The 57,671-nt window shown below is 33.9% G+C and carries 53 protein-coding genes and 2 CRISPR repeat arrays (1 of these 55 running past the window's edge); of the genes, 15 read left to right on the top strand and 38 right to left on the bottom strand.

What is annotated here, in order from left to right:
- Positions 1 to 66, top strand: partial view of a DUF5667 domain-containing protein gene (locus ACFHWD_RS15160; RefSeq protein WP_229981813.1) — the 3' portion only. Its footprint begins 996 nt before the window's first position; the window shows 66 of its 1,062 coding nt (coding positions 997–1,062); its start codon lies off the left edge, out of view; the stop codon is at positions 64 to 66.
- Between the two features lie 48 nt (positions 67 to 114).
- Here the strand turns inward: ACFHWD_RS15160 and ACFHWD_RS15155 are convergent, their stop codons facing one another.
- From ACFHWD_RS15155 to ACFHWD_RS15140, 4 genes are all read right to left on the bottom strand, one after another.
- Positions 115 to 600, bottom strand: a complete 486-nt coding sequence (locus ACFHWD_RS15155; protein ID WP_378062635.1) for an NUDIX domain-containing protein — start codon at positions 598 to 600, stop codon at positions 115 to 117.
- Between the two features lie 200 nt (positions 601 to 800).
- Complete coding sequence (locus tag ACFHWD_RS15150; protein WP_378062633.1) at positions 801 to 1,316, bottom strand: ferritin family protein; 516 nt, start codon at positions 1,314 to 1,316, stop codon at positions 801 to 803.
- 111 nt (positions 1,317 to 1,427) lie between these two features.
- A complete protein-coding gene (locus ACFHWD_RS15145; protein WP_378062631.1) occupies positions 1,428 to 2,099 on the bottom strand; it encodes a VTT domain-containing protein in 672 nt (223 codons plus the stop codon).
- 127 nt (positions 2,100 to 2,226) lie between these two features.
- Positions 2,227 to 3,396 (bottom strand): glycosyltransferase, encoded by a 1,170-nt coding sequence (locus ACFHWD_RS15140; RefSeq protein WP_378062629.1) that lies wholly within the window; start codon positions 3,394 to 3,396, stop codon positions 2,227 to 2,229.
- A 185-nt stretch (positions 3,397 to 3,581) separates the two neighbouring features.
- Between ACFHWD_RS15140 and ACFHWD_RS15135 the strand changes: the two genes are divergently transcribed.
- Positions 3,582 to 4,979: an MFS transporter gene (locus ACFHWD_RS15135; RefSeq protein ID WP_150356665.1), complete on the top strand. Its 1,398-nt coding sequence runs from the start codon at positions 3,582 to 3,584 to the stop codon at positions 4,977 to 4,979.
- Between the two features lie 6 nt (positions 4,980 to 4,985).
- Here the strand turns inward: ACFHWD_RS15135 and ACFHWD_RS15130 are convergent, their stop codons facing one another.
- From ACFHWD_RS15130 to ACFHWD_RS15120, 3 genes are all read right to left on the bottom strand, one after another.
- Positions 4,986 to 7,193, bottom strand: coding sequence for a methyl-accepting chemotaxis protein (locus tag ACFHWD_RS15130; RefSeq protein WP_378062626.1), 2,208 nt, complete (start codon positions 7,191 to 7,193; stop codon positions 4,986 to 4,988).
- Positions 7,194 to 7,208: 15 nt separating this feature from the next.
- Entirely contained in the window at positions 7,209 to 8,978 is a 1,770-nt protein-coding gene (locus tag ACFHWD_RS15125; protein ID WP_229981815.1) for a GGDEF domain-containing protein, read from the bottom strand.
- A 225-nt stretch (positions 8,979 to 9,203) separates the two neighbouring features.
- On the bottom strand, positions 9,204 to 11,462 hold the full coding sequence (locus tag ACFHWD_RS15120) for a cell wall-binding repeat-containing protein (protein ID WP_378062624.1): 2,259 nt from the start codon (positions 11,460 to 11,462) through the stop codon (positions 9,204 to 9,206).
- 231 nt (positions 11,463 to 11,693) lie between these two features.
- Between ACFHWD_RS15120 and ACFHWD_RS15115 the strand changes: the two genes are divergently transcribed.
- Positions 11,694 to 12,851, top strand: coding sequence for a YibE/F family protein (locus tag ACFHWD_RS15115; RefSeq protein ID WP_150356663.1), 1,158 nt, complete (start codon positions 11,694 to 11,696; stop codon positions 12,849 to 12,851).
- Between the two features lie 123 nt (positions 12,852 to 12,974).
- Here ACFHWD_RS15115 and ACFHWD_RS15110 read toward each other — a convergent pair whose 3' ends face one another.
- The 3 genes from ACFHWD_RS15110 to ACFHWD_RS15100 all read right to left on the bottom strand — a co-directional run bounded on the left by ACFHWD_RS15110 (position 12,975) and on the right by ACFHWD_RS15100 (position 15,778).
- Positions 12,975 to 14,345 (bottom strand): ATP-binding protein, encoded by a 1,371-nt coding sequence (locus ACFHWD_RS15110; protein ID WP_378062621.1) that lies wholly within the window; start codon positions 14,343 to 14,345, stop codon positions 12,975 to 12,977.
- 3 nt (positions 14,346 to 14,348) lie between these two features.
- Positions 14,349 to 15,029 carry a response regulator transcription factor gene (locus tag ACFHWD_RS15105; protein ID WP_150356659.1) on the bottom strand — a complete coding sequence of 227 codons (681 nt, stop codon included), beginning with the start codon at positions 15,027 to 15,029 and terminating at the stop codon, positions 14,349 to 14,351.
- Between the two features lie 113 nt (positions 15,030 to 15,142).
- Positions 15,143 to 15,778 (bottom strand): TrkA C-terminal domain-containing protein, encoded by a 636-nt coding sequence (locus ACFHWD_RS15100; protein ID WP_150356658.1) that lies wholly within the window; start codon positions 15,776 to 15,778, stop codon positions 15,143 to 15,145.
- Between the two features lie 248 nt (positions 15,779 to 16,026).
- Here ACFHWD_RS15100 and ACFHWD_RS15095 point away from each other — a divergent pair, with 248 nt between their 5' ends.
- The 3 genes from ACFHWD_RS15095 to dapB all read left to right on the top strand — a co-directional run bounded on the left by ACFHWD_RS15095 (position 16,027) and on the right by dapB (position 19,752).
- A complete protein-coding gene (locus ACFHWD_RS15095; RefSeq protein ID WP_150356657.1) occupies positions 16,027 to 17,154 on the top strand; it encodes a betaine/proline/choline family ABC transporter ATP-binding protein in 1,128 nt (375 codons plus the stop codon).
- On the top strand, positions 17,154 to 18,716 hold the full coding sequence (locus tag ACFHWD_RS15090; protein WP_179977468.1) for a glycine betaine ABC transporter substrate-binding protein: 1,563 nt from the start codon (positions 17,154 to 17,156) through the stop codon (positions 18,714 to 18,716). The genes ACFHWD_RS15095 and ACFHWD_RS15090 overlap by 1 nt, the downstream gene beginning before the upstream one ends.
- A gap of 214 nt (positions 18,717 to 18,930) precedes the next feature.
- A complete protein-coding gene (gene dapB / locus ACFHWD_RS15085; RefSeq protein ID WP_229981818.1) occupies positions 18,931 to 19,752 on the top strand; it encodes a 4-hydroxy-tetrahydrodipicolinate reductase in 822 nt (273 codons plus the stop codon).
- A 78-nt stretch (positions 19,753 to 19,830) separates the two neighbouring features.
- Here dapB and ACFHWD_RS15080 read toward each other — a convergent pair whose 3' ends face one another.
- Positions 19,831 to 20,949 carry a class I SAM-dependent RNA methyltransferase gene (locus ACFHWD_RS15080; RefSeq protein ID WP_229981819.1) on the bottom strand — a complete coding sequence of 373 codons (1,119 nt, stop codon included), beginning with the start codon at positions 20,947 to 20,949 and terminating at the stop codon, positions 19,831 to 19,833.
- 158 nt (positions 20,950 to 21,107) lie between these two features.
- On the opposite strand from ACFHWD_RS15080, the gene ACFHWD_RS15075 reads away from it, so the two are divergent.
- On the top strand, positions 21,108 to 22,133 hold the full coding sequence (locus tag ACFHWD_RS15075) for an aldo/keto reductase (protein WP_179977470.1): 1,026 nt from the start codon (positions 21,108 to 21,110) through the stop codon (positions 22,131 to 22,133).
- Positions 22,134 to 22,371: 238 nt separating this feature from the next.
- A complete protein-coding gene (locus tag ACFHWD_RS15070; protein WP_150357881.1) occupies positions 22,372 to 23,076 on the top strand; it encodes a CAP domain-containing protein in 705 nt (234 codons plus the stop codon).
- Between the two features lie 116 nt (positions 23,077 to 23,192).
- On the opposite strand, the gene ACFHWD_RS15065 is transcribed toward ACFHWD_RS15070, so the two are convergent.
- Entirely contained in the window at positions 23,193 to 23,705 is a 513-nt protein-coding gene (locus ACFHWD_RS15065; RefSeq protein WP_179977472.1) for a DUF2284 domain-containing protein, read from the bottom strand.
- 162 nt (positions 23,706 to 23,867) lie between these two features.
- On the opposite strand from ACFHWD_RS15065, the gene ACFHWD_RS15060 reads away from it, so the two are divergent.
- Complete coding sequence (locus ACFHWD_RS15060; RefSeq protein ID WP_378062616.1) at positions 23,868 to 24,416, top strand: TIGR00730 family Rossman fold protein; 549 nt, start codon at positions 23,868 to 23,870, stop codon at positions 24,414 to 24,416.
- Positions 24,417 to 24,470: 54 nt separating this feature from the next.
- On the opposite strand, the gene ACFHWD_RS15055 is transcribed toward ACFHWD_RS15060, so the two are convergent.
- Both ACFHWD_RS15055 and ACFHWD_RS15050 read right to left on the bottom strand, forming a co-directional pair.
- Positions 24,471 to 25,526 (bottom strand): stage II sporulation protein P, encoded by a 1,056-nt coding sequence (locus ACFHWD_RS15055; RefSeq protein WP_378062614.1) that lies wholly within the window; start codon positions 25,524 to 25,526, stop codon positions 24,471 to 24,473.
- A gap of 73 nt (positions 25,527 to 25,599) precedes the next feature.
- A complete protein-coding gene (locus ACFHWD_RS15050; RefSeq protein WP_229981821.1) occupies positions 25,600 to 26,742 on the bottom strand; it encodes a YibE/F family protein in 1,143 nt (380 codons plus the stop codon).
- Between the two features lie 224 nt (positions 26,743 to 26,966).
- On the opposite strand from ACFHWD_RS15050, the gene ACFHWD_RS15045 reads away from it, so the two are divergent.
- The 4 genes from ACFHWD_RS15045 (at position 26,967) to ACFHWD_RS15030 (ending at position 30,862) form a co-directional block, all read left to right on the top strand.
- Positions 26,967 to 27,890: a metal ABC transporter substrate-binding protein gene (locus ACFHWD_RS15045; protein WP_378062612.1), complete on the top strand. Its 924-nt coding sequence runs from the start codon at positions 26,967 to 26,969 to the stop codon at positions 27,888 to 27,890.
- 75 nt (positions 27,891 to 27,965) lie between these two features.
- Positions 27,966 to 28,451 carry a dihydrofolate reductase gene (locus ACFHWD_RS15040; protein WP_378062610.1) on the top strand — a complete coding sequence of 162 codons (486 nt, stop codon included), beginning with the start codon at positions 27,966 to 27,968 and terminating at the stop codon, positions 28,449 to 28,451.
- A gap of 127 nt (positions 28,452 to 28,578) precedes the next feature.
- On the top strand, positions 28,579 to 29,640 hold the full coding sequence (locus ACFHWD_RS15035) for an FAD:protein FMN transferase (RefSeq protein ID WP_378062608.1): 1,062 nt from the start codon (positions 28,579 to 28,581) through the stop codon (positions 29,638 to 29,640).
- Position 29,641: 1 nt separating this feature from the next.
- Positions 29,642 to 30,862, top strand: a complete 1,221-nt coding sequence (locus tag ACFHWD_RS15030) for an FMN-binding protein (RefSeq protein ID WP_106009545.1) — start codon at positions 29,642 to 29,644, stop codon at positions 30,860 to 30,862.
- Between the two features lie 55 nt (positions 30,863 to 30,917).
- Here ACFHWD_RS15030 and ACFHWD_RS15025 read toward each other — a convergent pair whose 3' ends face one another.
- The 9 genes from ACFHWD_RS15025 to ACFHWD_RS14985 all read right to left on the bottom strand — a co-directional run bounded on the left by ACFHWD_RS15025 (position 30,918) and on the right by ACFHWD_RS14985 (position 40,516).
- Positions 30,918 to 31,826: a LysR family transcriptional regulator gene (locus ACFHWD_RS15025; RefSeq protein WP_378062605.1), complete on the bottom strand. Its 909-nt coding sequence runs from the start codon at positions 31,824 to 31,826 to the stop codon at positions 30,918 to 30,920.
- A gap of 115 nt (positions 31,827 to 31,941) precedes the next feature.
- Positions 31,942 to 32,250 carry a thioredoxin family protein gene (locus tag ACFHWD_RS15020; RefSeq protein WP_378062603.1) on the bottom strand — a complete coding sequence of 103 codons (309 nt, stop codon included), beginning with the start codon at positions 32,248 to 32,250 and terminating at the stop codon, positions 31,942 to 31,944.
- Entirely contained in the window at positions 32,231 to 33,058 is an 828-nt protein-coding gene (locus ACFHWD_RS15015) for an ABC transporter ATP-binding protein (protein ID WP_378062602.1), read from the bottom strand. Before ACFHWD_RS15015 ends, ACFHWD_RS15020 begins: the two co-directional genes overlap by 20 nt.
- 17 nt (positions 33,059 to 33,075) lie before the next feature.
- On the bottom strand, positions 33,076 to 34,131 hold the full coding sequence (locus ACFHWD_RS15010; protein WP_378062600.1) for a glycine betaine ABC transporter substrate-binding protein: 1,056 nt from the start codon (positions 34,129 to 34,131) through the stop codon (positions 33,076 to 33,078).
- Positions 34,131 to 34,943, bottom strand: coding sequence for an ABC transporter permease (locus ACFHWD_RS15005; RefSeq protein WP_179977479.1), 813 nt, complete (start codon positions 34,941 to 34,943; stop codon positions 34,131 to 34,133). The genes ACFHWD_RS15010 and ACFHWD_RS15005 overlap by 1 nt, the downstream gene beginning before the upstream one ends.
- Positions 34,918 to 35,283, bottom strand: coding sequence for a co-chaperone YbbN (locus ACFHWD_RS15000; protein ID WP_179977480.1), 366 nt, complete (start codon positions 35,281 to 35,283; stop codon positions 34,918 to 34,920). Before ACFHWD_RS15000 ends, ACFHWD_RS15005 begins: the two co-directional genes overlap by 26 nt.
- An 8-nt stretch (positions 35,284 to 35,291) precedes the next feature.
- On the bottom strand, positions 35,292 to 37,283 hold the full coding sequence (locus ACFHWD_RS14995; protein ID WP_378062597.1) for an alkaline phosphatase family protein: 1,992 nt from the start codon (positions 37,281 to 37,283) through the stop codon (positions 35,292 to 35,294).
- Between the two features lie 294 nt (positions 37,284 to 37,577).
- The gene (locus tag ACFHWD_RS14990; protein WP_378062595.1) at positions 37,578 to 39,245 is read right to left on the bottom strand and encodes an acyl-CoA dehydratase activase; all 1,668 of its coding nucleotides are present in this window, start codon (positions 39,243 to 39,245) and stop codon (positions 37,578 to 37,580) included.
- Positions 39,242 to 40,516 (bottom strand): 2-hydroxyacyl-CoA dehydratase subunit D, encoded by a 1,275-nt coding sequence (locus tag ACFHWD_RS14985; RefSeq protein WP_150357868.1) that lies wholly within the window; start codon positions 40,514 to 40,516, stop codon positions 39,242 to 39,244. The genes ACFHWD_RS14990 and ACFHWD_RS14985 overlap by 4 nt, the downstream gene beginning before the upstream one ends.
- 105 nt (positions 40,517 to 40,621) lie before the next feature.
- On the opposite strand from ACFHWD_RS14985, the gene ACFHWD_RS14980 reads away from it, so the two are divergent.
- Positions 40,622 to 42,334 carry an ABC-ATPase domain-containing protein gene (locus ACFHWD_RS14980; protein ID WP_229981833.1) on the top strand — a complete coding sequence of 571 codons (1,713 nt, stop codon included), beginning with the start codon at positions 40,622 to 40,624 and terminating at the stop codon, positions 42,332 to 42,334.
- A gap of 133 nt (positions 42,335 to 42,467) precedes the next feature.
- On the opposite strand, the gene ACFHWD_RS14975 is transcribed toward ACFHWD_RS14980, so the two are convergent.
- The 4 genes from ACFHWD_RS14975 to ACFHWD_RS14960 form a co-directional block, all read right to left on the bottom strand.
- Entirely contained in the window at positions 42,468 to 43,637 is a 1,170-nt protein-coding gene (locus tag ACFHWD_RS14975) for an ABC transporter permease (protein WP_150357866.1), read from the bottom strand.
- Entirely contained in the window at positions 43,630 to 44,361 is a 732-nt protein-coding gene (locus ACFHWD_RS14970; protein ID WP_179977484.1) for an ATP-binding cassette domain-containing protein, read from the bottom strand. The genes ACFHWD_RS14975 and ACFHWD_RS14970 overlap by 8 nt, the downstream gene beginning before the upstream one ends.
- Before the next feature lie 193 nt (positions 44,362 to 44,554).
- Positions 44,555 to 45,817 (bottom strand): methyl-accepting chemotaxis protein, encoded by a 1,263-nt coding sequence (locus tag ACFHWD_RS14965; RefSeq protein ID WP_229981834.1) that lies wholly within the window; start codon positions 45,815 to 45,817, stop codon positions 44,555 to 44,557.
- 1 nt (position 45,818) lies between these two features.
- Entirely contained in the window at positions 45,819 to 47,534 is a 1,716-nt protein-coding gene (locus ACFHWD_RS14960) for an EAL domain-containing protein (protein ID WP_229981835.1), read from the bottom strand.
- 313 nt (positions 47,535 to 47,847) lie between these two features.
- Between ACFHWD_RS14960 and ACFHWD_RS14955 the strand changes: the two genes are divergently transcribed.
- Positions 47,848 to 48,183 (top strand): helix-turn-helix domain-containing protein, encoded by a 336-nt coding sequence (locus tag ACFHWD_RS14955; protein WP_150358823.1) that lies wholly within the window; start codon positions 47,848 to 47,850, stop codon positions 48,181 to 48,183.
- Between the two features lie 67 nt (positions 48,184 to 48,250).
- On the opposite strand, the gene ACFHWD_RS14950 is transcribed toward ACFHWD_RS14955, so the two are convergent.
- The 11 genes from ACFHWD_RS14950 to ACFHWD_RS14900 all read right to left on the bottom strand — a co-directional run bounded on the left by ACFHWD_RS14950 (position 48,251) and on the right by ACFHWD_RS14900 (position 56,724).
- Positions 48,251 to 49,495, bottom strand: coding sequence for an MFS transporter (locus ACFHWD_RS14950; protein ID WP_150358824.1), 1,245 nt, complete (start codon positions 49,493 to 49,495; stop codon positions 48,251 to 48,253).
- A 21-nt stretch (positions 49,496 to 49,516) separates the two neighbouring features.
- Positions 49,517 to 49,768, bottom strand: coding sequence for a hypothetical protein (locus ACFHWD_RS14945; RefSeq protein WP_150358825.1), 252 nt, complete (start codon positions 49,766 to 49,768; stop codon positions 49,517 to 49,519).
- Positions 49,769 to 49,780: 12 nt separating this feature from the next.
- Positions 49,781 to 50,170: a hypothetical protein gene (locus ACFHWD_RS14940; protein WP_229981836.1), complete on the bottom strand. Its 390-nt coding sequence runs from the start codon at positions 50,168 to 50,170 to the stop codon at positions 49,781 to 49,783.
- Positions 50,171 to 50,197: 27 nt separating this feature from the next.
- On the bottom strand, positions 50,198 to 50,560 hold the full coding sequence (locus ACFHWD_RS14935) for a DUF2089 domain-containing protein (protein WP_229981837.1): 363 nt from the start codon (positions 50,558 to 50,560) through the stop codon (positions 50,198 to 50,200).
- Between the two features lie 220 nt (positions 50,561 to 50,780).
- Positions 50,781 to 51,086 (bottom strand): LiaI-LiaF-like domain-containing protein, encoded by a 306-nt coding sequence (locus ACFHWD_RS14930; RefSeq protein WP_150358595.1) that lies wholly within the window; start codon positions 51,084 to 51,086, stop codon positions 50,781 to 50,783.
- Positions 51,079 to 51,603, bottom strand: a complete 525-nt coding sequence (locus tag ACFHWD_RS14925) for an EscU/YscU/HrcU family type III secretion system export apparatus switch protein (RefSeq protein WP_150358594.1) — start codon at positions 51,601 to 51,603, stop codon at positions 51,079 to 51,081. The genes ACFHWD_RS14930 and ACFHWD_RS14925 overlap by 8 nt, the downstream gene beginning before the upstream one ends.
- Positions 51,584 to 52,042 (bottom strand): hypothetical protein, encoded by a 459-nt coding sequence (locus tag ACFHWD_RS14920; RefSeq protein ID WP_150358593.1) that lies wholly within the window; start codon positions 52,040 to 52,042, stop codon positions 51,584 to 51,586. Before ACFHWD_RS14920 ends, ACFHWD_RS14925 begins: the two co-directional genes overlap by 20 nt.
- Entirely contained in the window at positions 52,039 to 52,548 is a 510-nt protein-coding gene (locus ACFHWD_RS14915; RefSeq protein WP_378062588.1) for a sigma-70 family RNA polymerase sigma factor, read from the bottom strand. The genes ACFHWD_RS14920 and ACFHWD_RS14915 overlap by 4 nt, the downstream gene beginning before the upstream one ends.
- Before the next feature lie 340 nt (positions 52,549 to 52,888).
- A CRISPR array of direct repeats spans positions 52,889 to 54,164; the repeat unit is 30 nt; unit sequence GTTGAACCTTAACATGAGATGTATTTAAAT.
- 203 nt (positions 54,165 to 54,367) lie between these two features.
- Positions 54,368 to 55,909: an IS66 family transposase gene (locus ACFHWD_RS14910; protein WP_229980558.1), complete on the bottom strand. Its 1,542-nt coding sequence runs from the start codon at positions 55,907 to 55,909 to the stop codon at positions 54,368 to 54,370.
- Positions 55,910 to 55,997: 88 nt separating this feature from the next.
- On the bottom strand, positions 55,998 to 56,354 hold the full coding sequence (gene tnpB / locus ACFHWD_RS14905) for an IS66 family insertion sequence element accessory protein TnpB (protein ID WP_229980557.1): 357 nt from the start codon (positions 56,352 to 56,354) through the stop codon (positions 55,998 to 56,000).
- Entirely contained in the window at positions 56,344 to 56,724 is a 381-nt protein-coding gene (locus ACFHWD_RS14900; protein ID WP_106011221.1) for an IS66 family insertion sequence element accessory protein TnpA, read from the bottom strand. The genes tnpB and ACFHWD_RS14900 overlap by 11 nt, the downstream gene beginning before the upstream one ends.
- A 280-nt stretch (positions 56,725 to 57,004) precedes the next feature.
- A CRISPR array of direct repeats spans positions 57,005 to 57,497; the repeat unit is 30 nt; unit sequence GATTTTAGACTACCTATAAGGAATTGAAAC.
- Between the last annotated feature and the right edge of the window lie 174 nt (positions 57,498 to 57,671).

The following is a 57,671-nucleotide window of genomic DNA, read 5'->3' as shown; positions in this document are numbered from 1 at the left end:
GAAAAAAATCAAAGCAAGATAACCAGTAATAGCAACAGACAGAAGTCTGTAAAATTACAGCATTAAAACTATTTTTTAATGGGGTCTGACCCCCTTACAGAAAATGGTAAGGGGTCAGACCCTAGATAAAATGTCGTAGATTTCATCATATTTGAATATCTCTCCACACAAAAGCATATCTTTAAACTCTCCCGCTGATACAAACTTTACATCACTGACTTCTTCCTTCTGAAGAGCTAATTTGGATAGATCAATATTCATGTATACAAAATAAATATCCCAAATAATATTACCCTGAAATATTCTTTTGATAAAATTCAAGTCATCTTTTTTAATACATATTCCCAATTCTTCTTCTACTTCTCTTATAGATCCATCCACTGTATTCTCTCCACTGACCATGCATCCTGTTGTCAATGTCCAGATATTAGGAAGGATCTTCTTATTATCAGACCTTTTCTGAATCAATATTTCAAATTTATCATTTATTATCCAAACTTCAGCTGCCAGATGATACTGTCCCCTGCTTAAGATATCAGTGCGTTTTTTCATCAAACCTGTTTTATGCCCTTTGTTATCATATATATCCCACAATTCCACTTGAAATACCCCCTTATATTTTCTCTTAACATATAATTAATTATATCAATAAACAATTTTACAGTTCCATTATAACTGAACTACAGCTAATTCTAACAATAATTTCTATTTTTAGGACTAAAAAAATAGTTCCCCAGTTTTAAAACCAGAAAAACTACTTTTTAAAATATTTTATATTAAATTTGACACTCAGCAGTCAGTTACATCCTAAAGCACTGATTCATTGAGTACAAAAAATTATAAAAATTCGCATGTCTTATTTCATCTGTAATGATTTCAGTCAGCATATTTATGTGAATTCTGCTCTGCATTGCAAATAATATTTTTCTGTATCTTTCAACCGCTGCTAGCTCTCCATATAATGCCTTTTTTACGCCATCACAAAAGTGTTCAGGATATTGTATTTCTTCATTTTGAAGCCCAGATACATTTTCGTCGGTTAGATCGTGATAAATTTGTCTAAACATCCTATTGTGTTTACTCTCATTATCTCTGATTCCCGCTATAATATTTCTGGATTCTTCATTAGGAGAATTTTTTATCAGGTAGTCATAAAAGAGCTCATCTTCCCTTTCTCCAGATACAGCCTCTCTTATCAAATTAATTGCTCCAGGCAAATTGTCCGGATAGGTATAAAGTCCCTCATCAATGCCATTCGGCAAATTTGCTGCATGCCTCATAAAGCAGCACTTAAAAGTATATGGACAATAATTCATTTTTTCACTCCTAATTTGTAAACTATACTTATATATTATTATATATTTAAATAATAGTTACAAATTTTAAATTCAAACATCTTTTACTGAAAATATCCATATACCTAAATATTAAACTTCTGTACTGGCGGCATTATTTCCATTTTGATCTTTTTTTCTTTCTTTCAAAAATGCAGTAACTGCCGGGATAAGCGATATTATTATAATGGCAATTATTACATAGGAAAAATTATGTTTTATAAAAGGTAGACTTCCAAAAAAGTACCCTCCCCCTAAAAACAGGGACACCCACAGGAACCCTCCAAGCATATTATAAGTTATAAATTTTAAATATCCCATTTCACCAATTCCCGCTACAAAAGGTACAAAAGTTCTTATTATAGGGATAAATCTTCCCAGCACTATAGCCATAGGACCATATTTTTCATAAAACCTGTGTGCCTTATGAATATGCTTCTTATTGATAAATTTCATATTCTCCCTTCTTAAAATACCACTTCCAATTTTTTTACCTATGTAATAGTTGGCAGTATCGCCTATTACCGCAGCTAAAAAAAATACGATAAACAAAGTAAATATCTCCAGCATATTTTCTGAAGCAAGTGCTCCCGTTGCAAAAATAATGGAATCTCCCGGTAAAAAAGGTGTGACCACTAAACCTGTTTCACAAAATATAACTGCAAATATTATACCATATGTCAACATCCCATAATTTTGTATTATGATATTTAAATACTTATCAAGATGCAGCATAATGTCAATTAAATTCACCATAAAATTCATACTTTTTATCTCCTTTTATTATATAAAACCTGTAAATGTACTCTTCTACAAAATAATATATTACACGCACAAGGTTAAAATATAATTAAAAAAGAATTATATTTTAAATAAAATTTTTTAATGCCGCTTACATATTTATTTTGGAGATTAAAAAGTCTGCATCTTTTTCTGTGACTTCATCAAAATTACTTTTTATACTTAAAATAAAATTTACAATGTCCTCTGCCGCATCTGGGTTAGTATAAATTCTCTGGAATCTTTTGATTTTATTTAGCTCTTGCGAATTATTTGCAATTAAATCAGTTACAGCATCTTTTATTTTATCTGTATCCGCACACACTATTCCAAGATTATGTTTTTCAACAAATCTGGGATTGCCCTCTTCCTGTCCCGGCAGAGCACCTGTTATTATTAAAGGCACATTGCAGGCTACCGCTTCCATGATTACATTAGGACTTCCCCTCATAAACGCGATATCAGAACTCTGCATTAAATCCTGTATATTTTCCGTAAATCCATATATCTCAACTCTATCACCATATTTATGGGCAAGTGCTTTTTCAAGTTTGTTCTCAAGAGCCTTATTCCTGCCTGCTACAATTTTTACTGTACAATTAAAATTTTCCAGCAGAATTTCAGCTATTTTTTTCATATTGCCAACACCCTCGCCGCCGCTCATTATAATACATCTAAATGGTTCCTTGCCATTATAATTGATATCTTTTTTAAAATTATAAGTATGATTGCAAAACCTCGAGCGCACTGGGAAACCCAAAACTTTTATTTTCTCTTCAGGAACACCAAATTTCATGCATTTATATTTTGCCTCCCGTGTAGGGCTTATTATGTAATCTGCCCTTGAATCTGCCCATAGAGGGGTTATACTTACTAAATCTGCAATAAGCGTAACAAAAGGTATTGTAACATGATATTTTCTAAGTATATTTAAGATAGAACCATTAAAATTCGGATGTATAGTTAAAATCAAATCCGGTCTTGTCTCTTTTAACAAATCCAAAAACCTATCTTTTATCTTTAGCTCAATAATCTCATTGATGAGATACGGTTTGACAGATGATATATCCCATATAAGTTCCCACAAATTTTCTGATTTTCTAGTTATAGGGCCATATGCTTTGGCCACATTTAATAACGTGGTCCCGCCAAGGGAAAATCCATCTACAATATGAATTTTGACATTTTTGTTGTATGAAAATTTTTCGCATAAAGATTCCGCTATGCTTTTATGCCCATGTCCTGTAAAATTAGATGAAATAACAAGTATACTATTAATCATAATCAGTCCCTCTTATCAGTTAATTTATTATAATATAAATACAATTACTACTCTATTTTAATATATTACACAATTAAATCTAAAACAACATTAAGAATTAGTTAAAATTTTATTAAATCTTAATATTAAGCTAAAAAATAGATTACAATAGATAGGACATAAAAAATAAAGGAGCTGTGGATTTCATGAACATCAATAACATAAAGGCAATTTATACTGTTTTTATATTTATAATATTAGCGGCTTTCGACAATGTAGTAATAGGACTATTCCCTCCACTTTTTTCTTCTATCTCAAAAAGTATGAACGTGCAGATTTCCTCCCTGGGAATTGTTTCAGCCGTCAATATCTTGGTCACATCCCTTTCATCGATTCTATGGGGCTACCTTACAAGTAAATTCAGTAGAAAACTCCTCGTCATTGTAGGCACTATTATCTGGTCAATTTCAATATTTCTAACATCACTCTGTGTCAATTATCTTCAGCTTCTTATTCTTCAGATTTTCACCGGCATAGGGCTTGGATGTATAGCATCAATCGGATTCAGCATTTTAACTGACTATATTCCCAATAAATACAGAGGCATGTTGTTAAGTCTTTGGGGCATGGCTCAGGGATTTGGTGGAATAGCAGGAGCACTAATGGCTTCTCTGATGGCTCCTTTTACAAGTTGGAGAAAACCCTTTGAAGTCGTAAGCATTATAGGTTTTCTACTTATTATACTATATTTCTTTATAAAAGAACCTACTGTAGGCCAAGCAGAACCCGAACTACAAACACTCGCTGAAAGAGGCTGCACATACAATTATAATATTGAATTAAGCCATTTATCTCAGATTATATCAAAGCGAAGTAATATTTTCCTGTTTATGCAGGCATTCTTTATGAATATCGCTACAGGGACTCTAATATGGCTTCCTACTCTATATATTTCAAAAATTCAGCAGCAGGGTTACAACCTAAAAGTTTCAATTATCGCTGCAGGATACCTTTTTGCCATATTTCAATTAGGAGGTTTGGCATCTCCTTTATTTGGCCACATAGGTGATATACTTCAGAATAAAACGCACAGAGGGAGAGCTGCTCTTACATCATATTTTGTATTTGCCATGATACCATTTTACATAGCAGTTTTTATACTTCCCATGAACAGGCTTGAACTGATACAAAGCAGTGCACCTCTACCAATACTCATATCATTATTGAAGGAAATAGTGATAAATCCCTGGATATCCATAATATTTGTTTTATCTTTCCTTGCAAGTGCACTGCAATCTGCCAACACGCCAAACTGGCTGGCCCTGATAACTGATGTGAACCTTCCGGAACACAGAGGTACTGCTTTTAGCTTAGCCAATTTAGCCAATGGCCTCGGGAGAACTATAGGAAATGCAGGTGTCGGAATTATACTCTCTCATATAAAAATCGGCGAACCTGCAAATTACATAATCACCTTATCTCTGCTGCAGCTGTTCCTGCTCCCTTCAGCCTTTATCTACTTATTGATGACAAAAAGCAATATAAAAGACATAGAAGAAGTCAAAAATACGCTTATGAAACGTGCAAAAGGGCTGTCTTTATAAATCGTATTATATTTTAAACTGTCCTACAATATTCATAAGTTTTTCCGCTTCTTTTGCATTCTTATCCGTATTTAAAGCTATATCTGCATCTTTTTCCTTTATAGAATTCATACTGCTGGATATATTGGACACTGCATCTGTACATTTATCTACAGATGCACCTATCTTCTCTATTATATTGGAAAGATCCTGCTGTGATCTATTTATATCCTCCATAAGTCCATAAAAGTTTTTTATGACACCCGTCATCTTAATACCGTCATTTTGGTATTCTTTGCTTATATCTACCACTTTAACGTAGTCTGTCATGACTTTCTTCTCCACAAAGCCAAGTACATCCCGTGATGAATCCACCAGTATACCCACTGCCATAATTATACTCTTTATATCATTTTGCATGTTATCTGCCATATCTGAACATTTATTTGCAAGTTTTTTTACTTCTTTTGCTACTACCATAAATCCGCTTCCATATTTTCCTGCATGGGAAGCCTCAATAAGTGCATTTAAGGCAAGTATATTGGTTTTCTTAGAAACATCTTTCATCTCATTCAACATTTTTGAAATATTTTTTACCACCTTTATAGTTTCAAAGGATTCTTTCAATTTCTCACTGGAATCTTCATAATATTTTTCTATATTACGGGCTGAATTTTCTATATCATCTCCCATGCTTACAGCTTTCCTGTTTATATTATCGGCCAAATTAAGCCCTGAATTTGCTTCATTTACAGTATTTTCTACCTTGTTTTTTATTGAAAATATGCTTTCTTCAACCTCTTTGATGGAATTCATAACTCCCTGCATGTTGGATGTTATCTCACTGGTTTTATCAGATATTATTTTAATTTCCCATTCTGATTCTTGAAACATATGATTTACATAATTACTGGAATTTAGTGCTGCAAGGCCCTCATCTTTAGCATATTCTATCATATTCTTTATATTTTTAAGAGCTGAATTCAAATCAACTACAGTCTGTCCAAACTCATCCTTACTTTTAGTATCTATTTTATAACTGAGATTAAAATTCGAGAGTTCACCAGCATATTCCCTTATATTTGACAGAGGTTTTTTTATCTGACGTGCTATTATAATTCCTACAAAAATCCCAGCCAGTATGAATATAAACGTAGCTGCTGCCATCCTGTACTTAAGGGCGTTTACAGAACTCATTATTTCATTTTTATCAATCACAAGCCCGAGATACCAGTTCACTCCGGATATAGGAGCATAGGCAAGCAGCATCTCTTCTCCCTTCTGTCTGTAATAACCCGAGCCACTTTTACCCTGTATCATATTCTTTTCAATGTCGGAAAGTTCCTTAAGTGAACTGTCCTTTAGAGAATTCTTTATGGTATTGTCCTTATTTAATACCAGAGTCAAATTTTTATGTGCAACTTTAGTACCATCTTTATTTATTATAAAACAGTACCCGCTTTTTCCAACTCTCATACTTTGAACAAACTTATTCAACTCCGAAGTGCTTATATTTGAAAACAATACGCCTTTAATTTTACCCTTACTGTCCTTTATCGGAACTGCCACTGATATTATTTCCTCTCCATCTACATTAAAATAAGGTCCATCAATGGCAGGAGTACCTTGAATGGCCTTTTTCAAATATGCCGAATCCACACTTTCCAGATCTATTTTAGTTTTTCCTCCGGTTTGCATGTAAGCCATGCCACTCAAATCCATAGCACAGAGACTTGAATATCCAAGTTTGGATGCCCTTTTCTGTAAAATTGGAAGCTGAATCCCTGGGTTCATGGATTCTATTTCATTCCTAGAAGCTATCTCCGTCATGGAACGAACTTGCTGCTGCAAAATTGAGCTTAAAAGTTTGGAGGATTCCTGTGCTTTATCTTGCAGTGAAGAATTTATGTTTTTCTCCATAGCCGCATAAAAAGTATAATAAGACAGTATTCCAAAAAATCCGCAGATAAATATTACCAGTATTCCAATTTGAAGAATAACTTTAACAACGACGCTGTTTATTCTTATTTTTGAAAAACAATTTATTTTTTTCTTCAGAATACTAATTATTTTTGCACTGCCCATTTTCATTTTTGGAACAGCATTTATTTTTTTCTTCAAGGTACTGCCTATTTTCATTTTTGGAACAATATTTATTTTTTTCTTTAAATAACATATTATTCTTTCCTTTATCCTAGTAAATATATGTAAAATTTTTGAAACCACTTTTCTCATGGTATTTCCCCCAAACTATTCATTTAAATTGATATTATAGATAACATAATTGCTGTTTTTACTTTTCTTGGCCTTTTTTTTGATTTTACTCATGTACACTCCAATATCATCAACTTTTTTAAGTTTGCTGAAATTTCCATACATGCATCCGAGGGCTATGGACGTAAGAGGAAAAACATCCTTATTGCCTTTTCTGTCAAAAGATTCAATATATCCGTTTTTTTTGTCTTTTTCATTGAAGAAATCAAGTATTTTTGCATCAAACTGCGAAATTATTTTTTCACACAATTTACGTCCTTTTTCAATATCATTTTCAATTACACATACAAAATCATCTCCTCCTATGTGTCCTACAAATCCATTATATACTGAGTATTTTTTTACCTGTTTTTCTATAATTTCTGCAGTTAGTTTTAACACTTTATCTCCATTTTCAAAGCCATAGGTATCATTGTATGTCTTAAAATTATTTAAATCTGCATAAATAACAAAGAAATCACTGTGAGAATGTATTATATTATCAATAACCTTATTTATAATTTTATTTCCAGGAAGGCCCGTCAACGGGTTGAGATTTTTAGCATGCTTTTTTTCAAATTCTAAAGTATATTCAAGCAAATCCTTTATAGTGACAATTCCATAATATTTCCCTTCTTTTGTAACTATTACATAATCATATATTTTTTTGTAGTCTCTTGCCATGGCAATTTTCGATACATCGCTTATTGACGTGTTATAGTCCACTACAGTAGGATCAGAATCCATTATCAAAGATACAGGACGCTTAAGAAATACCGAAATGCCATACTGCGTGGCAAGTACATAGTCCAGATCATGCTGCATCATAAGCCCTATAGGATATCCCCCATTCGTAATGCACACTCCTGTTATATTACAAGTGTCAAAAAATTTTTTTACCTCTTTGGCTTGAGTCGTGGATTGGAAATCGGGATTTTGTTTTGCTATATCACCGATACAATTTTTTTCGAATTGAAACCTGTTGGTCTTCATTTTGTTGTATTTCACTATGGTTGTTTTTATATCTTCGGAAATATCGAGAAAAGTTCCCGACGGTCTCTGTAGAAAATATCCTTGTCCCGAGCAGACACCAAGTTCTATTAATTTTGCAAGTTCGCTTTCTGTCTCAATTCCCTCGGCTATGATATTCATATTTGTGGACTGTCCCAGTGTTACAAATGTTTTCACCAGTTCCTGCTTAAAATTGTCTTTGTCTATATCCCTTATAAAAGAAATATCAATTTTAATGTAATGCGGCTTCGTCTCCATAAGGGTTTTAAGCCCGGAATAACCAGTACCCATATCGTCTATTGCAATTTTATAACCTTGATCCACATAGTTATCCACTGCTCTTTTAAAATCCTTATAATCCTCTATGGCTGTTTTCTCCGTGATTTCAAATATAATTACATCTGGAGACATATTGTGCTTTCCCAAAAAATCTCTAGTAAATCCACTTTTAAATCTTTCATCTTTAAATATCTTTGGATCTACATTTATGAATAAAAGCTTATTTTTATCTATCTTGTTTGCCCTTTCAATGGCTTTTTTCCTGCACAGCAGTTCCAATTCCCATATTTTATTAAAAACTTCTGCTGCATGAAAAAGTTTCACAGGCAAATGCAGGGTTGAATTTTCAGGTCCCCTGCTAAGCGCTTCATATCCCACTATAGAAGCATCCTTTAAGGATACAATAGGTTGAAATACTGTAGTGATGTTTTTGGTATCCAATATTTTTTGTAATTCAATTTCATCTTTTGATTCCATATACTTCACCTCATGCATTTTATTTCTAATGAAATTATATAGTCTTTTTGTTAATTGCATGATAATCTTATGTTAATAATACTTAATGCAGCAGTCCATGTTAAAAGCTTAGAGTTTAAATATCAAAATTTAGATAGGGACAAAAAAGAAGTTACGGTACAGGATGTATTCTGTAATAAAGTGATACTCCTTTTTCCGTAACTTTATTGGTTATTTATCTTCTCATTATTGTAAGAGTTTATTAACAGTAACTTGTGAGACAGATGCTTCTCCTCCAAGAATGGTAATTTGACCCACACCACTCAATTTTCCCTGGATGTAATTTTTAGCACCGCTTAGATCAGATTTTCCAATCAACACTACTGGAGCACTCTTCTCTCCTGCTACTGCAGATCCCGAAAGTGCATCTGCAAAATCACTGCCTGATGCCAGGTAGATATTTGACAAATCATACTTATCATTGAATTTATTAAGTATTGCAAGATTTGTGGAATACCTGTCGGAACCAGATATTCTTACAGCTCCAAGGCTGCTAACCACGCTGTCATCTACAACACCGTTTCCGCCAATTACATAAGGTGTACTTGAATTGTCTTTTACATACTTAAGTATGTCACTGCTCAACTGTTTGCCATCTGTTAGAATTATTGGACTCCCTGATAATGATGCATAGGAAGATACGGATAGTCCATCTGCAAATCCTGCTCCTGAAGCTACGAATACCTGCTTTGGACTTTTTATCTGTTTTGCAACTTCCAGTGAAGTGGCATATCTGTCATTTCCGCTTATCCTTTTAACCACCATTTTCATATTTCTCAGGGAACTCTCTATTGAACTGGATACCACCCCAGTGCCTCCGATTATATAAACCGTTCTTACTTTTAATCTTGAAAGCTCTGATTTAGTATTGGAATCCAGAGTATTACTTGATGTCAAAAGTATCGGTGCATTTTTTAACTTTGCAAAAGGAGCTGCACTCAGCGCATCTGCATAGGACTGGCCTGAAACCAACACTGCCGTATCTGCTTCGTTCCAGTTATTCTGAGATATTTTAGCTGCAGTTTCATACCTGTTCTGCCCTGCCAATCTTGATACATTTTTATGAGAAGTGGTTTTATTTATAGTATAGCTGTCTATAGGAGCCATAGTATCAGTCCTGTATGTGGTAATGGTAAAATTCTTATCCGTTACACTTACATTGGAGAATGTAGGAACTTTATCCTGCTCTTTTTTTGCTTCAAAATAGTTGTTGTAGTTTGGTTCCTGAATCTCATAGTACTTACTTCCACTAGCTGAGTTTGTAGTTATATAGAGCACACCATTTGGATCAGTGACACTGGTGTCATCTTTTCCGCTTACTGCCTGTCCGTCTACCATCTGATAGGATCTTGTATAGCAGTGATCATGCCCATCTAAAACTACATCTATTCCAAGTTCCTGAAATACTTCTGGATGCGTTACCCTTCTAGCCGCTATATCAGCATCTGTCTCATGATTTGCAGAACTGTATATGGAATGGTGCATGCTTACTATTTTCCACTTAACATCTGGATTTGCAGCTATGGCCTCCTGCATGAAAGCTTTATGATCCTCTGCATTTATATCATTGCTGTTGAGCATCAGGAAAAGCGTATTTCCATATACAAAGTAATAGTCATTACCAGTTGTTCCATTACTATTATCAGACTCATATCCGTTATTTGTAAAAATACCGTATTTATCAGATTCATTTGGATAATTGAAATGTGTAGTATGACCTACTCCATATCCCTCATGATTTCCGGTAATTGCAGCAACAGGGATATTTTTTAACTGATCTGGCTTGAAAAATCCGTCATATTCAAGTTCATTTGTCTGACCATTGAGCTCCTTTCCGTTGTTAACCTGATCTCCTACAGACAATATAAAACTGCTGCTGGAAAATTTATCTGTTGCCTTTTTAACTGTATCTACCCATCCTGTCGTATCCTTGTCTATATCACCGCCTGCGCCAATCTGTGGATCTCCCGCCAACAGAAAATTGAAACCCTTTGATATATCCTGGGTGGTATAATTATTGGCAGAACTCCAGGTAGTACCGTCACCTACACGATATACATATTCTTTAGATGGCTGTAAATCTGTAACTGTAACCTTATTGGAAGAATAGCCGTCATTTCCATTGGATTTTTCACCTTTGAAGGTTTGAGCTTTACTCTCCGGAAACTCGTTTCCGGTCATATCGGATTTAAGCGCAACCTGTACCTCAGGGTCCGATGTATCTTTATTGGAATACCATGTGAAATTAACCTGTGATGCATCTTTACCTGGCGCAAAAGTTATATCCTTGATATTTGCAGAGGTCTCTCCCCCTGCTGTAATTGATTGACTTGCCGCAGCATCCGTACCTGTATCTGCATTAGCTGACATTGGCATGGCAATACCTGAAAATGCGAACGAGCAACAGAGTACAAATAATGCGGTCTTTTTTAGATACTGTTTCATGAAACTCCCCCTTTTAGATATGTCATTGTGATGGCCAGAATAAATTCAATCCATGCCATTCATTTTTATATTAGCAGTATATATTTTTTCTATCCGTCACATTTATGTAAATTCAATGTAAAATAATCATAACATTCACATACTTAACTTAAACTTTACACAATCTTTATTAACTTGTTTCAATAGAGCAATATAATAAGTGAATGACTAAAAACTTATGGAGGGGCAGGCATGAGAAATTCTTCAAGAATATCTAAGATATTGCTTTTTATAATAGCCACATTTCTATTTGGCGCTTTTTTATATAACTTCAATGTAAGCCATCCTGTAACTTATAACATTCAAAAGGGTAAGGCCAATGTAAAATATGAAAAAGCCCAAGTGCTGGAAATAAAAAATAATTCTCTAAAACAATTCAACGAATCCAAAAACATATATTTTGGCAGCCAGCAGGTAAAATTAAAAATTCTCTCGGGAGAACATAAAGGTGAAATTAAAAATGTTACAAATTATTTAAGCGACACCCACAATGTATATTTGAAACAAAATATGAAGGTTATAGTGGACATAGCTACTTCTGGAAGTGGATCATACAGCATAACAGTATATAACTATTACAGAGCTCCTGTACAATATGCATTTATCTTTATATTTTTTGCCCTGCTGTGCATAGTAGGCGGGAAAAAAGGATTCAGGTCAGTACTGGGACTTATTTTTACTCTATGCTGTGTTATATTTCTGTTCATTCCCATGCTTTACAGAGGATACTCACCGGTTTTATCCGCAATCCTCATAATAGTCATAACCACCTGTGTTTCTCTTTTCCTGCTAAACGGCAGAAGTACCAAGACACTGTCTGCCATACTTGGAACAATGTCGGGAGTTATAATTGCAGGGATAATTGAAGTTATTTTCGGATACTTTGCCCATTTGACAGGCCTGAATCTGACACAGGTGGAAAGTCTCAACATGATCTCAAATGTATCCGGCATGAAGGTGTATGGTCTTCTAACTGCAGGAATTCTAATAGCCTCCCTGGGAGCTGTAATGGACATCAGCATATCCATAGCATCTTCCATACAGGAAATATATATATCAAATCCTAAGATCAGCAGAAGAGAATTGTTTAACTCAGGATTGAATGTCGGAAAAGACATGATGGGAACCATGGCAAATACTCTCATTCTGGCTTTTGCCGGAGCTTCCCTAAGTATGCTTATAATAATTTATTCCTACAATTTAAGCTATAACCAGCTCATCAACATGGACATGGTAAGCCTTGAAATCATACAGGGGCTCACAGGGAGCATGACAATAATCTTTACAGTTCCCATAGTATCATTTATCTCTACAGAAATTATAACAAGATTGTATGACAGATTTAATTAATTGGTTCTAGTTCAACTATAAATCTAGAGGGACTGTTTACTATTTCTTTCATTTTTTTAATCACCTTCCTATTTTGATACCACTATGTTACGCATCTAAAATTAAAAAAGGATTAAAAAAAGATTAATTCTCTATAATATCCAGACTCACAGTTATTCTGGTACCCCTTCCCACCGTGCTTTTAATATTCACAGTTCCATTGTAGACATCCACAATTTGCTTGGCTATAGACAGCCCTAACCCGCTTCCGCCAATATCCTTGGATCTGGATTTATCTACGCAATAAAACCTGTCAAATATTTTGGGAATTTCATTTTCTGGAATTCCTATACCCGTGTCACTTATTGATATGTTGATATATTTGCCAAACTTAACGGAACTTATATCTATTTTCCCATGCTCCTTGGTAAATTTTATACTGTTGTCTACAATTATCCTAATTAATTGCTTTATAAGTTTATAATCTGCAATAGCCTGTACATTTTCATTATTGATATTTGATATTATATGTTTTTTATCTATCATTCTAGTCTCTTCAGTAACCTCATCTATCAATTCATTGAGATAGAAAACATTTTTTTCTACCTTCTGCGACTTATTATCATTACGGGCTAAAAAGAGCAATTTTTCTACCAATTCTCCCATGCTATGTGATTCAGATTTAATGGCTTCAATAGATTTATCAAGAGCTTCTCTGTCATTTTTTCCCCATCTGTCTAAAAGATTAGCATATCCCTGAATTATTGCTATAGGTGTTCTGAGTTCATGAGATGCATCCGAAACAAATTGTGTCTGTTTGCTAAAAGATGTTTGAAGTCTATCAATCATGTTATTCAGTGTGGTTGCCAGCCTTTTAAGTTCATCGTTAGGCCCCTGTATATTTATTCTTTCTTTTAAATTGTTAATGCTTATTTCATCGGCAGTTTTTGTGATATTGTCAATTGGATTCAGCATTTTTTTACTTATTATATACCCTAACAAGATGGATAAGGCTATTCCGAATAGATCTGCTGCAGCCATGAAGAAAAACAATATTTTCAAAAAATCATATTCATTGTCCATATCTTTAATTATCTGCATATACAAAATCCCATAATTCTTATCTAATATTTTTGTATTCAAATAGGTAAGATGCTTTTCATGTTTTTCTACATGTTTTATTTTCCCATAGGGTTCAGAAATCTTTAAATGATAGTCAAACTTATCTGATACATTTATTATTTTCTCATTTTTATCCATTATCTTTATAAATATATTTTCATTAGGCAATATATCAGAAAATAATTCACTACTTGAGAGCTGTTTCAGTTTTAATCTGTCAAGTATTATTTGATTTACATCTTCCAGACGTTTAGCTGTCTGCATATACATATAGTGCTCTACTCCATGTAATATATAGGCATTGGATACTGCAAGCATCACTGAAAACATCAAAGCAAATATTCCAGTTAATTTGACAGATATCTTTGCATTTTTTATAATACACAAGTTCATAGTCTATTCTCCCTTTATCGCATATCCAACTCCTCTTATAGTTGTGATTAACTTATTCTCAAATCCATCATCAATTTTACTTCTAAGGTACCTTATAAATACACTGACTACATTTGTGTCATTGAAATAATCATAGCCCCAGATTTTTTCTATCAACTGATCTCTTGTTAGGACTACATTTTTGTTGACTAAAAGAATCTCTAAAAGATCATATTCTTTTTTTGTAAGTTCAATATGCTTTCCATTTCTTGTGACTTCGTGAGTTTTAGTATTCATTACAAGATCATCCACTTCATATTTATAATCTTCTGATTTTTTATCATTATTTCTTCTTATGACACGTATCCTGGCCAGAAGTTCTTCTATAGCAAAGGGTTTTGTAATATAATCATTTGCCCCTATATCCAGTCCCATTACTTTATCCATCACATCATCCTTAGCAGTTATCATTATAATTGGGATCCTGGAAAACTGCCTCACTCTTCTGCAAACCTCCATTCCATTTAACCCCGGAAGCATTACATCCAAAAGCACTAGATCATAATTACCTCTCTGTATCTTCTTCAGTCCTTCTCTTCCATTGTATTCAGCATCAGTAGCATAACCTTCATGATTAAGTTCCATTTGCATAAACATGGACATCTTTTTTTCATCTTCAATTATGAGTATCTTATAGTTTTTCAAAAAATCACCTCAAACATCAGTTATAATAATACTTATATTGAGATTATATATTATTGAGATTAAAATCACATTAAAATACTGTACCTTATCCTGCTTTAATTTCAATCATCTATTTATTTGTCTCCATAGAGAAATTTTTTAATTTTATAATAACTGCTTTCTTCACCTATAGCCAATAAAATATCACCTTCCTGAAATACAGCACAGGGTCCTGGAGAAATAATCAAATTTTTTCCTCTTCTAATACCTATTATGGTAGCACTTGTATTTTGCCAAAATTTGCTCTCAGATATAGTTTTACCAATAACTTTAAGTCCTTTATATACTTTGAACTCAAAGGGTATGAAGGGATTAGAATTAATAAATCTATTAGAGTAATCCGTAAATTCATCTATCTTTTCCTTAATTTTTTTCTCCAATTTACTTTTCTCCACAAATAAATCCAATATTTCTTTTTTTGATAAATTTAGAAAATCTATATCTCTAAATTTTTCTATGAATTTCAAACAATTATCTACAGATTTTATAATAATTCCACTGCCTTTTATCACCTCAACTATATCCATATCATTTAAAAGAATAATGGCCCTCCTGATAGTTTCAGGTGAAACATTATAATGACTTGAAAGAGATGATCTCCCATGAAGCTTATCCCCTACTGAGAAATCTCCAATTATTATTCTATTTGCTATGTCTATAGCTATTTTTTGATATATAGGTTTTACCACACATTCTGATTCTACTGACATTTTAAATTTTTTTTAGATATAATTACCTAAAATAAACCTCCCCTTAATATATTTCATTAAATCAATAAATAGTATAGATTATTATTCTTATCATGTAAATACAATCTAAAAATTTACTTATACAGAATATGAATAAATAAACTATTAATGACAAGTAACAACTTTTATGCTATTATTAAATTGTTACTTTGTCAATTTGCGCTACATTAATGTCAAAAATTGGCTAAATGAAATGGAGGACACCCGTTATGATAGAATTTAAAAATATAACTAAATCTTTTAAGGGTAAAGTAGTATTGAACAACATAAATTTAAAAATTCATAAAGGAGAACTAGTAGTACTCATCGGCCCCAGCGGCTGTGGAAAGACAACTACACTCAAAATGATAAATAAGCTTATAAAACCAACTTCCGGTGATATTTTTGTAAATAATAAAAATATCAAAGAAGAGAACAGTATAGAGCTTAGAAGAAAAATTGGGTACGTAATCCAACAAGTCGGCCTTTTTCCCCATATGACCATACAGGAGAATATAACATTGATACCAAGGCTTCAAAAATGGCCTGAAAAAAAGATAGAAGACAGAACTGAAGAACTTCTGGAAATGATAGGAATGAATCCAGGCGAATTTTTAAACAGATATCCAAATGAATTAAGTGGAGGACAACAACAGAGAATAGGTGTAGCTAGAGCATTTGCCATGAATCCAGATATAGTACTTATGGATGAGCCTTTTAGTGCACTTGATCCTATAAGCAAAAGCCAGCTTCAGGATGAGCTATTTAACCTCCAGCAGGAATTAAAAAAGACCATAGTATTCGTAACCCACGACATGGATGAAGCAATAAAACTGGGAAATAAAATATGTATAATGAAAGATGGAAATATACTCCAATTTGATACTCCCGAAAAAATATTGAAAAACCCCTCCCATGGTTTTGTAGAAGAATTTATAGGCAAAAATAGAATTTGGAATAAACCAGAATTTATAAAGGCAAAAGACATAATGATAACCAACCCTGTAGTAACCAATGCGGAAAGAACTATAGTACAAGCAGTAGAAATAATGAGAACAAACAATGTAGACAGCCTTATGATAGTGGATAAAAATCTAACTCTCATTGGAATTGTAACCCTAAAAGATATACGAAAAGGTATGGACAAAACATTGAAATTAAAAAATATAATGGAGAAAAATATATTTACAGTATATGAAGAAGACAGCATAGTGGATGTACTTCAGGAAATAAGTGACAATAACATAGGATATGTACCTGTTTTAACCAAAAAGGGTGCATTAGCAGGACTTATTACCAGAAGCAGCCTCATAACAGTATTAAGTGCTCAATTTTTAGATGCAGAGGAGGAGATTTAATGAATTCGATTATAGGTTTTTATAATTTCATTGCAGGCAGGACAGGCGATATATTAAACCTTTTTCTCCAGCATATCGAGTTGACTTTGTTATCGGTGGTTATAGCTATATTAATAGGTGTACCTTTGGGAATACTTATAGAAAAAGACAAAAGACTGTCTTCCCTTGTAATAGGTATTGCAAATGTAATACAGGCAATTCCAAGTTTGGCATTACTGGGATTTCTAATTCCCGTCATAGGCATTGGAAGCAAACCTGCCATTGTAATGGTAATTTTATATTCACTTCTTCCCATTATAAAAAATACTTATACCGGACTGTCAGGTATAAATCCCAATATACTAGAAGCTGCCGAGGGAATGGGTATGACTGAATCACAAATACTGAAAATTGTAAAACTTCCCCTTGCGCTTCCAGTAATAATGGCAGGTATAAGGATATCTGCAGTTACCGCAGTTGGACTTATGACCATAGCTGCATTTGTAGGTGCAGGTGGACTTGGATATATGGTATTTACGGGAGTTCAAAGCGTCAATAACTACATGATACTTGCAGGAGCAATACCCGCATGTATACTAGCACTAGCAATTGATTTTATTATTGGCAAAATTGAAAAATCAGCAACAGAAAAGTCAACAGCTAAAAGGAAAAAGAGGAAAGTGCCACTAAAATATAAGAGAGCTGCAGCAATTGTACTCTGCATTTTAATAATATCAGCATCCGCATTCTATTATAATAATACAAAAAATAAGATAGTTGTTGGCGGGAAAAACTTCACTGAACAGATCATATTAGTAGACATGGTTGGGGAACTTATTGAAAAAAACAGTAACATTAAAGTAGATTACAGGCCTAATCTGGGAGGAACAAATGTAGTGATGGGTGCAATGAAATCCGGAAACGTAGATGTAAGTATTGAATATACAGGTACTGGACTCATGGATATAATGAAACACAGTCTAATAAATGATCCCGACAAAGCATACAATACCGTAAAAGATTATTACAGTAAAAACTTTAAGATAAAATGGCTAAATCCAATTGGATTTAATAACACCTACGCACTGGCAGTATCTCAGGATACCTCCAATAAATACAATTTAAACACTATATCCGACCTTGCAAAAATAAGTAACAACTTAAGATTGAGCTGTACTATGGAGTTCACTTCAGGAAGAGCAGATACTTTAAAACCTCTTCAAAATGTATATGGTATCAATTTCAAAGAAATCAACAGTGTAGATGGAGGACTCAGATACACTGCATTAAATCAAAAAAAAGCTGATGTAATTGATGCCTTTTCCACAGATGGACTGCTTAAACAATTTAATTTAAAAGTTTTAACTGATGACAAAAAAGTATTTCCACCCTATTATGCCGCCCCTGTAATCAGAGAAGAAACCTTAGAAAAGCATCCCGAACTTAAGGAGATTTTAAACAGATTAGGCGGAAAAATAGATGACAAAACCATGATGGAATTAAATTATAAAGTGGATAGCCTGGGACAGAAGCCGGAGACCGTTGCTCATGAATTCTTAAAAGAACAAAATTTGATAAAGTGATTCTTAGGTTCAGATGGAGTTTACCGATAAGGAATGCTTTTCTTCACCTGAACTTTAGAATAATCTAATTTTCAAGTAAAGGATATATTTGATAATAATGACAACAAACAACTTGTATGATATAATAAAGTTGTTTATATTAATGTAAAAGTTTCTACATTATAATAATACCGGTAAAAAAGTGAAGATAATATTAGTCAAGGAGGTAATTTATATGATCAAAGTAGCATTAATAGGTATTGGCAGGACAGGAAAACATATAGCAAATCAAATCCTAGAACAGGACAATATGGAAATCGTATGCGCAATTTGCAGCCCTAATAGTAGAAAAGAAGGGATGAAATTAGGAGATCTATTAAAAAATGATAGAACCAACGTAAAAATTTCAACTTCAGATAAGCTGGAAGCTTCAATCTTCGAAAGCAAACCTGATGTAGTTGTAGATTTTTCAACCCCTTCAGCAACAATGAAAAACGCTTTAGCACTGTCTAAAATGAAAGTAAATATGGTCATAGGGACAACAGGATTTTCTGAAGAAAGTATTGACAAGCTTAAAAATATGACTTACAAATTCGATAACGGTATAGTTTATGCTCCCAATATTACTTTAGGTGTTAATGTGGTTATGTTATTGTCTAATATTGCAGCATCCATATTAAATAACTATGATTTTCAAGTTCTGGAACTTCACCATAAAACCAAAAAAGATATTCCATCAGGAACTGCCATAAAACTTTCTAAAGAAATAGAACATGGACTTCAATCATCTGGAGTATTCAATAAAGATATTCCTGTCAACGGTGTAAGAGCCGGAGGTGTGATAGGGAAACATGAGGTACTCATAGTTGGTGATGATGATCAGATAAAAATAAGTCATGAATCCTTTTCCAGAAAAGCTTTTGCATCTGGAGCTATAAGTGCCATAAATTATATTTATAAAAAGTCAGGATACTATGAGATGAAAGATATATTAGACCTTAAAAGGATACTACATAAATACATCGATGCATTAGATGAAAATCTAATAGCAAACTAATCCTGCATGTTAAAATCAAACTTCTCGCCATAACTGAATAATGAACCGGGGAAGTTAAAATAATTCCATCAGCTTCCCTCATTCAAAATTAAAATACTGATAATAATAGCATTTTAACCTACCATTATAAAGTTTTCTGTTCTTGTCAGATTTTTTTCCAAAATGTTTCTCAAATTTTTCGTGAGCAGTTATTATAAAATAATTCCAACCTTTAAGTCTTGAAAATACTCTCCCCATATCCTGATAAAGTTTTTCTACTTCTTTAAGCTCCCCTAGTCTTTCCCCGTAAGGCGGATTGCTTATTATAAATCCACAGCTCTTCTTTGAGCTGAACTTCTGTACCGGTATTTTTTGAAATGTTATGTAGTCCTGCACTCCTGCTTTTTTGGCATTTCCCATGGCAGTTCTAATCACTCTTCCATCTATATCCGATGCCAAAATTTTGAACTCCCTACCGTTTATAGAATTTACTGCAAATTCTCTTAAATCCCTCCATATATGCTGCGGAATTATATCCCATTGTTCTGAAACAAAATTTCTATTTAATCCTGGAGCTATGTTTTTTCCAATTAATGCTGCCTCAATTGCAATAGTTCCGGAGCCACACATGGGATCTGCCAATATCCTGCTGGGATTCCACCTACTAAGCAGCACCATAGCTGCCGCCAAAGTCTCCTTGATAGGTGCTTCTCCTGAATTTTTTCTGTATCCCCTTTTATGCAGCCCCTCACCGGAAGTGTCCACAGTCAAGGTAACCATATCCTTTAAAATGCCAACTTCTATCCTATACTCAGCCCCAGTTTCCTCAAATCTTTCTATTCCATATTTATTTTTCATGGATTCAACTACAGCTCTTTTAACTATGGACTGACAGTCAGGTATACTGTGCAGCTTTGATTTTATAGATTTTCCTGTCACATGCATAAATGCATCCTCTGGCATTAAGCTCCCCCAATTCACGGAAAGTGCACCCTGAAAAAGTTCTTCAAAGCTCTCCGCTTTAAATTCCGCCATTCTTATAAGAACCCTTTCTGCAGTTCTAAGCCATAGATTACAGGTGACTATATCAATCTCATCTCCTTGAAAAATAACTCTTCCATTTTCAATTTTCAAATCCTCATATCCAAGAGTTTTTAGCTCCCCGGCAACTACAGATTCCAGTCCAAATGTGGATGTGGCAATCAATGTGTATTCCATCTTGTCCCTCCTACATACTTTTAAAATATTGCACATGTGCGGTTTTTTATCCAATTTAACAATTATAATACATAAAGTCAAAATATTAAATACATTATACATTAATAATTACAATCTGCTGATCTTAAGCTATAATAAATATATTTGGAGGTGTTTTTATGGATAAAATAAGATTGGGAAAAACAAATTTGATGGTAACAAGAAGCGGCTTTGGAGCACTGCCCATACAGAGGGTTTCCTTTGAAGATGCTAAAAAAATTTTGCGTAAAGCCTATGACAATGGAATAAACTTTTTCGACACTGCAAGAATGTATTCAGATAGTGAGGAAAAAATAGGCTACTCACTTTCTGATGTACGAAAAAATATCATAATATCTACAAAGAGTCATGCAAAAGATAAAAAAACCCTGCTAAAGCATTTAGAAACAAGTCTGAAAAATTTAAAGACAGATTACGTGGACATCATTCAGCTGCATAACCCTGATGAATTACCTGATCCTGATGATCCCGAAGGACTTTATGCTGGTCTTCTGGAAGCTAAAAAACGCGGCATGACCAGATTTTTAGGAATCACAAATCATAAAATAGGCAATGCCTTAAAAGCTGCGGATTCAGAACTGTACGATACCATTCAGTTTCCATTGAGTTCTCTGTCCTCAGATGATGATTTAAAACTCATAAGTGAATGTAAAAAAAGAGATATCGGCGTCATTGCTATGAAAGCTCTTTCAGGAGGACTTATAACCAATGCTGCATCTACATTTGCATTTTTAAGGCAGTTCAATAATGTAGTACCTATATGGGGCATACAGAGGGAATCCGAACTAGATGAATTCATTGCCCTTGAAAAAAATCCACCGGTACTGGACGAATCCATGTGGTCCATCATCAAGAAAGATCGTTTGGAACTAGCTGGAGACTTCTGCCGGGGATGCGGATACTGTCTCCCATGTCCTGCAGGAATTGAGATCCCCACATGTGCCAGGATATCTCTCTTCCTAAAAAGAGCTCCCTACAAAGATTTCATGAAAGATGAATTCAAGGGAAAAATGGATCTAATAAATAACTGCATAGAATGTGGCCATTGTAAGGATCATTGCCCATATAAACTTGATACACCAAATCTTTTAAAAAAAGAGCTCAAAAGCTACAATAGATTTTATGCCGAGCACAAAAATGACTGATTTACATCTAAATTTATACTCATATTCAAATATGAACCTTTATTACCAAAATGTTTTTACAATTATTTGAAATGTTTTTATTGTATTTACAAAACATTGACACAATATTCATATTTATTATTTATACTCTAAAATAAGTTTTTTAATATATTAAAAACTTAAATTGAAATTATATTGAAATTTTCAAATATGAAATCAATATAATTTTTTCAAGTCAAAATTTTTGGGGGTTCATTTTATGAATAAAAAAGTCAAATCGATAATCGCAGCAATGGTTATTGCTGGAACTATACCAGCTATTACACCTGCTGTAGCAAAAGCAGCTGAAAGTACATGTCCTAATTCAGTAAATCAACAGGCTCTGTCAAAAAATGTACTAGCTAATTATCCTCAGCTCAGTAATTTGAAAATTTTTACTTCAGAAAAGTCAATTGGGAATAAAAACACTTGTACTACCAAGGTGCAGACAAATTCCAATAAGGCTTCTGCCAACACAAATCAAAATACTTCATCTGCAAAACCGGTACAAAATAGTGGACAATCTTCTAATATAAGCACTGAAGCAAATGAAGTTATAAAATTAGTCAATGCAGAAAGAAGCAAAAATGGACTAGCTCCACTTAAAGCCAATACCGAATTATCCAAAGTGGCAGCAGTGAAAGCCCAAGATATGATTGACAAAAACTATTTCAGCCACAATTCACCTACTTACGGATCGCCTTTTGACATGATGAAAAAATTTGGTATAAGTTACACAGCAGCAGGTGAAAATATAGCATATGGCCAGAAAACTCCTTCTGAAGTAATGAATGCCTGGATGAACTCTGCAGGCCACAGAGCAAATATATTAAATTCTAATTTTACAGAAATTGGAGTTGGAGTTGCCAAAGATAAAAATGGAACTCCCTATTGGGTTCAGATGTTTATAAACCCTGGTAAATAGTCAATCTTAAATATTTGAAGGAAGTGCTGAAAAACTACTTTAAAAGTATCTTTACAGCACTTCCTTGATCTTCTAAAAAATAATATAGTTGCACATATTCACGATTTCAGTACATATTATTCAATAAGAACTAGTCCATAACAATTGAGCTGATCTTTTCTTTCTTTATTCTTTAATACACCTATAGGAAATCCATTTGCCTTTATCGTAGCAAATACATCTATACCACAGGCCTCCATAGATGGCCTTGCTTCACCTGGATGCCTGCAATTTCCCATATCACATTCTTCGCACAGCTTACAAGGGCCTGCTCCAAAACCAAATGCCTTATAATAACCTGATAAAAAAATATTTTTTTCAATTTCCACTGCAATTTTAGTAGTGGAAGCCAAATCCATCTTGCACTGTATGAGAATAGCCTTGTCATAACAATCAATTATCTGCTGTGTCTCCTTATAAGAAGGAGCTTTAGGCGGACAACAATTGCTTCTGTTATAATTGCCGCATCCAAATTTACACTTCATTATTGTCCATGCAGCTGTTTCTATTGTATCTGTATCAATTATTTTGGCATCATATGCTCCAAGCTCCTTGGCTACTTCGATATATTTCTTCAAATCATCCTTCATTTTAAATTCCCCCAAAATCAAATAATATTTTTCATCCATTTCAAATTAATTATATACCAGATAATCATCCCGTACTCAATATATAATTATCAATCATACTTTTTTTCTATATAATATAATAAAGTGCAATATGGAATAACTGATTACAGGAGGATTGATAGCATGAAAAATATATGTGTGTATTGCGGTTCAAATTCAGGTACACGTAAAGAATACAGTAAAGGTGCACGATTACTTGGAAAAGAATTGGCAAAAAATCAAATACAGCTTATATATGGAGGTTCCAATTCAGGTCTTATGGGGCAAATCTCAAATGAAGTTTTAAAAAATGGTGGTAAAGTTACTGGTGTTATTCCTGAAATACTTCTTTTAAACGAGCCTCCTAATCACAAATTGACTAAACTCATATATGTTAAAAACATGAGCGAAAGGAAAGAAAGAATGTCAGATCTTTGTGATGGATTTATTGCTCTCCCAGGGGGACTCGGCACTTATGAGGAATTATTCGATACCATAAGCTGGGCCAGACTTAAAATTCATAAAAAACCTATAGGATTACTGAATATAGAACATTTTTTTGATCCTCTTTTAGACATGCTTAAGAATTCATGCAGAGAAGGTTTCATAAATGACTTAAGCCTCAAATCTCTATTGATTTCAAATAGTCCCCATCAATTGGTAAATAATATGATAAACTACAAGTCTAGTTAAAAACCTGGGGGAAAATTTTATTATCAAAGTTTTCCCCTAACTTTCAATCTTCAGCTATTTGATGATCTGCGCAATTATCCTCGCTATATACTTGGTAGAGGCTTTGGATTCATCCGTAGTATTTATCTGGGACCCTATCTCCATAAGTATTGCATTGTTGCTCATGCCCTGGTTAAAATACCTTGTTCCATAATTATAATACAAATTAACCCCCCTGGAAAGACCCGGATACAGCTTGTTTGAAAGATCTATTATCTGATTTGCCAGTTTCATATTCTTGTCAAAATGAGGATTTTTTTTCGTCATAACCAGCATAAACTTGGATACATTTTCTCCATTTAATTTTACAGTCACTGAATTTTTATCTTCAGCATAATCCCTGTGCATATCTATTATGAGCTTGAAATCTCCATATTTTTTTAAGTATTTTCCCAAGGTTACCGAAGATCTTGCATAACTTTGATTATATCCCTGTGCATCGTGGACAGTGGTATCATTTATTGCAGAAATGCCGTATTTGTTGAGCTCTGTAACCAGCTGCTGCCCTACGGCACAGACATTTTTAGTATCATCAGAACTATTTGCATCTCCTGGTTTATAGCTTTCCGTAGTATGGGTATGATAAATAAGTATATCCGGCTTTTTGCTGTTCATCTTTCTCTTCAGACTTGGATCAAACACATCTGTACTTTCAGCGGAACTATTATCTCCCCTGCTCAAATTTTTGTCATCGTCTGTTTTAGCTATCTGTTTATCATCAAGCTTAAACTCATTCACGCTGCCATCCGATATACCACCCCCTAAAAAGGCCACTTCCCTTCCCAGTATACTAAGTGGATTTTTATAACTTATATTAAAAGGCTCTAAAACTAAATTTTTCAGCGAAAAATTATTTTCTGCCATATCTTCTTCATCAAAACAGGTGGCTTTAACTGCAGGCATCGCATAATTCAGTATTTGAACATATAACATGTTTCCTCTAATATTGTTATTTTGATTATTATTTGCCTCAACCAAATAGGGCAATACAATTACAAATACCAGGCTTATAATCAAATTGAGCATTTCAAATCTAGGCTTATCTTTTCTGCTAAATTTTTTATAATTCACAATATATTTACTGCTTTAATCAAAAAGCAGTTTTTCCCTCCCTTCACAACTGAAATTCACTATGAATCCATTATCATCTCTTATCCAAAATCCAATATGCAAAGACAGTGATGGGAATCGTAAATATAAGCCCTATACTACTCGCAAAAGTCTTTATTACATCCGAGGCAATCATATCCTGGTTTATTATATCTATAAAGCTGCTTTTACTCACCATATATCCCAATACCAGAAACACAGTGCCACTTATATAGGCCAGTACTAAAGTAGTTGTCATTGTTCCTATAGTGTCCCTTCCCACACTCATTCCTGCTTTTATAATATTTCCGTTTGAAATCCTGGGATTATTTTCTCTTAACTCATTCATAGTTGAAGCTATAGACATACTTATATCCATTACCGCACCCAATGTACCTATAAGTATTGATCCAAACAAAATTCCCTTAAAATTCAAAGTGCCCTTTAAAAGAGAATCCATAAGCAGCTGGGCATCTTCCGTTCCAACTCCCGATACCCTTGCAGAGTTAATATAAACATATGCTATAATACCTGCTATAATGACTCCACTGCTTGTTCCCAAAATTGCAGCTGCACTTTTCCTATTAAATCCGCTCACTATAATCAGGCTTATTATTGTTATAGCAATACAAACAGCTGTTGAGACAACAATAGGATTATATCCTTGTAAAATCAGCGGTAAAAATACTTTTACAATTATCAAACAGGTTATTGTTAAAGTTATCAGGGACTTAAAACCTCTTATTCCACCTATTAAAATAATAGATATCATAAAAAATATAAGCAGGTGAAGTAATTGATTCTGCCTAACTACCTGATATACACTTGCTTCGTTTATTTTCCCACTATTGTCTTCGCTTATCGACAGAAACAATTCATCACCTGTTTTAAATTCTATATTATCCGGTTTGGATGGCTGAATAGTATGTGTTATTTCAACTTTTTCACCATCGTGCTTTCCCTCTGTGATCTCTACCTTCAATTTTTGTTGCTTTTCCATAACATTTTTATCCTCTTTATCTGCATCATTGGAAGATATTACATTTATAACTTTGCCCTTTATTATGCTTTCGGCAGTATTACTATCACTTTCACTTCCTTCTGCTCTTACTGAAATAGTACAAAATAGAATAACAGGAATCATAAATAATACTATAAAAAGTAAAAAGCATTTACGTGTTTTAAACAATTTTATCACTCCTCGTACAATTTAATGTTTATTAAATAATATTCAAGTATTTTAAAAATATAACAGCCATATATTTCGAAGTTTTCAGTAAAATTTTTGCCTATTGACATAAACCAGCATATGGAGTATATAATTTAATTACATTTTATTTCTTGACAATAATTCAATACTCCATTATAGTAAATATGTAAATGCAATTCATGTGCATTTACATATTTTAAGGAGGTCATGAAATGTTTAAAAAAAATAAGTTATTTATAATAGCTGCTATTTTCAGCAGTATTATGTTTGTTTTTTCAGGATGCAGTAGTTCAAGTGGGACAAACACCGATAATAAAAGTCAATCGAAGCCAAAAGTAGTGGTATCTTTCAACGACATGAGGGAATTTGCCTCAGCCATCGGAAAAGATAAGATAGATATTACAACCATAATTCCAAATGGCACAGAGCCTCATGACTTCGAACCAACTGCAAAGGATCTTAAAACCCTTAGCAGTGCCAATGTATTTATATACAGCGGACTTGGAATGGAATCATGGAAAGACAAGGTCATAAATTCAGCAAATAATAAAAATTTAATTGCAGTTGATGCCTCAAAAGATATAACTCCAATTAAAAATACAGATGCAGACGAGATAAAGGAGCACGGTCAATATGATCCCCATGCATGGATAAGTTTAAAAAACGCTGAGATCCAATCAAAGAACATAAAAGATGCTTTAGTTAAAGCGGATCCTTCAAATAAAGATTTTTATGAAAAAAACTACAAGAGCTTTTCAAAACAGCTAGAGGATCTCTACAGTGAATACAAAACAAAATTTTCAACTGTTAAAAATAAAAATTTTGTAACCGGTCATGCTGCTTTTGCATATCTCTGCAGGGATTATGGGTTAAAACAAAACAGCGTGGAAGGTGTATTTGCAGAAGGAGAACCTTCGCCCCAAAAATTGGCAGAGCTTGTTAATTACTGCAAGGAGAACAATATAAAAACAATATTTGTAGAAGACATGGTAAGTCCTAAGGTTTCCAATACCCTGGCCAAAGAAGTAGGAGCAAAGGTAGAAAAAATATATACAATTGAAAGTAAAGAAGATAACAAAAATTATATTCAAAGCATGAAGTCCAATTTAGAAATGATATATAGCAGCCTTAAATAACATTTCATCCGCATATTATGCTATAATACAGTAAATACATTCTGAATAAGTACAGACAAGGAAGTGAGCTCCCCTGTGATAAGTTTAATTGCAGCTATCAATAAAAATTACGTAATAGGAAAAAACAACAAACTGATATGGCACATACCAGAGGATCTAAAAAGATTTAAAAAAATAACTCTGGGAAAAACTATCATAATGGGGAGAAAAACTTTCGAGTCACTTCCTAAAATACTGCCAGATAGGAAACACATTGTAATAACCAAAAATAAAAATTATTTGATTTCAGACAATAGTGTTACAGTTGTACATAACATCAAGGACATTTTAAAATACAAAAATTATTCTAAAGAAGTATTTATAATAGGAGGAGAAAAACTCTACAATCAGATGCTGCCCTACTGCAGCAGATTGTATTTAACTGAAATAATGTCTTTTGAAGATGGAGATGCATATTTTCCTAAATTCAACAGAGAAGATTATACATTACTTGAATGTGAGAAGCATTATGATAAAAATATTGAATACAATTTTTTAACTTTTGAAAAAGAGTTTCATTAAAATGCCTATTCAAAATTAACATTTTTATAAGAAATTTTTTAACAAATCTTAATGTAATATTAAGGTTTGTTTTTTATTATAAATCTATACTAAAAAAGAATAATTTAAATTTTGCAGGTGATATAATTTGTTTCAAAACATAGTAAATATTGTTATAACAATCACTACACTTATATCAGTGATTATTTATGCATTCATAATTCACAATAAAAAAACCTATATAATTAAAAACAGCTATGTTCTGGGAACCATAGTGCATATACAGATATTTGGAAATAGATCTGAACAATTAGCAGAAAAGGCATTGGAAAAACTCAGGGATATTGATGACAAAATGTCTGTATTCAAGGACTACAGTGAAATATCAAAAATAAATAGAAATGCCGGATTATCTCCTCAAATCATCAGCAGCGATACCTATTTTGTAATAAAAAAAGCTGTAGAATATGCCGAGCTGTCAGGCGGATCTTTTGATCCCACTATAGGTCCTTTAACATCTCTATGGAATATAGGTACTGAACATGAAAGAATTCCTCAAAAAGATGAAATAGATAAAAAATTAAGTCTGGTCAACTATAAGGACATAATTTTAGATGAAGGTACCAGATCCATCAAGTTGAAATATAAAAATCAGTCAATCGATGTGGGAGGTATAGCCAAGGGATTTGCAGCAGATACAGTTAAAGGCCTGTTGTCCAAACATCACGTTAAAAGTGCCTTAATCGATCTGGGCGGAAATATTTTTGCCCTGGGCCGCAAATGCAGCGGTGATTTATGGAGTATAGGCATTCAAAACCCATTTAAACACCGTGGAGAATATATTGGTATAGTAAATGTTAAAGACAAGTCCCTAGTTACATCAGGCAATTACCAAAGATATTTTATGAATAGCGGCAAAAAATTCCATCACATACTGGATCCTAAAACAGGATATCCTTCAGAGAGCAGCATTGTAAGTGCTAGTATTATATCCGACAATTCCATTGACGGCGACGGATTATCCACAGGCATCTATATTATGGATGTACATAAATCCATGGATTTAATAGAATCTCTGCCGGGCATAGATGCAATATTGATTACCAATGCAAAAAAAGTGTATATTACATCAGGTATTGTTGAAAATTTCAAGCTGACTGACAACGAATTTAAATATATCAAAAATTATGAGCAGGAAAGGATCTGTTAATATGACAAAAAAGATTAAAAAAATACAAATTTCCAGACACATTATACAGCTGATTTTGTTTTTTCTGCTGCCTGGTATGTACATACTGACCTTTAGTGAACTAAAATCAATTTTACAGATGATTGTCAGCGGCAATTTCAATTTTATTCAGGCTTTTCCGGGATTGATGGAATTTATAATAACAACTGTCTCCACCATTTTAATGGGCAGATTTTTCTGTGGATGGCTCTGTGCCTTTGGTACTTTCAATGACTGGATTCACATAATATCAAAAAAGGTCTTTAAAATTAATTTTAAAGTAAGTGAACAGCTTGATTCTATATTGAAATATATAAAATATATAATTTTATTTATCATCCTGATCCTCCTATTTAAAGGTGGAAACACTATTTTAGATGGTTCAAGTCCCTGGGATGCCTTTGCACAGATAAGTGATCTGTCCACTGTACTGTCGTCTTTAACCGTTGGATTTATACTTTTGGTTTTAATAACTCTGGGAAATATTTTTATTGAAAGATTTTTCTGCAGATATCTGTGTCCTCTGGGTGCCGTATTTTCCCTGGTATCCAGAATGGGTATATTTAAAATAAACAAACCCGGTGACAAATGCGGCAGATGCAGACTATGCACAGATAATTGTTCAATGGGCTTAAAGCTCTACAGCATGAACAGTGTCAAGGGGGGCGAATGCATAAATTGTCTAAAATGTATAGAAACATGCCCCAGGAGAAATCCCCGTGCAAGCATACTGGGTGAAGATGTGAATCCAGCAATGGCAGGTTCTTTTGCCATTTTCATCTTCACAGGTATATATGGTTTAACCAATTTAGGAAGTTCAATTTTAACACAAAAAGGCCTAGCTTCCCCAAATAATGTAGTCTCCACCAGTAAAAGCAAAACGTCAAACAGCAATAGTCAAACTGCCGTAAATTCAAATGCTTCACAAAAAGCTAAATACAAAGACGGTACCTATATTGGAACCGGCACAGGATTTCATGATGGTACAACAAAAGTCTCCGTAACTGTAAACGGCGGCAAAATCACTGATATAAAAACAATATCAACAGGTGATACTCCAAGATTCTATCAATACGTTGAAGACACCATACCTGATGAAATAATTTCAGCCCAGTCAAGTTCAGTTGACACCGTATCCGGAGCTACCTACAGCAGCAGAGGACTCATCGAGGCAGTTCAAAATGCATTAGATAAAGCTGTTTAATATTCTATAGAAGAGTAAACCTGAGTCTGCCGAGGCAGGCTCAGGTTTATATCCTTCAATCACTAAATTCACATCTTTGGCACAGTGATTTAATTGTATTTATCAAATCTTTTTCAATATTGGAAATTCTGTGTCTTTTGTTGATTACCATTATGACTTCTATTTCCAGGCTTGTATTATTTATAAGAAGCGTATTTATTGAATCGGAACCTTTATAATAATTAATCATCATTTTGGGCACAAAAGATATGCATGTACCATCACCTACAACCTTCTCTATTACATTTAAATTATCAAATCTATAGGCCACCTTTAGATTCCCATATTTATGTAATATTTGGGAAATGCCGCATCTCGTCTCATATCCGGTATTATAAAGTGCCACAGGCTGATTTAATGCTTCTTCTATAGAAATTGTCTCTTTATCTCCAATTGTAGAATTCTTGCCTGCAATCACCATGAGATTATCTTTGAAAAGTTTCTTTATGATAATATCACTAGATTTTACATATTGTTCTGTTTTCAAGTTAATACTTATATCCGCTCTTCCTGAAAGTAAATCATGAAGTATGTCATTTGACTCTCCCACCTTTACCATCAAATTTATTTTGGGATGTTTATATTTAAATGTGGTGAGTATATTTACCATTATTGTATTACAAAAGCTGGGTTCAACTGCAATGCTTATATCTCCAGTAAGTTTCATGGCATTATTTCTGGTAATATTTTTTATTTCTTCTATCTCATCTATAATGCCTGCTGCTTTTTCTATCACACTTTTACCTATCTCTGTAGGTACCATTCCCTTATTAGTCCTCTTAAAAAGTGTAACTCCCAATTCAAGCTCCAGCTTTGAGATAGATGAACTAATTGCAGGCTGTGACATATAGTTCCTTTCAGCAACCATTGAAATGGATTTAAATTGGGCAACTTCCACTATATAGTAAAGCTGATCTAGACGCATAATATAATTTTCCTCCTTAGAATACCTGCACTTTAGGCAATTATATCATGCAGCATTACTGTTTACAAATTTATCCGAATCAGGTCAAAATACCATTTACTATTTCAATTAAACCTTATTTTGAATTCAATCCACGAATTTTCTTTACAATTTCTTCATCATGAAATATAACTATGTTGGGTATTCCCTGCAGCCTGAACCTGTAAAACAACTCATCATGTTTATCCACATCCACCCAGTATGCTTCAATCCTGCCCCTGTATTCATAAGCTACCCGCTCTACAATTGGTATCTGTTCCCTGCACACCTTACATCTGCGGGCTCCAAAAAGCACCAGTGATGGCATATCATTTTCAAAAGTGAATCTATCAAAATCCTTTTCACCAATTTTTTTCAATGCCATCCTATTCATCTTTTTCGTCATCTTCCTGTATCTGATCTATTAAATATTCCCTCATTTCAAAAAACTCTTTTTGTAATCTAATAGATCTAAAATCTCCTTCTTTAGGCCTTGCCACAGGGTTTTTATATTCCCTGACTATTCTTCCCGGATTAGAATGCATAACAATAATTCTATCTCCAAGTAAAAGTGCCTCATCTACATCGTGAGTAATAAAAAACAAGCATTTTTGAGTCTGCTGCCATATAAAATAGAGATGTTTCTGCATTTTTTCACGGGTAAGAGCATCGAGAGCACTAAAGGGCTCATCCAAAAGTATTATTTTAGGATTGGCTGCCAGTGTCCTTGCAATGGCAGCCCTCTGTTTCATGCCTCCGGAAAGCTGGTGGGGATACAATTTTGCATAATCCTTCAAACCCACTAGTTCCAAATAATGAGAAGCTATTTCAACTCTTCTTCCTTTAGTCATTCCCTTCATCTTCAATCCAAACTCCACATTCTTTTCAATATTTAGCCAGGGAAGCAAATTAGGCTGCTGGAACACCACACCTACCTGTGGATCCGGATTTGTATGCGGACTGCCATCTATAAAAACAGTTCCTTCAGAGGGCGTCAAATACCCTGCAATAATATTTAAGAGAGAAGATTTTCCGCATCCCGAAGGTCCAAGTACACATACAAAATCATTACTATACAGCTGAAGATTTACATTTTCAAGAGCACGGATATCTTTTCCCGACTGATTATAGGTTAGACTTATATTTTTCAGAATTATATTTGATTCAGTACCTTCCTGCTTTAAAAATAAAGGCATACGTGCTGGCTGTATCATAACCATACTCCCTCCATTTATTTATCATATAATTTAGTCAATATAGCCTTCTGATATACGGACAATTCCGGTGAAGATTTTATTGCCTTTTGTGTCAGCAGATAATCGCCTGTACTCTTTAATAATTTTCCAAAGTTACCTGGATTGCTTGAGGTTCCAAAATACTTTGAATCCGTCTGCTCTTTGGAATCCAGAACAATTATTTCTTTCATGGATTTAAGAGTATCCTGCTCCGATAATCCAAGCTCCTTTGAAAGGACTGCAGCAGATTTTTCCGGCTGTTCCTTGTATTCATGTACAGAGTCATTTAAAACAGAAATATACTGTTTCATAACATCAGGATATTTATCTGCAAAGCTTTTGCTTACAATGCCAAGCTCACCTGTGATAATTCCCTTTTTAGCCAGGTCTCCCGAGCTTACGATCACTTTACCGCCATCAGCCAGAAGTTTTGATTTGGTGGTTTCCCATACATATGCTCCCTGAATATCACCTCTCTGCCATGCAGCCAGTATATCAGGCATCTGCATGTCAAGAAGTGTAAGCTGCGACTCTTTAATATTATTCAGCTTTAAGGCACCCAGCAAACTAAAATGTGAAGTTGAACTGAAAGTAGTAGCTATTTTCTTTCCCTTTATATCGTCAATGGAATTTATTCCCGAATCTTTCTTTACTACAAGTGCTTCACTGTCACCTATAATATCATCCAGATAGTATATATAATATGGAAGTTTATTTGCTATTCCCGTTGCTGCAGGGGGTGTACCTATAGTTGCCAGATCCAATGATCCACCTGCCATAGCTGTAATTATATCACGGCCTGCATCAAATTTTATCCATGAGATTTTTGTCCCGGGAAATTTTTTCTCCACAGCTCCCGTGGCCTTTGCAAGAAGCTCTCCATTTGGAGATGTCATATATCCAATACGTATTTCTTTGGGCTTGTTTTGTCCGGCTGAAGAGCTTGTTTTATTGCTGCTCTGATCACCACCGCCCTGGCATCCTGCTGCAAAAGTCAAAATTACCGCAATTAACAACATAAATACAATTTTAAAATATTTCTTTGTTTTCATCATTTCTCCTCCTCTTCCCCAACCCAGGGTGAAACCTTTCTAAGTGCAAGTCTAATGCAGGCATCGATAAATATGGCAATCAGGCCCATAATTACAATTCCCATATAGACAACATCATTCCTTAAAAATTTACTTGCATCCAGCACCATCCACCCGATTCCAGAAACTGCAGCAACCATTTCAGCTGCTACCAGGGTAGCATAGGATACTCCCACCGCCGTCCTAAAGCCCGTCAATATATCCGGCAGACAAGATGGAAATATCACATAAATAAACAATTTGAATTTAGATGCCCCAAGTGACTTGCAGCCGTTTATTCTGTCCCGGGGTATCTTTTTAACACTGAATACCGTATTGATAAACAATGGGGCAAATCCGCTCAAAAAAAGCAGTATTATTTTTGAAACATCAGTTATTCCAAACCACAACACCAAAAGTGTATAATAGGCAAGAGGCGGAAGCGGCCTGTAAAACTCAATAAAAGGATCCAATATGGCCATCAGAAGCCTTGAGCCGCCTGCCGCAAGCCCCAATGGTACCGCCGTTATAAAAGCAAAAAACAGTGCTGTAAATAATCTTTTCATACTCGAAAATATATGAAAAAATAAGGAATGACCTTTATAGCCTTCTCCCAGTATTTGAATAAATACCGACCAGACATCCCCTGGTGATGGTAAAAACACAGGATTGAACAAATTGAGCTTGCTGCCTGTATACCATATCAGAAATGCCACAACAACTGATATTATGGAAATAATTCTATATTTATATTTTTGTATGGTAAAATTATTTTTTGATATTTTCTTTAACATAAAAATCATTCCTTAAATAACAAATTATTATTTTATCTAGAGCCTCTTTACTGTGAAAGCCTGTAATTTTCCTTGCTACCTCTCCATCTTTAAATATTAAAATAGTGGGTATACCGCTTAATCTAAACCTCTGAACCAATAACTCATGTTTATCCACATCAACGGAATAAATATTTAACCTGTCAAAATACTCCTCTGCCATTTTCTCCAAAATTGGATGCAGCATTTTACAGGCACCGCATCTATCTGCGTTAAAAAATACTATTGCCGGAGTATCGCTGTCAAAGGTGAAACTGTCGAAATTTTTCTCGTCAATGCTCAAAATAGAACTCTTATCCATAAAATGAATCACTCCTCCAGGGCCTGATATATTATTCCACCTTCTGCATTTTTAGGCACGGGAATCCCTGCCAGATAGCTTATAGTTGGAACTATATCCACTACTCCCACATTTCTATCAATGATTTCTCCACTTTTTATCCCGGCTCCTACTGCAGCAAACAATGCTTTCATGGAATGTCCCAAAAGTTCGTGGTTACTCAATCCATTTCCATGACATCTGGTAAATTCAGGCTCCAGTATATAAAATATATCTCCAGAATTTTCACCACCCAGTCCAAGGACCTCCATATCTTTTCTGTTCAATGCAAAGCTTATGACTCTTCTTCCGGTTTTAGGATCCCTGTAATTGTACAGATCATCTATTATTTTTTCTACCAATTTGTCATAATCTTTAGGATCAACAATTCCTTCAGGATCCCTTCCCTTTAAATTTATATATATAAATGTAGCTCTTTGGGAAATCGCAGTGGTATGCTGCCAATCTATCTGCAGTTTTCCATCCACCTCTTTTAATTTAGTGTATCCAAGCTCTCTCATTACACCTGTATTGATTCCCCACATATCCCCTATTAGAGGAAATTCTGTTTTAGGGTTTTTTCCCACACCACCGTGATCGGAAACAATAAATATGGTTGTTTGCCCGTCAAGTCTCTTCAGCATTTCTCCTATAAATTTGTCACTCAATTCATATATTCTGTATATTAAATCCCTATATCTTTCGTATTCTTTCGAAGTCTCCTCAAATGTATAATCCAGATAAAAATGATTGTACATGTCAATTCCATGCATATGAACATAAAAAAGATCCCATTCTTTATTATCAAGCAGATAATTAATAGCTTTTACATGCCAGTCATACATCTCTGTAATGGATTCAAACATAATTTCATCGGCGGTCTTGTTCAATCTGTCATAATTGGTGGGTTGAAGCATGGGTCCTACTTTATCATATATTTCCCCTCCTATCTTGTCCGGGTAGAAATATTTTCCACTGTATAAATCCAGTACAAAGGAATAATAAAATTTCAGCTTGCTTCCATCGCTTTCCAGGTTGATTATTCTTATTTTATAAGCTACTTTGGTACTTTTGCCATCTATTCTGTAATTGTCATAGATCCAATTGCTCCATTCACCTGCTTTTGCCTCTCCAATTGGATTTTCATCTTTTTTTCTCCTATATATCTTTACCTTATTATAATTTTTACCGTCCTCTGCTACTATAAGTCCATATCTTCTGGCCATGCCGCTGTTTACAGGAAGCACAACTTCCTTTGCTCCATCAGGTGCATTTTTCCATCCAGAAGCCCATCTAATGGGAGTTGTTATCTGATCCGCATTTGGAACGTCTGCAGAGGATTCACCAGTCTCTTCAGAAGTCACAATGTCAGGTTCAGTATATCCATATCCATCGTACTCTGACTTGCTTATGTCAGCTTTTATAGATGAAACCTCCCCCTCAACTCTGCAGTCGGTACCTGTATTGTCCAATACATGGGGTATTTCTTTTATTGGAAAATCACCTTCAATACAGTTATATACTTTTTCATAATCCACATATCCCCTTAAATTTGTATATATACTTGTCCCATCTACATATATATCATTTTTAGTCTTTGGCGGCCATGCAGTGGGATAATTAAACAATATGCTTTTTTTGCCTGAACGGGCATAAGCTTCCCATATGGTTTCTGCCTTTAACAGCTCAGAATTAAAACCATAATCCAGCTTATCAAGCGGATTCCCAAGTGTATGATTCCAAAAACAAGTTATACCATGAGTATTGGGAAATGCTCCAGTAGCCAGAGATGCCCAGTTTGGAGGAGTGATTGCCGGCAGGACACTTCTCATGGAATAATCTTTTGTCGTAACACCCCGGGATATTACCTTCTTAAAATTTGGCAGCTTTCCTTCTGCTACATATTTTTTTACCTGCAGTGCATCTGCTCCATCCAGCCCCAGCAGGAGTACTTTTTTAGCTTTTATATTACTATATGACATTTTTTACCTCCCAAAAATACATAATAAAATAAAAAAACCGGATAACAAATTAAATACACAGCTGCGTACTGTATAAAAACTTGCCTCCAGTTTTCTGGTCAACAATTTTAAATTTAGATACATACTATAGCATTTTGTGTTCACTGTCAATTAATTAATATTTATGCCCCCGATAAATCTCAGTTATTTTACTGTTTTGCAATTGAAATCAGCAGAAAAAAGCATCTGATACATAGGTACCGGTGCTTATTTGCATAATTTATGATTTTTTATAAAATTCCCATACAACTTCGATTAAATGCTTTCCAGGGCTATGAGCGCTGCCCCTACAGCACCCACTATCTGCGGTTCCTGTGGTATAAATATTTTGCTGCCAAGCTTTTCTTCGAGACATTTCACCACACCTATATTTTTGGCAACTCCCCCGGTCATCATATAAGCTTCTTTTTTGCCAACTCTGTTTGCAAGAGAAAGTGTCTTTGTTGCAACTGACTTATTCAGTCCATGAATTATATCCGGTATTTCCTTATTCTGCGCAATAAGCGATACAACCTCAGACTCCGCAAACACAGTGCACATACTTGTTATATCTATATCTTCCTTCCAATTCAAGGATCTTTTTCCCATTTCATCTAATGGAACTTCCAGAGTGCGGCTCATCATCTCGAGAAACCTTCCCGTACCTGCCGCACATTTGTCATTCATGGCAAAATCCATCACTTTTCCCCCATCATCCAGCCTTATGACCTTACTGTCCTGCCCTCCTATATCAATTATGGTTCTAATCTCATTATTCAGAAAATAAGCTGCCTTTCCGTGACATGTTATTTCAGTTATTTCTCTATCTGCAAAGGGAATGCTTACACGTCCATATCCCGTGGAAATTATTCTGGAAAGCCTGTCACGTTCTATTCCTAATTTTTTCAGAGCTTCTTTCATGGCCTTTTCTGCCCCTCTCTGACTTTTGGCACCAGTTCTGACTATTGAATAAGAAAGTATTTCTCTGTTTTTATCCATTATAGCAACATTTGTGGATGTGGAACCGCTGTCTATGCCTGCGACTAAAATATCATCCTTTATATTGGCACCATAATTTCCTCTATGTTGTGTATTCTTTGACTTGATTGTCTCAACAAAAGCCTCTATTCTGGTTTTCATCTGTCCATTCCCCTCTTCTGTATAATCGGTCTCTATTTTCAGCATAGGTATGGAAATTGATTTTTTTAATACAGCATATTCAAAAGAATAGGCATCACAAAATTTTGTGGTATGATATATTATGCCATCTAGCTCACCTAAATTTTCAGATAAAACCCTAATTCTATCCCTATTGTCCACCATTCTCATGCAGGGAAATGAATTCAATAAAAAAGAAGCATAGCTCAATAGGAAGTCCTCATCTTTTTCAAGTACAGTTGATTTTGTAAAATTTCCCGTACAGGTAAAATCAAAATCCACAGAAGCACCGGCTTCTTCAATTTGTCTGAGGGTAGAACTCTTTATTCTGGAACCCATAAGCGCAATTTTGATACCCGCTGATTTTTTATGTATCTCATCTTTTCTGGTATTGACCAATTCTATAAATTTACCCCTGTCAAACTTTTTTCCTGTAAATTTTTCCATTGACCTTATAAATTTCATCATTTCATTTTTCATAATGAGATCAGAGGCCCTATTTCTTTTTCTTGGAACATCTATAAGGTATACATATTTAAATTCAGCTGTGCTTTTAGCCACATCGTACAATCGTTTAATACTGTCACAGCAGTTTACAAGTACTAAATTACAGATTCCCGAATCAATACACTCCTCAAGTACTGCCTTTGCATAAGTGCATATATTGGGATGCATCAGAGTTTCAGCCCTGTTAAATCCGGAAACACGGGGAGCAATTTTTACTGCTTCCTGCCCAAAAGAACTTATAATATGAATTGGAGTGTATTTACATACATAACCTATCACTTTGCCACCTTCTGTCTATTGCTCAGTATTTCCATAAATGCTTCAACTCTGGTCTTAATTTGACCTTCATGGGCATTTCGTCTGTCTACACCGTCTCCATCTATAGATAGATAAGGTATATTTTTCTGTTTTAAAGCCTGCTTTAAAAGCATTGTACCACCACTGCACTCTTTACACCCAAAAGAACACAAATTTATGACGCCGCTGGCATTAAAATCTCGGGTCATCTTCATTATGTTTTGTATTTTCCTCTGGAAAGGACCATTGAGCCTGTTTTTGAGGAATTTTCTAGCCAAAGCCTCAAATGGATGATTATAATCCATCTCATCCAAATTATCTAAATTATAATCACAGGCAAGAAGTTGACAATCAGGATTCAGGTTAAGATAACTTTTTAGTGTTTCACTGTAAAAAGGCATGATATGGCTCCACAACACCCTTTTTCCACTATAATCAGGATATTTTTCTATATCCTCAGCCTGCATTTTATAAAAATTCAGTATTTCTGCCCTGCCTATTCCAAGATGAGATGCAAATAATTTGTACATCTCCAGTGTAAGAGTATTTGGAAAATACTTGTATTTAAGTCTCTCGTAAAATTTACGCATATATACTTTAGTGCTATTCTCAATTTTTATCACTTCTTTAAATTTATCCTCATCAAATTTTAATTTCATTATATCCTGGATAAATTCCACTATTTCATGGAGCTGTCCCACCACATATGCTTCCGTATCCTCATTATATTCATAGGGTATATCTAAATAATAATAGGGTATGTTGTACTTATGAGAAACAAACCTTATGGTATTAAGATTGCCATCACATATCATAGAGGAGGTTAGGGAAAATCTTGGTTTTGGAATAACTTCCTCCTCTACGGCCCCTATAAATGCCTTGTGATAACTGCAGAGGGTGTCGGAAATACCTGATCTCTCAGCACAGTCTATAAACACATCCTCACATTGGGTACCTGAAAGGAAGGAAGAAAATCCTTCAATTAAAAATGGATTTATACCCATGGCATAAAATATTTCAACAGGTGAAAATATGGTAACAAAAGCTGAATTGTCAGGATTTTTAAGGGGGTTAAGTATAAAATCAACGCAGAGTTGATTTAAATAATTAAGAGAAGGAGGTATCTTCTTATCCCTAAATTTTGAAACTAAAAATTTTTCAAAAGAAAATCCAAATTTTAATAAATTAAATGCCTTAGAAGGATTATCTACACTTTTTTTTATATACTTTCCATAAGATTTAATCAAGTCCATTTTAAAAACCTCTCTACCTTTAGTCCTGAAATTATGTTATCATATTATATTGTAAAATGCAAAATTTGCAAATTACCATTGGAAAATACAAGAGGAGGAACTATTTTGAAAAATTATCGTGAACTTCAGCAATTGCTATTATCAATAGATGGAAGAGGTTATTCTGCCTACAAGGAATTAAGAGGTGAATACAATTTTGGGAAATACGTACTTTCTGTGGATCACGTCCAGTCGGATCCCTTCGCCCCACCATCGAAAGCACGTATAATCATGTCCAGAAAGGAAGCAGGTTTCCCTGAAGAATTTTTGAATTCAAAATATAAAATAATAGCAGTATCCGACTTTTTGACAAGAACTTTTTCACACAATATTAAAAATTTCAATGGAGCTCCAAATATAAAAAAGTTAAGTACATTTCTATCCATAGACACCTGTGGGCAGGAGATGCTGGAGAGAACATCTGCAGTCATAAAGCAGGATCATATTGAAGCCAGATTTGAAGTTGAACTGCCCGCTTCCGGGCGAAGAATTCGCGGTAAATCCGCCGTTGAAATTTTTTTCGATATACTCCCCGGAATTGTAAATTCATCACTGCTTTTTAAAAACATAAATGGAACCAAATTAAAAAAACAAATTGATCTAATACTCGATCAAGAATTTATCAGAGAAGAATTAAACAAAAAAGGTCTTATAGCTTTTATCGCCAACGGAGCCATTTTACCAAGGGAAAACGGAATATCCGACAGACCGTTAAAAGAGGCAGGTGCAGTTCCCTTTAAAAGTCCTGAAAGCCTTGAAATAGAATTGTCTCTTCCAAATCACGGTACAATAAAGGGAATGGGAATTCCAGAAGGCATAACCTTAATTGTAGGAGGTGGATATCATGGAAAATCCACACTTTTAAAAGCCCTTGAACTTGGAATATACAACCATATTCCAGGCGACGGCCGGGAATACGTAATAACCAGAAATGATGCTGTTAAAATACGTGCAGAAGACGGCCGCAGAGTGGAAAAGGTAAATATCAGTCCCTTTATAAACAATCTTCCAAACAATAAGGACACCTTGAAATTCTCCACGGATAATGCCAGCGGAAGCACCTCTCAGGCAGCAAATGTGATGGAAGCTCTGGAATGTGGAAGCAAGCTCTTATTGATAGATGAAGATACTTCCGCCACAAATTTCATGATAAGGGATGGGCGCATGCAGAAACTCGTTTCAAAGGATAAGGAGCCCATTACCCCTTTTATAGACAAAATTCGCCAGCTATACCACCAGTACAAGGTTTCGACTATATTGATTGTAGGTGGATCTGGAGATTATTTTGACGTGGCAGACCATATAATCATGATGGATGAATACATCCCAAAAGAGGTTACAGAGCAAGCTAAAAATATTGCAGATAGTTCTGGATATAAAAGAGAAAAATCAGGTGAAACCATTTTTGGAGATATAACTCCCCGAATACCTCTAAAATCCAGTTTTGCCCATACAGGAAGATCATTTAAGATAAAGGCCAAGGGAAAGCATATAGTTCTCTATGGTAGATCATCTATAGATCTTTCGGCTCTCGAACAGCTTATAGACAGCAGTCAGACCAACTGCATAGCATTGATGCTCGATTTTATTTCAAGTAAACTGATAAATGACAAGACGTCAATTTCACAAGTTGCAGATGCATTGTTTCGTCAAATAGAAACTTCGGGGTTGGATTTTCTATCACCTCATACAGGCCATCCCGGAAATCTGGCACTTCCTAGAAAATATGAGCTCTGTGGGGCGATAAACCGTTACAGAGGCCTTAAGATGAAAGAATAAAAGAATAATTATATTCAAGTATCAGAGCTCAAAGTGCATGTATATAAAGCAGGGAAGATTTTCAGTTGTTACCGAAAATTTTCCCTGCTTTCTCTGTTCATTATCAATTACAAATTGCTCATTGTACTAATTATCAGGATCTAAATACAACTTCTTCCTTGGAAAACATGACTTTTGCCAAAAATATAGTGGCTATCACATATACAACGTGCCATCCCAGTACTATGGAGATATGTACAGGACTAAATATTCCCGCAATGGCTTCTTTCATAACTGCCACTGCATTAACTATGGGAATATTAAAAAATAAAATTCCTATAGTTTTGGCGTCCATCATAAATGGTATATATGTCAAAATCATAACAGGTACTATAAACCCTCCAAGATAAGTATTGGCTTCCTTCATGGAACGGGCAAATATGCTTATAGATATTTCAATTGAGCTTAGCGCTATGAGTACAAATACAGATACCACTCCCATGACTACAAAGGCACCTATTGAAATTGTAACTCCTCCTCCATCTGAAAATATGTAAAGCATGGAACCTACCATGGAAGCTAATGTAACTATCAGTGTAATAAGTGCCACAGATGAAATAGCCATAAGTTTCCCCCAAAATATAGACATTCTTCCCACGGATGTCGACAAAAGAGGTTCAAAAGTTCCCCTTTCTTTTTCACCTGCCACCAGATCCGCTGCTATTCCTATAGTAGGACTTATCATAAAAATAATAAGCAGTGTTGGCAGTACACTTAAAATACCAAAAGCTATGGGATTATTGTCCCTTTTACTTAGAGCTTCTTCCTTTACTTCAAAAGGAGTCAATACCTGGCTGCTGATGCCTTTTGCCTGAAGTCTTCCATCAACAACAGATTTACTGTATTTATCAAAAATATCCTTTATCATGGAGGATGCCATGGAAGATTTATTTGAATCCTGATCATATATTATTTTGACATCCGTTTTACCTTCAGCTGCAACTTTCGAATCAAAGTCCACAGGCACATTTATTATAAGGGATATATCACCCTTTTTAAGTTTTTCGTCTGCATTTCCACTGTTATCTATTGTTATATTCTTCATATTTTCTAACATCTTATAAATTGAAGAATTTTCATTTCCCCTATAGGCAATGGTTATGTTTTTCTGAACGGATTCTGTGGTGTCTTTCATAGTAAAATCTATTATCTTAAACATGGCAGGATACATTATAATGGGAAGAAGTATTGTAAATATAAGAGTTTTCCTGTCCCTGAAAATATCTGTAAGTTCCTTTTTTAAGATTATCCAGAAATTATTCATGTATATCGCCTCCCACCAGTTTCATAAATATCTCCTCCATGTTGCCACTATTATACTTTGATTTTAAATATTCCACAGTTCCCTGTTCTACAAGCTTACCCTTATGAATTATTACAACTCTGTCACAGAGTTTTTCAACTTCTGCCATAGAATGGGAGGACAGCAGAATTATCTTGTTTTCACTTTTGCATTTAAAAATAAATTCATGTATGACCCTAGCTGCAGAAACATCTAATCCAGTGCTTGGCTCATCAAATAACATCACTTTTGGAGAATGTATTATAGCCCGTGCTATGGACACCTTCTGCTTCATACCCCTTGAAAATTTACCAGCTTTTCTGTCTATATATTCCGACATCTCAAGATCTCTTGTCAATTCAGTTATCCTTTTGTCTATTTTTTCCTGTGACATCCCATATAGTCTTCCAAAATATTCTATATTTTCCCGGGCCGATAATCTATCGTATATCCCAACTTCTCCTCCAAACAGAATTCCTATTTCTCCTCTGACCTTCGAAGGTTCCTCAATCACATCATATCCATTTACCACTATAGTTCCACCGCTTGGTTTCAACATTGTAGAAATCATCCTTAAAGTTGTGGTTTTTCCTGCACCATTTTCGCCCAAAAGTCCCACTATCTCTCCTTCATTGGCACTGAAAGACAAACTATCTACAGCTTTTACCTCCTTGAATTTCTTACTTACATTTTTTATTTCAAGCATATTTACCTCCTTTTACATATGAAGAAAGTATCTTCGGACACACCTGTCTTCATATATATCATTAAATTATACGATTTGTCAATGAATATAAAAAATTACTATAAAGAATATATAAAAAATATTATTCATAGTAATTCTTAAATAAAGTTTCTTTTGTACTATTTAGTGTATTGATAATCCGCTCCATACTCTCTTATACCTTAAATTTTAACAACATTTTATTCAGCTTCTGGGCGAGATCAGCCTGAGTCTGAGCAGTAAATGCTACTTGTTCTATTGCTTTTGTAGTTTCATCTACACTGGACTTTATTGATTCTACATGACCCGAAGACTGCTGTGATGTATTTGCCATGCTTTGAACAGCTTCACTTACCTGATTCACCGTTGCCGCAAGTTCTTCTGACATGGATGCCATTTCATCGGACATTTTGCTTAAAAACTCTGCATCCTCGTAATATTTGCTTCCCAATTCCTCAAAGTTTTCAAATCTGCTGCTTACATTTTCATTTACAAATTTTAGCACATCTTTACTATACTGTGCAAGGTTTCTAAAAGCTTCTTGAACCTTTACTATAGTATCTTGAATTCCAACTACAGCTTTTGAAGACTGCTCTGCCAATTTTCCAACTTCATCTGCCACCACTGCAAATCCTTTTCCCTGTTCTCCTGCTCTGGCTGATTCTATAGAAGCATTCAGTGCAAGAAGATTAGTCTGTTCAGCTATACTTGCAATAGTGTCTGCCATAACTTTTATATTTTCTACCACTTTTCCATCCTCTATAGCTTTAATAACATTATTTGCTTTACTTTCATATAATTCATGTGATTCTTCCACAGCATCTTTTCCTTCTTTTCTTGCAGTCGAAGCTCTCTTCTTAAATTCATTTGCATTATTACTTCCTTCCAATGCTTTTTGAGAAAGTTCATTTATACTCGAATTCACTTCCTCCACAGAAGCTGTTATCTCTTCTGCAGCTGCACTGTTTCCTTCAATACCAGTTGCCACACCGGTGATGGAGTTATCTACATCCTCAGCCTTTGCAGATAACTCTTCAGCTACAGCAGAAAGCTCCTGACTTGAACTACTCATATGCTGGGAATTTTCTTCAATTTCTTTTATAAAATTTCTCAGATTTCCCTGAGCTTTTTCCATAGCTCTAAATGCCTTTCCAAATTCATCATTTCTATCAATTTTATAATCACGGGTTAAATCAAATTTGGATAGGCTTTCTGCAAGATTTACCATTTTTACTATGGATTCATTTATGTCCCTGGGTATAAAAAGCTGAAATATCACTGCAAATACAATTCCAACTATAATCAATAGAGTAGTAACAACACCCTTATAGGAAAATGACAGTATCCCTACGACACCTATAGCGGCAATTATTATAACCATAATTCCAAAACATAATGATAGCTTTGTTTTCATTCTCACGTTTTCTAAAAATTTCATATTAATTCTCCTTATTATATGATTCACTAATATTATCCCAAATCTCATATGAATTTTTCAAGTTCTTAATTAACTTTTCAGAATCTACTGGTCTGCTAAATATATATCCCTGCATTTTATTACACTTAATGCTTTTTAAAAATTTTAACTGTTCATATGTTTCTACCCCCTCTGCTATCACTTCAATATTCAAATCTCCCGCCAAATTTACAATGCTTTTTAAAATCATCTTACTTTTTTCACAGTTTTGTATATTACAAATAAAGGATTTATCTATTTTAATACCATCAATTGGTAAATCCTTTAAATAGTTTAACGAAGAATATTTCGTTCCAAAATCATCTATAAATATTTTTATTCCCATATCTTTTATTTTAGAAAGTACACTCAACATTTTTTCAGATAGATCAATTAATATTCTCTCAGTAATTTCAAAGCAGATATAATTTGCTTTTATTCCAGTATTCTTTAAGACAAAATCTACAAAATCCAAAAATGAATCTTCCTCAAGCTGCTTCTTTGATATATTTACAGACATGTAGATTTTTTCATATCCTAAATCATTGCATCTTTTAGCCTGTACAAAAGCTTCATATAGCACAAATTTGCCTATTTCATTTATCATTCCATTCTGTTCCACAATATCTATAAAATAAGAAGGAAATTTTATAGTTCCATTATAATTCCACCTTATCAATGCTTCTAATCCGTAGATTTCCATTTTGTCAATATCAACTTGAGGCTGATAATACAAAATAAATTCTTTATTAACTATGGCTTTTACAAGATCATTTTCAATTTTCACTCTATCCATAATTTCAACATTCATCTTTTCCTCATAAAACTCATATTGATTTTTCCCAAGTTTTTTAGCCTTCATAAGAGCCATATCTGAATTTCTCATCATTTTATCGCCATTTATCACACCATCAGTATAAAAAGAAATACCAATATTCAATGCTATGGATACTTTTTCTCCATCAATCTCCATCATTTTATTAAATAGGCTCAAAAAATATTCTGCTTTTAATCTTGCTTTTTCAACATCTCCACAGCTGTAATCTATAATAGCAAATTTGCTATCCTCTACTTTACATAGTATTTCATTATTTAAATTATTCTTAAATATATCTGATACTTTTTTTAATAGAGTTTCTTCAAAATCTTGCCTGTATACATCCTTTATTTTTTCAAAATTATATATACAGATATAAAACAATACTAGGTTCCTTTTGCTCTTTAAGCTTGCATTATTGAAAAATTTATTCAATTTAACGGTCATAAACAATTTATTGGGAATATTGGTTGTAATATCATAATATGCCAGATACCTTATCTCAGACTCATATATCTTTTTATCAGTAATATCTGAAATATAATTTATCATCAATCTCTGTCCTTTACTATAGTCAAAAATTTTACCTTTATGAAGCATCCATTTTATTTTTCCCGACTTGGTTCTAATTTTATATTCACATTCAAAATAGTCAGCCTTTTTATGTACACTCTCTTTCAAAGCATTCATAAATTTTCCTAGATCTTCTGAACAAATAATTTTTTTTAGTTGTCCAAAAAAATTAATCTCTTCAGAAACAACATATCCTGTCATACTTTCCCATAACTTAGGAACTGCGAATTTGTTACTGCTCATATCCCATTTTACTATAATTCCATTGATATTATCCAATATGAAATTTCTCTGTTCTTCTATTGACAATTGATTCACCTACTCATGTAAAATTATTATATGAAATATTCCAATTAAGGTAATTACAGTAAAAGGAATAGGCAAATAAAACTTATATATTTTGTTATATAGTAAATACTAATATACGCTCTTATTATTCAAAAAAGTACACGCGAAAATTTAATAATCTTGTTTTTATTTTTCATAATATATCATTTTATACATAAAAATGTATTATATTTTATAGTATACACATTTTTTAATACAATTACAAGTGTATTTTACACTTGTAATTTGTTATATGTTTTATTAAAAATAGCTAAAGTCAGAATAGGTGATGCAGATGAAAATAGATTATAAAAAAATGGGAAATCGTATTAAATTAACAAGAAAGAAGAAAAAAATTACCCAGGAACAGCTAGCTGAAATGACTGGTCTTTCAAATAATTACATAAGTAATATTGAAAGGGATCGTTCTATACCAAGCATTGACACTTTACTAAAAATTTGTAATTCTCTCGGAGTAACTCCTGATTTTATACTATTAGATTCAATATATACTTCTAATGAATATTTAAAAGATGAAATAGCTAAAAAACTCAACAAATGTAATAATAAAAATATAAGACTTGTTTCAAAATTTTGTGATTTGCTTTTAGAAGAGCAGGAAGAGGAATAGTAAAGATTTTAATAAGCCACTTTAATCTTTGTGAAATGACATTTAAATCATTTAGTTATATCTGGTTTTAAGGCTCGTAAACTTCCGGTACTGCTCTTTTCATAAATACCAATGTAACTGCAAATACCACAGACATTACTACAATCAGTATATAATAGTAGGGAAATTTGTCAAGAAGAACTCCATATATCACGGAACCCAGAGGTATAGCACCTTGTCCAAATACTCCAAGTATTGAAAAAAATCTGGAACGCATTTTATTTGGCACAATTTCCTGAAGATTTGTATTCAAAGGTGTGTTCAATCCTGAATTGAAAAATCCTCCCAGGAACATTATACATGTCAAAAGCATAAATAATTTCAGGCTATGCCCTCCTAGATAATTTACAGTAATGGGAAATACAGCTACTGGAAACATAAATAAAATCATAGTCTGAAGTACAAGTGAGTTCTTCATTATAAATTTTCTGCTGAATTTCACAAGGTATGTGGCTATCAGTATATTACCTATCAGTATTCCAAATGTGAAGAATGAAATAAGATAACCGTACTGCTGTGAAGTAAATCCTATTTCCTTCTTCATAACATAGGGAAGTACTATGTCCAATAAAGGTGCCACCAGGAAATTTGTCACCATGGCAAGTGAGAATAATTGAAGCAGTGCTTTGTTTTTCTTTATAAAATAAAGTACTTCGCTGTTTTCTGTAAAAAATGATTTAAAGGTAAGTGCTTTGGATTTCCTGTCTTTATTTTCATAATTTATAAGAGTACAACTTATTCCAGATATAATAAATGATAATCCATTCAAATAAAATATCACTTTTATTCCAAAAATCCCATATATAATTCCTCCAAGAGCTGGCCCTATGATCATGGAAACCGCATCAATACCTCCCCTGGCAGCTATTCCATTCATGAGTTTATCTTCCTCCACAAGCTCTGGGAGAATTGCCGTTGAGGAAGCATTGAAAATACTGTCCATAATCGAAATAAATATCTGTACTGTAAACAAAAAAGCTAAATTCAAGCTGCCCCTCATGGCAAAATATCCTAAAAATATTACAAAACAACCCCTAGCATAGTCCGATACCATCATTACATTCTTTCTGTTTTTTCTGTCACCTAAAATCCCTGCAAAGGGCAGAGCTACAATATTAGGAATCAAATTTATTGCTGAAAAGAATCCCATCATTATTCCTGAATGGGTCACATCCAAAATATAAAGGGGTAATGCTATCTGCTGTATTCCAGTACCTGTATAAGATATAAATCTTCCAAGCATATACGATAGTAAATTTCTATTATATTTCATACTTACCTCTCCCAATTCAATTTACAGTGTTATCACAACTTCAGTACCGTCTTTTGACTTCACTTCAACAATTTTCAACCCTCTGTAATCTTTTAAAACTCCAATACATTTTGAAAGCTGTCCAAAATCAATTACATCCACATATTTTCTTTCTTTTTCAGGAACATATTTTTTTATAAAAGGCTTGTTGAATAATGACAGTCCGAATTTGACAAGTATCAACGGTAAGGGAATTACAAGCCTCTTGTTCCCGGTTCTTATATAAACTCTCATGAGCTGCACTTCCTATTCTATGCTTACCTCTACTATGTCTCCATCTGCACTTTTTACATCCACTATTTTTCCTGAAAGCCCATTGTCTATGGCTTCTGAAATAAGATTCAGATCTATATTCTCCATTCCCTCAACACTGTCACTTATGGGAATCTTGCCAACAGTTTTTAGCATTATCTTTATAAATTTTACTGGAAGTTTCACATTCACATTGTCCCCTTCATGAGAATTCACTTTTATCCTCAACATTTTTTCCATGATGTCTTCATTGGAATTTGCCGCTGTACTTTCAACAAGCTGTGCATTTTTATCTTTCAAGGATTCTATAAGCTCCTGTGCCTCATCTGCTGTGAGCTTGCTTTCTTCTACCATCTTCAATATTTTTGCTATTTCTTCATTCACCTTCTAATCCTTCCTTTCATATCGTATTTATTCGTTCATCATCTTTATAGCTTGATCCGCAGTTATTTCTCCTCTATCCAGCATATCTACTATTTTTTTCTTGTCAATCTTAGAATTCTGAGACACATTGTATCCCAGGGCCTCTATCACCTCATCCAATTTTGATCTCACTGTAGGATAGGATATACCAAGCTCCTTTTCAACATCTTTTATATTTCCTCTGTTCTTTAAAAATATTTCTATGAATCTGAGTTGATCTTTCGTAAGATATTCAAATTTAGACATTTCAAAATCATTTTCGATTACAGTGCCACATTTTGGACAATGAAGTTTTGAAATCAAAAGTTTTGCTTCACACACCGGACATTTTTCAATTACTTTATACGCCAAATAATCACCTTCTCTTTTATAAAGACAGTATATCATGAAATATTTATATATTCAATACAAATATTGATTTTTTTATTTATTACTTTTAAATATATTAATATATTTAATTTTAATATTAATTATTTTAATAGTAGTTACCAAACGGAGCATAAATAAGCACCATAAAAAAGCCCTTTATGAAATGAACTTGATCATAAAAGGCCTAAATTTTCTTATATTTTTAAAATACAACCCTAAATTGAGGATAACTTGTAATGGCGAGCTGAAGAGCTCCCATAATCATAGCAAAAATACAAAGTACTATTACAATAATTATAGCCCCCGCATCATACATCATTTTTTCTTTCTTATTTATAATATATGAGACAATAATTTCTATTCCAATTGAAATCAAGATTACTGGCCAGAAAGACATTATAAACCTATAATCTATCATTTTAAATAAGCTGCTTATCAAAAACATTGTCCCAAATATAACGAGCATGATACCTGAAGTTAATGTGCCAACTCTTCTCCCCCTAATCATCTGTATCAACCTCTTTCTTCTTCCCCATAATAAGTTTTACTCCAATAACAATTATAGCTACACCTACAATCATCTGAGGGACAATTCCTGTGAAATTACTTATGATCTCATAGATTCTCGAATCTATATAGGGCTCAATAATAGGTCTTATATTGTCCCAAATAAGGTATATCCCCATGCAAATTAGCAGTATACCAAAAAATAATCTCTGCTTTTTAAATAAACTTTTGTCCCACTCGAACAATTTATCTATGGAAAATATATAATTGTCCTCTATATGCTCAAATTCTTCCTGAGGCATACTCTGTTTGTTTATACAGTCAAAAAATGAATAGAACCATATTAGTGGAAGAATGAACAAAAGTGGTCCTATATTAAGCCAGCTAGAAAAAAATATCACAGTAAAAAATACTGCCATAATTGACAATCCCATTTTCATAAACCCCATATACATATGTCCTGCGCCAGGCAGAAAAGAAAAAACTACAGTTAAAAAATTACTTTTTTTGGATTTCATTATCGAATACCTCCATATCAATTATCTTGCTAGTGAAATTTCCAAGTTCCATATTTATGGAATTCACCACTGTAAATTCAGGTGATTTTATTTTCATTGTCTTCACTCCGGTATTTGCCATAAAATTGAGAGCACTGGAAAAGACAAATACAAGTGCTATACAGGCTGCCATTGAAACCTTAAGTGCGTAGAAGAAAAACTGCCTACTCTTTTCATGTTTTCTATTTATCTTATTTTTTATCTCCTCCTCAAACCCACCTGGTACTTTCAAAAAATCGTCTTGAGCAAAACTATCTGCCAGCTTTTCTGCACATTTCTCACAATTTCCTATATGCTCTGATAAAATAGCAAGTTCTATATCACTTAAACTTCTCTCATTAAATTTTTTTAAAGCAGAATTTTTTATGTGGCCCTTGCTATTAAACAAATCATCACTCAAATCAACTCCTCCTTCCATAAAATTTTAAGAAGTTTTTTTGATCTGTATAATCTTGTCTGAAGTGTTTTCAAATTCTCTCCCGTATCTTTCGCCATATCTGAAAGCTTTATGTCTTTACAAAAATAATTTACCGCTACGGTTTTGTAAGGTTCTTTTAATCTGCTGCACAGCTTATATATTTTTCTGTCACTGTAGTTATTCAACATATTTTCTTCAGGAGAGTTTTTCGTATCCTCTATATATTTATAATCCTCGCAAGTAAGATCCTCCATTTTTTTGACAGGACTTTTAATATAATCCCTGCATTTATTCACTGCAATTTTCGCGACCCATGCTTTGAAATTCTTTCCATCAAATTTATTTAATTTTTCATAGGCAGTTAAAAAAGTCTGCTGAGCTATATCTTCTGCATCAAAATAATTTTTTGTAAAAGAAAAACAGATGGTAATGACTAGACCTTCATATTGTTTAATATATTTTTCAAATTGATTTTCTTGAATAATCATCACCGCCTTTTTTAGCCTTACAATAATACAACGATTTATAAATAAAAAACACTTCAACAATTCAATTTTAACGTAAAATATTTTTGATAATCTATAATTTTTATAATACCCATTTTATAATTCAAGTACAAATTATAATCTTCATTTGATTAGACATCTTCTGTTTTCCAACCTACAAATAATAAGAAATTATTGCTAGCCCTTAGATTACAACGCCTCCATAAATCTTGTACTATTTATTTGTCTATAATAAAAATCGACTGGAAAAGTTTCGTTAAAATCCTTTATTTATAGTACTTCAAAGGATATAATAGAAATGTAAAATGACTATTTTACACAGGTTGAACCTTAACATGAGATGTATTTAAATTAAAGTAGATGCAGAAGAAAAAGTAAGGAAATTAGTTGAACCTTAACATGAGATGTATTTAAATGTGACAAGGATAGAAGTATAGCACCTTATGTACTTGTTGAACCTTAACATGAGATGTATTTAAATGCAATATGTATTCAGTTAAATAAAAGGGGTGGTATTTAGTTGAACCTTAACATGAGATGTATTTAAATTCACAAGGAGCACCTATACTCCCATAGCTGTTTGGTTGAACCTTAACATGAGATGTATTTAAATGTAATATCTGTATCTCCTGTAACCTTAGCAAAATAGTTGAACCTTAACATGAGATGTATTTAAATGATGTACTAGCGTCATTTATTCTAAAACTAAATTTAGTTGAACCTTAACATGAGATGTATTTAAATGAGATGAGCTTGAACAGTATGACGGCAAGGATATAAGTTGAACCTTAACATGAGATGTATTTAAATAAAAACTGACGGGGATAGATATAAGTATAAGATTGTGTTGAACCTTAACATGAGATGTATTTAAATGAGTTTAAAGGAGATATAGTAACAGAGTTTAACAAGTTGAACCTTAACATGAGATGTATTTAAATCTAGCTGACTGGTAAAAGGTTCTCTGCCGAATAATAGTTGAACCTTAACATGAGATGTATTTAAATCAGCCGTAAAAAGCCACAGATTCATAACCATATGGTTGAACCTTAACATGAGATGTATTTAAATATTTCAAATGTCTTCAGTTTTTCAGTACCCAAAAAGTTGAACCTTAACATGAGATGTATTTAAATGGATATATCAAAGTTCAGTATACAACCTTTAAACGTTGAACCTTAACATGAGATGTATTTAAATCTGGCATTATAGTAACCTAAAAGCCCAGATAGTGGATGTTGAACCTTAACATGAGATGTATTTAAATGGAATTACCATTGTTCTACAATCTTGATCCCAATCAGTTGAACCTTAACATGAGATGTATTTAAATGAGCTTTACCCTCATTCATCTTTTGTTTATCTTCCTCGTTGAACCTTAACATGAGATGTATTTAAATCTAAATTAGACAAGCTTTGTTTATCCTCATCATTTGTTGAACCTTAACATGAGATGTATTTAAATTTGCACGGTGCCATGCTCCTACTAAGTTCCTGTGGTGCTGAACCTTAACATGAGATGTATTTAAATATTTTCTCCCTCCTTCTTTGTAACTCTCATACAATCGGCTGAACCTTAACATAAGATTAGTTTAAAAAATATTTTGGAATTATATTAAATTTTATGCCGTCGACCATGAATAGAGTAAAAATTACCGGAGGTCGACGATTTTTATGTTTGCAGTTAATTAGCCGCCTGAGATTAATTTCTAAAACTTTTGTGTAAGCGATAAATTACCTGGTGTGGTGTAGGTAAAAAATAAGTGACCATTTGAAATACATCTCAAATGGTCGTAATCTATCACTTGTCATTTTTACAGGAAGACTGAACCCATGGATCCCAGGGCAGGTATTCTTCCAAGAATTCAGGATGTGCTTCAAATTGGACACCAGGCAGATTTTTAAACAGGAATTCAAGATAGCTGTATGGCTCCAATCCATTAGCTTTAGCCGTTTCAATCATGCTGTAGACTGCTGCACTTGCTTCAGCACCTCGTGGACTTCCACTAAAGAGCCAATTTTTTCTTCCTAAAGTGAAAGGCCTTATACTGTTTTCAGACAGATTGTTTGAAATAGCACAGTTGCCATCTAGAAGATAATTCATAAATCCTTCTTTATTATTTACAGCATAATCTACAGCTTTTCCAAGCTTTGATTTGGGAAGGCAGCTGTTTTTTACGGAATCAAGCCACCCCCAAAAGGCCTCAAGAATCGGTTTTTCCGTTTCAAGACGCTTTTTCTTTCGTTCATCCGGCATAAGATCTTTCATTGATCTTTCCTCTGCAAAGAGTTTGTTGCAGAAATCAATTCCTGCTGCCGGAAGTGTAGCTTCAGGGCTTTTTATGTCTTTTGGAAGTGCTTCAACAAAATATCTCCTGAGATGTGTCCAGCACAGACATCTTGTTATTCCCGGAACTTTGTTATAACCTTTATAACAGTCCGTATGGAGATATCCTCTAAAGCCTTTTAGAAATTTTTGTGGGCAGTCCCCACTTCTTGAAGGTTTGTAATCAAACAACCTTATTGGTGTCTTACTGCCTGCATATGTACTGTACAGCCACATATAGGATTCTGATGTATTTTTCCTGCCGGGTTCTTTAAGTACCTGTACAGGCGTCTCATCTGCATGTAAATATTTCTCGGCTGTGAGTTTCTTATGCATCAGGTTTGTAAGTGGCATCAGCCAGCTTTTGGATGCAACCATAATCCAGTTGCTCATAGTCGCACGGCTGAGTTTTACTCCCAATGACTTCCATTCCCTTTCCTGACGATATAGAGGAAGAGCATTTACATACTTCTCATACATGATGTGGGCAACCGTAGATGGTGAGGCCATGGAATGCTGTACTACCGGATATGGCATTGGTGATTTTTCTATATAAGGAAGTCCTTCTTTGCGGCATTTCCTGCATTCATAAGTTTCACGGTAGTAGTCTATAACACGTACCTTTGCCGGAATGAATTCTATTTCTGTACGGATAAATTCTTTTCCTATGCTTTTCAAAGGTGTCCCGCATTTTTCACAGAAACGTTCATCCTCTTCAAGGCCACAGATTACTGTATGATGTGGAATATCTTTAAGCAGTTCTGCTCTTTGACCATCAAATTTTTTACGCCTGTAGTTTGATACCTCCTGTAAATTCGGTTCCGGTGCCGAAGGGTTTCTATAAACTTCTGCCTCATTGAAAAGATTTATCTGTCCTGCAATTACAGAAGTCTTCTCACTGCTCCTGCCAAATAATTTATGTGTCAGAAATTCAACTGTCTCATGGAGAGTTTTATTCTCCTTCTCCAGCTGTGCTATGCGATTTTTAAGTTCTATAACTTCATTTTTGGTATACATAATTGAGACAGTTCCTTCACTCGTTTTTTATATCTGTTATTATACCATAAATTTCTATAAAACCGCATGATTTCAGATTTCTCTGACACTAGAGGGCAGTTTGTATATCTACTTTCTTTACAGCCTTTGGCTGATTCAGGGACAGGCCTTCCATAAGCCATCTGAATTCCCGGGGTGTTATACATTTTACTGCTTCTGCATCTTTAGGCCACTTAAAACATCCATTTTCCAACCTCTTGTATAGAAGCACAAATCCATCACCTTCCCAATATAGTGCTTTCAATCTGTCTCTCTTCCGTCCGCAGAAGAGAAACAGACTGTTCTGAAATGGATTCAGTTCAAAATTCTTCTGTACGATGGCAGCCAGTCCGTCAATTGATTTCCTCATATCTGTATGTCCGGTTGCAATATATATTTTCTCTGCCTTTGAAATATCACCCAGCATTTTGCAGCACCTTCATAACATTTTCAATTAAACTGCCTGAGGCACCGTTGTGAATTTCAAGAACTGCACGACCAAAACGGATAATAATATCAGCCTGATATGTTTCTGGAGAAACATAGGCTGCATCTGTGGAAATGACACCTGATAATTTGGAAGTATTTATGGGAACTATCTGTTCCTTTGGATTTTTGGAAGGGAGAGCTTCACAAGCAGCAGTACGTATTTTTCTCAACCAATAATAATATCTGTTGATCCTAATGTCATTTTCCGAGCACCATGATTTCACAGTCTGGCCACTGCTGCGGCATTCACGTATAATTTTAATCCACTCATTCATTCTATATTTTTGAGTTGCTTCTTGTACATCCATATAAAACCTTCCTTTTTAAAGTTTTTAAAGCTAACTTGAAAAACTTTAAAACTTATTTTAGAAGATTATCTCACATTTTTTGAACACTTTCCATCCACTTTCTTGTTTGACGCTTACACTTTTGTAGAAATATTTCTGAATATTGCATTTTTCTAGATGCTGATGTATTCTATATTTGATGGGATTTTAGACTACCTATAAGGAATTGAAACTCTTGAANTGTAGAAATATTTCTGAATATTGCATTTTTCTAGATGCTGATGTATTCTATATTTGATGGGATTTTAGACTACCTATAAGGAATTGAAACTCTTGAATAATTTTATTAATAACTTTTTCAGCAAACAGATTTTAGACTACCTATAAGGAATTGAAACCTCCACCACAGGTCATAGAACATAAACAAACTGGATGATTTTAGACTACCTATAAGGAATTGAAACCCGCGAGCCTTGTTTTTCCACTCCCTCTGGTACTGGATTTTAGACTACCTATAAGGAATTGAAACACCCTTGTATTACATCATTTAATCCGGTTATTACAGATTTTAGACTACCTATAAGGAATTGAAACTGCAAAAGGACTTAAACAAATATTCGCAATTGCACAAAGATTTTAGACTACCTATAAGGAATTGAAACTTTGCAGGTCTTCAAGCTGTTCGTATCTGCTATTCGATTTTAGACTACCTATAAGGAATTGAAACCTATCTGCAAGCTGACCGCATATATGCCACTATCCAAGATTTTAGACTACCTATGAGGAATTGAAACTCATATATTGAGGGAATGAGTATTTTTGTAGTCATTATTACATTGCTTTTTTACAACTGTGAACTACCACCACTTATAGAAGTGAATGGCTTCTTAGTCAATATTCCTAATGGAACAAGTTTACCTAAACTCTAAAGGTCGAACCAACCTCAGTGTATTACCAAAATTATATGG

The organism is Clostridium sp. MT-14 (genome assembly GCF_042436595.1).
GTDB lineage: Bacteria > Bacillota > Clostridia > Clostridiales > Clostridiaceae > Clostridium_B > Clostridium_B aromativorans.
Note: the sequence above shows the minus strand (reverse complement) of the source record. Positions and strands in the feature narration are given on the sequence as shown.

What these genes read in the sequence shown, in the direction of transcription:
- ACFHWD_RS15090 (WP_179977468.1), top strand. Translation starts at nt 17,154, where the DNA reads ATGAATTCGATTATAGGTTTTTATAATTTCATTGCAGGCAGGACAGGC.
- ACFHWD_RS15070 (WP_150357881.1), top strand. Translation starts at nt 22,372, where the DNA reads ATGAATAAAAAAGTCAAATCGATAATCGCAGCAATGGTTATTGCTGGA.
- ACFHWD_RS15020 (WP_378062603.1), bottom strand. Translation starts at nt 32,250, where the DNA reads ATGACGAAAAAGATGAATAGGATGGCATTGAAAAAAATTGGTGAAAAG.
- ACFHWD_RS15120 (WP_378062624.1), bottom strand. Translation starts at nt 11,462, where the DNA reads ATGAAACAGTATCTAAAAAAGACCGCATTATTTGTACTCTGTTGCTCG.
- ACFHWD_RS14930 (WP_150358595.1), bottom strand. Translation starts at nt 51,086, where the DNA reads ATGATTAGGGGGAGAAGAGTTGGCACATTAACTTCAGGTATCATGCTC.
- ACFHWD_RS15065 (WP_179977472.1), bottom strand. Translation starts at nt 23,705, where the DNA reads ATGAAGGATGATTTGAAGAAATATATCGAAGTAGCCAAGGAGCTTGGA.
- ACFHWD_RS15115 (WP_150356663.1), top strand. Translation starts at nt 11,694, where the DNA reads ATGAGAAATTCTTCAAGAATATCTAAGATATTGCTTTTTATAATAGCC.
- ACFHWD_RS15130 (WP_378062626.1), bottom strand. Translation starts at nt 7,193, where the DNA reads ATGAGAAAAGTGGTTTCAAAAATTTTACATATATTTACTAGGATAAAG.
- ACFHWD_RS15060 (WP_378062616.1), top strand. Translation starts at nt 23,868, where the DNA reads ATGAAAAATATATGTGTGTATTGCGGTTCAAATTCAGGTACACGTAAA.
- ACFHWD_RS15075 (WP_179977470.1), top strand. Translation starts at nt 21,108, where the DNA reads ATGGATAAAATAAGATTGGGAAAAACAAATTTGATGGTAACAAGAAGC.
- ACFHWD_RS15135 (WP_150356665.1), top strand. Translation starts at nt 3,582, where the DNA reads ATGAACATCAATAACATAAAGGCAATTTATACTGTTTTTATATTTATA.
- ACFHWD_RS15000 (WP_179977480.1), bottom strand. Translation starts at nt 35,283, where the DNA reads ATGGATAAGAGTTCTATTTTGAGCATTGACGAGAAAAATTTCGACAGT.
- ACFHWD_RS15125 (WP_229981815.1), bottom strand. Translation starts at nt 8,978, where the DNA reads ATGGAATCAAAAGATGAAATTGAATTACAAAAAATATTGGATACCAAA.
- ACFHWD_RS15100 (WP_150356658.1), bottom strand. Translation starts at nt 15,778, where the DNA reads ATGTCAGTAGAATCAGAATGTGTGGTAAAACCTATATATCAAAAAATA.
- ACFHWD_RS15030 (WP_106009545.1), top strand. Translation starts at nt 29,642, where the DNA reads ATGACAAAAAAGATTAAAAAAATACAAATTTCCAGACACATTATACAG.
- ACFHWD_RS15140 (WP_378062629.1), bottom strand. Translation starts at nt 3,396, where the DNA reads ATGATTAATAGTATACTTGTTATTTCATCTAATTTTACAGGACATGGG.
- ACFHWD_RS14950 (WP_150358824.1), bottom strand. Translation starts at nt 49,495, where the DNA reads ATGAAATATAATAGAAATTTACTATCGTATATGCTTGGAAGATTTATA.
- ACFHWD_RS14975 (WP_150357866.1), bottom strand. Translation starts at nt 43,637, where the DNA reads ATGAATAATTTCTGGATAATCTTAAAAAAGGAACTTACAGATATTTTC.
- ACFHWD_RS14945 (WP_150358825.1), bottom strand. Translation starts at nt 49,768, where the DNA reads ATGAGAGTTTATATAAGAACCGGGAACAAGAGGCTTGTAATTCCCTTA.
- ACFHWD_RS15095 (WP_150356657.1), top strand. Translation starts at nt 16,027, where the DNA reads ATGATAGAATTTAAAAATATAACTAAATCTTTTAAGGGTAAAGTAGTA.
- ACFHWD_RS15005 (WP_179977479.1), bottom strand. Translation starts at nt 34,943, where the DNA reads ATGTTAAAGAAAATATCAAAAAATAATTTTACCATACAAAAATATAAA.
- ACFHWD_RS15010 (WP_378062600.1), bottom strand. Translation starts at nt 34,131, where the DNA reads ATGAAAACAAAGAAATATTTTAAAATTGTATTTATGTTGTTAATTGCG.
- ACFHWD_RS14900 (WP_106011221.1), bottom strand. Translation starts at nt 56,724, where the DNA reads ATGGATGTACAAGAAGCAACTCAAAAATATAGAATGAATGAGTGGATT.
- ACFHWD_RS15110 (WP_378062621.1), bottom strand. Translation starts at nt 14,345, where the DNA reads ATGAACTTGTGTATTATAAAAAATGCAAAGATATCTGTCAAATTAACT.
- ACFHWD_RS15080 (WP_229981819.1), bottom strand. Translation starts at nt 20,949, where the DNA reads ATGGAATACACATTGATTGCCACATCCACATTTGGACTGGAATCTGTA.
- ACFHWD_RS15025 (WP_378062605.1), bottom strand. Translation starts at nt 31,826, where the DNA reads ATGCGTCTAGATCAGCTTTACTATATAGTGGAAGTTGCCCAATTTAAA.
- ACFHWD_RS14970 (WP_179977484.1), bottom strand. Translation starts at nt 44,361, where the DNA reads ATGCTTGAAATAAAAAATGTAAGTAAGAAATTCAAGGAGGTAAAAGCT.
- tnpB (WP_229980557.1), bottom strand. Translation starts at nt 56,354, where the DNA reads ATGCTGGGTGATATTTCAAAGGCAGAGAAAATATATATTGCAACCGGA.
- ACFHWD_RS14925 (WP_150358594.1), bottom strand. Translation starts at nt 51,603, where the DNA reads ATGAAATCCAAAAAAAGTAATTTTTTAACTGTAGTTTTTTCTTTTCTG.
- ACFHWD_RS15145 (WP_378062631.1), bottom strand. Translation starts at nt 2,099, where the DNA reads ATGAATTTTATGGTGAATTTAATTGACATTATGCTGCATCTTGATAAG.
- ACFHWD_RS14985 (WP_150357868.1), bottom strand. Translation starts at nt 40,516, where the DNA reads ATGGACTTGATTAAATCTTATGGAAAGTATATAAAAAAAAGTGTAGAT.
- ACFHWD_RS14995 (WP_378062597.1), bottom strand. Translation starts at nt 37,283, where the DNA reads ATGTCATATAGTAATATAAAAGCTAAAAAAGTACTCCTGCTGGGGCTG.
- ACFHWD_RS15015 (WP_378062602.1), bottom strand. Translation starts at nt 33,058, where the DNA reads ATGATACAGCCAGCACGTATGCCTTTATTTTTAAAGCAGGAAGGTACT.
- ACFHWD_RS15045 (WP_378062612.1), top strand. Translation starts at nt 26,967, where the DNA reads ATGTTTAAAAAAAATAAGTTATTTATAATAGCTGCTATTTTCAGCAGT.
- ACFHWD_RS14910 (WP_229980558.1), bottom strand. Translation starts at nt 55,909, where the DNA reads ATGTATACCAAAAATGAAGTTATAGAACTTAAAAATCGCATAGCACAG.
- dapB (WP_229981818.1), top strand. Translation starts at nt 18,931, where the DNA reads ATGATCAAAGTAGCATTAATAGGTATTGGCAGGACAGGAAAACATATA.
- ACFHWD_RS14955 (WP_150358823.1), top strand. Translation starts at nt 47,848, where the DNA reads ATGAAAATAGATTATAAAAAAATGGGAAATCGTATTAAATTAACAAGA.
- ACFHWD_RS15150 (WP_378062633.1), bottom strand. Translation starts at nt 1,316, where the DNA reads ATGAATTATTGTCCATATACTTTTAAGTGCTGCTTTATGAGGCATGCA.
- ACFHWD_RS14965 (WP_229981834.1), bottom strand. Translation starts at nt 45,817, where the DNA reads ATGAAATTTTTAGAAAACGTGAGAATGAAAACAAAGCTATCATTATGT.
- ACFHWD_RS14915 (WP_378062588.1), bottom strand. Translation starts at nt 52,548, where the DNA reads ATGATTATTCAAGAAAATCAATTTGAAAAATATATTAAACAATATGAA.